49 protein-coding genes (1 of these 49 only partly in view) are annotated in these 56,580 nt (G+C 72.8%); 30 read left to right on the top strand and 19 right to left on the bottom strand.

The annotated features are described in order from the left end of the window. Together yaaA and eda are read left to right on the top strand one after the other, a co-directional pair. Positions 1-550, top strand: the 3' portion of a protein-coding gene (gene yaaA / locus ACFYPN_RS00785; RefSeq protein WP_389296341.1) for a peroxide stress protein YaaA. It extends 251 nt beyond the left edge of the window; 550 of the gene's 801 nt are visible here — the last part of the coding sequence; its start codon lies off the left edge, out of view; the stop codon is at positions 548-550. Between the two features lie 89 nt (positions 551-639). After that, complete coding sequence (gene eda, locus ACFYPN_RS00780; RefSeq protein WP_358758681.1) at positions 640-1,299, top strand: bifunctional 4-hydroxy-2-oxoglutarate aldolase/2-dehydro-3-deoxy-phosphogluconate aldolase; 660 nt, start codon at positions 640-642, stop codon at positions 1,297-1,299. 77 nt (positions 1,300-1,376) lie between these two features. On the opposite strand, the gene ACFYPN_RS00775 is transcribed toward eda, so the two are convergent. The 3 genes from ACFYPN_RS00775 to ACFYPN_RS00765 are packed head-to-tail and all read right to left on the bottom strand — an operon-like array spanning position 1,377 to position 4,299. Continuing rightward, positions 1,377-2,723 carry a bifunctional RNase H/acid phosphatase gene (locus ACFYPN_RS00775; protein WP_389296340.1) on the bottom strand — a complete coding sequence of 449 codons (1,347 nt, stop codon included), beginning with the start codon at positions 2,721-2,723 and terminating at the stop codon, positions 1,377-1,379. Next, entirely contained in the window at positions 2,723-3,466 is a 744-nt protein-coding gene (locus ACFYPN_RS00770; RefSeq protein WP_358758762.1) for a C4-type zinc ribbon domain-containing protein, read from the bottom strand. The genes ACFYPN_RS00775 and ACFYPN_RS00770 overlap by 1 nt, the downstream gene beginning before the upstream one ends. Further along, a complete protein-coding gene (locus ACFYPN_RS00765) occupies positions 3,463-4,299 on the bottom strand; it encodes a Nif3-like dinuclear metal center hexameric protein (RefSeq protein ID WP_389296339.1) in 837 nt (278 codons plus the stop codon). The genes ACFYPN_RS00770 and ACFYPN_RS00765 overlap by 4 nt, the downstream gene beginning before the upstream one ends. A 1,087-nt stretch (positions 4,300-5,386) precedes the next feature. Here ACFYPN_RS00765 and ACFYPN_RS00760 point away from each other — a divergent pair. The 6 genes from ACFYPN_RS00760 (at position 5,387) to ACFYPN_RS00735 (ending at position 11,531) form a co-directional block, all read left to right on the top strand. Next, a complete protein-coding gene (locus tag ACFYPN_RS00760) occupies positions 5,387-6,730 on the top strand; it encodes a hypothetical protein (protein ID WP_389296571.1) in 1,344 nt (447 codons plus the stop codon). Positions 6,731-6,912: 182 nt separating this feature from the next. Beyond that, a complete protein-coding gene (locus tag ACFYPN_RS00755) occupies positions 6,913-7,833 on the top strand; it encodes an ABC transporter ATP-binding protein (RefSeq protein WP_389296570.1) in 921 nt (306 codons plus the stop codon). Further along, positions 7,833-8,567, top strand: coding sequence for an ABC transporter permease (locus tag ACFYPN_RS00750; RefSeq protein ID WP_389296338.1), 735 nt, complete (start codon positions 7,833-7,835; stop codon positions 8,565-8,567). The genes ACFYPN_RS00755 and ACFYPN_RS00750 overlap by 1 nt, the downstream gene beginning before the upstream one ends. Positions 8,568-8,695: 128 nt before the next feature. After that, positions 8,696-9,907 (top strand): sensor histidine kinase, encoded by a 1,212-nt coding sequence (locus ACFYPN_RS00745; protein ID WP_389296337.1) that lies wholly within the window; start codon positions 8,696-8,698, stop codon positions 9,905-9,907. Positions 9,908-10,058: 151 nt separating this feature from the next. Next, entirely contained in the window at positions 10,059-10,826 is a 768-nt protein-coding gene (locus tag ACFYPN_RS00740; RefSeq protein WP_389296336.1) for a YqjF family protein, read from the top strand. A gap of 72 nt (positions 10,827-10,898) precedes the next feature. Then, positions 10,899-11,531, top strand: a complete 633-nt coding sequence (locus ACFYPN_RS00735; protein ID WP_389296569.1) for a response regulator — start codon at positions 10,899-10,901, stop codon at positions 11,529-11,531. A 36-nt stretch (positions 11,532-11,567) separates the two neighbouring features. On the opposite strand, the gene ACFYPN_RS00730 is transcribed toward ACFYPN_RS00735, so the two are convergent. Further along, positions 11,568-13,043 carry a DHA2 family efflux MFS transporter permease subunit gene (locus ACFYPN_RS00730; protein ID WP_389296568.1) on the bottom strand — a complete coding sequence of 492 codons (1,476 nt, stop codon included), beginning with the start codon at positions 13,041-13,043 and terminating at the stop codon, positions 11,568-11,570. 713 nt (positions 13,044-13,756) lie between these two features. Between ACFYPN_RS00730 and ACFYPN_RS00725 the strand changes: the two genes are divergently transcribed. The 4 genes from ACFYPN_RS00725 (at position 13,757) to ACFYPN_RS00710 (ending at position 18,477) form a co-directional block, all read left to right on the top strand. Further along, the gene (locus tag ACFYPN_RS00725) at positions 13,757-15,673 is read left to right on the top strand and encodes an MFS transporter (RefSeq protein ID WP_389296335.1); all 1,917 of its coding nucleotides are present in this window, start codon (positions 13,757-13,759) and stop codon (positions 15,671-15,673) included. A 212-nt stretch (positions 15,674-15,885) separates the two neighbouring features. Beyond that, positions 15,886-16,473 (top strand): class I SAM-dependent methyltransferase, encoded by a 588-nt coding sequence (locus ACFYPN_RS00720; protein ID WP_358758752.1) that lies wholly within the window; start codon positions 15,886-15,888, stop codon positions 16,471-16,473. Positions 16,474-16,496: 23 nt separating this feature from the next. Beyond that, a complete protein-coding gene (locus ACFYPN_RS00715; RefSeq protein WP_358758666.1) occupies positions 16,497-17,444 on the top strand; it encodes an N-acetylmuramoyl-L-alanine amidase in 948 nt (315 codons plus the stop codon). A gap of 181 nt (positions 17,445-17,625) precedes the next feature. Next, the gene (locus tag ACFYPN_RS00710; RefSeq protein ID WP_389296334.1) at positions 17,626-18,477 is read left to right on the top strand and encodes a DUF5336 domain-containing protein; all 852 of its coding nucleotides are present in this window, start codon (positions 17,626-17,628) and stop codon (positions 18,475-18,477) included. Positions 18,478-18,602: 125 nt separating this feature from the next. Here the strand turns inward: ACFYPN_RS00710 and ACFYPN_RS00705 are convergent, their stop codons facing one another. Further along, positions 18,603-19,409, bottom strand: a complete 807-nt coding sequence (locus ACFYPN_RS00705; RefSeq protein WP_389296333.1) for a maleylpyruvate isomerase N-terminal domain-containing protein — start codon at positions 19,407-19,409, stop codon at positions 18,603-18,605. A gap of 132 nt (positions 19,410-19,541) precedes the next feature. Here ACFYPN_RS00705 and ACFYPN_RS00700 point away from each other — a divergent pair, with 132 nt between their 5' ends. Then, a complete protein-coding gene (locus ACFYPN_RS00700; protein ID WP_275494475.1) occupies positions 19,542-19,835 on the top strand; it encodes a hypothetical protein in 294 nt (97 codons plus the stop codon). A gap of 41 nt (positions 19,836-19,876) precedes the next feature. On the opposite strand, the gene ACFYPN_RS00695 is transcribed toward ACFYPN_RS00700, so the two are convergent. The 3 genes from ACFYPN_RS00695 to ACFYPN_RS00685 all read right to left on the bottom strand — a co-directional run bounded on the left by ACFYPN_RS00695 (position 19,877) and on the right by ACFYPN_RS00685 (position 23,080). Beyond that, positions 19,877-20,950, bottom strand: coding sequence for a prenyltransferase (locus ACFYPN_RS00695; protein ID WP_389296332.1), 1,074 nt, complete (start codon positions 20,948-20,950; stop codon positions 19,877-19,879). Beyond that, positions 20,947-21,678 (bottom strand): class I SAM-dependent methyltransferase, encoded by a 732-nt coding sequence (locus tag ACFYPN_RS00690; RefSeq protein WP_358758658.1) that lies wholly within the window; start codon positions 21,676-21,678, stop codon positions 20,947-20,949. Before ACFYPN_RS00690 ends, ACFYPN_RS00695 begins: the two co-directional genes overlap by 4 nt. Positions 21,679-21,766: 88 nt before the next feature. Further along, positions 21,767-23,080 (bottom strand): glycosyltransferase family 4 protein, encoded by a 1,314-nt coding sequence (locus ACFYPN_RS00685; RefSeq protein WP_389296331.1) that lies wholly within the window; start codon positions 23,078-23,080, stop codon positions 21,767-21,769. Positions 23,081-23,248: 168 nt separating this feature from the next. On the opposite strand from ACFYPN_RS00685, the gene ACFYPN_RS00680 reads away from it, so the two are divergent. The 7 genes from ACFYPN_RS00680 (at position 23,249) to ACFYPN_RS00650 (ending at position 30,804) form a co-directional block, all read left to right on the top strand. Further along, the gene (locus ACFYPN_RS00680; protein ID WP_358758654.1) at positions 23,249-23,854 is read left to right on the top strand and encodes a TetR family transcriptional regulator; all 606 of its coding nucleotides are present in this window, start codon (positions 23,249-23,251) and stop codon (positions 23,852-23,854) included. Between the two features lie 397 nt (positions 23,855-24,251). Further along, positions 24,252-25,526, top strand: a complete 1,275-nt coding sequence (locus ACFYPN_RS00675; protein WP_389296330.1) for a prenyltransferase/squalene oxidase repeat-containing protein — start codon at positions 24,252-24,254, stop codon at positions 25,524-25,526. Then, the gene (locus ACFYPN_RS00670) at positions 25,523-26,260 is read left to right on the top strand and encodes an SCO2322 family protein (RefSeq protein WP_389296329.1); all 738 of its coding nucleotides are present in this window, start codon (positions 25,523-25,525) and stop codon (positions 26,258-26,260) included. The genes ACFYPN_RS00675 and ACFYPN_RS00670 overlap by 4 nt, the downstream gene beginning before the upstream one ends. Next, positions 26,257-27,393, top strand: a complete 1,137-nt coding sequence (locus ACFYPN_RS00665; protein ID WP_389296328.1) for an energy-coupling factor transporter transmembrane protein EcfT — start codon at positions 26,257-26,259, stop codon at positions 27,391-27,393. The genes ACFYPN_RS00670 and ACFYPN_RS00665 overlap by 4 nt, the downstream gene beginning before the upstream one ends. Continuing rightward, on the top strand, positions 27,390-29,174 hold the full coding sequence (locus ACFYPN_RS00660) for an ABC transporter ATP-binding protein (protein WP_389296327.1): 1,785 nt from the start codon (positions 27,390-27,392) through the stop codon (positions 29,172-29,174). Before ACFYPN_RS00665 ends, ACFYPN_RS00660 begins: the two co-directional genes overlap by 4 nt. A gap of 11 nt (positions 29,175-29,185) precedes the next feature. Then, the gene (locus ACFYPN_RS00655; protein WP_389296326.1) at positions 29,186-30,100 is read left to right on the top strand and encodes an ECF transporter S component; all 915 of its coding nucleotides are present in this window, start codon (positions 29,186-29,188) and stop codon (positions 30,098-30,100) included. A gap of 266 nt (positions 30,101-30,366) precedes the next feature. Next, positions 30,367-30,804: a transglycosylase SLT domain-containing protein gene (locus ACFYPN_RS00650; RefSeq protein ID WP_358758644.1), complete on the top strand. Its 438-nt coding sequence runs from the start codon at positions 30,367-30,369 to the stop codon at positions 30,802-30,804. A gap of 114 nt (positions 30,805-30,918) precedes the next feature. Here the strand turns inward: ACFYPN_RS00650 and ACFYPN_RS00645 are convergent, their stop codons facing one another. Continuing rightward, a complete protein-coding gene (locus tag ACFYPN_RS00645; protein WP_389296325.1) occupies positions 30,919-33,030 on the bottom strand; it encodes a bifunctional glycosyltransferase 87/phosphatase PAP2 family protein in 2,112 nt (703 codons plus the stop codon). Between the two features lie 213 nt (positions 33,031-33,243). Here ACFYPN_RS00645 and ACFYPN_RS00640 point away from each other — a divergent pair, with 213 nt between their 5' ends. Beyond that, the gene (locus tag ACFYPN_RS00640; RefSeq protein ID WP_358758641.1) at positions 33,244-33,723 is read left to right on the top strand and encodes a GNAT family N-acetyltransferase; all 480 of its coding nucleotides are present in this window, start codon (positions 33,244-33,246) and stop codon (positions 33,721-33,723) included. Between the two features lie 234 nt (positions 33,724-33,957). Here the strand turns inward: ACFYPN_RS00640 and ACFYPN_RS00635 are convergent, their stop codons facing one another. From ACFYPN_RS00635 to ACFYPN_RS00620, 4 genes are all read right to left on the bottom strand, one after another. Continuing rightward, positions 33,958-34,443 (bottom strand): hypothetical protein, encoded by a 486-nt coding sequence (locus ACFYPN_RS00635; RefSeq protein ID WP_358758639.1) that lies wholly within the window; start codon positions 34,441-34,443, stop codon positions 33,958-33,960. Next, positions 34,440-35,693 carry a hypothetical protein gene (locus ACFYPN_RS00630; RefSeq protein WP_358758637.1) on the bottom strand — a complete coding sequence of 418 codons (1,254 nt, stop codon included), beginning with the start codon at positions 35,691-35,693 and terminating at the stop codon, positions 34,440-34,442. The genes ACFYPN_RS00635 and ACFYPN_RS00630 overlap by 4 nt, the downstream gene beginning before the upstream one ends. A gap of 376 nt (positions 35,694-36,069) precedes the next feature. Continuing rightward, the gene (locus ACFYPN_RS00625) at positions 36,070-36,489 is read right to left on the bottom strand and encodes a hypothetical protein (RefSeq protein ID WP_389296324.1); all 420 of its coding nucleotides are present in this window, start codon (positions 36,487-36,489) and stop codon (positions 36,070-36,072) included. A 224-nt stretch (positions 36,490-36,713) separates the two neighbouring features. Beyond that, positions 36,714-38,831: a tetratricopeptide repeat protein gene (locus tag ACFYPN_RS00620; RefSeq protein WP_389296323.1), complete on the bottom strand. Its 2,118-nt coding sequence runs from the start codon at positions 38,829-38,831 to the stop codon at positions 36,714-36,716. Between the two features lie 179 nt (positions 38,832-39,010). On the opposite strand from ACFYPN_RS00620, the gene ACFYPN_RS00615 reads away from it, so the two are divergent. Continuing rightward, positions 39,011-42,283 carry a tetratricopeptide repeat protein gene (locus ACFYPN_RS00615; RefSeq protein WP_389296322.1) on the top strand — a complete coding sequence of 1,091 codons (3,273 nt, stop codon included), beginning with the start codon at positions 39,011-39,013 and terminating at the stop codon, positions 42,281-42,283. 460 nt (positions 42,284-42,743) lie between these two features. On the opposite strand, the gene ACFYPN_RS00610 is transcribed toward ACFYPN_RS00615, so the two are convergent. Then, positions 42,744-44,822, bottom strand: coding sequence for an MDR family MFS transporter (locus ACFYPN_RS00610; protein ID WP_358758629.1), 2,079 nt, complete (start codon positions 44,820-44,822; stop codon positions 42,744-42,746). A 139-nt stretch (positions 44,823-44,961) separates the two neighbouring features. On the opposite strand from ACFYPN_RS00610, the gene ACFYPN_RS00605 reads away from it, so the two are divergent. The 5 genes from ACFYPN_RS00605 (at position 44,962) to ACFYPN_RS00585 (ending at position 50,995) form a co-directional block, all read left to right on the top strand. Next, positions 44,962-46,239, top strand: coding sequence for a peptidoglycan-binding protein (locus tag ACFYPN_RS00605; protein WP_389296321.1), 1,278 nt, complete (start codon positions 44,962-44,964; stop codon positions 46,237-46,239). Positions 46,240-46,462: 223 nt separating this feature from the next. Continuing rightward, positions 46,463-47,128, top strand: a complete 666-nt coding sequence (locus ACFYPN_RS00600; protein ID WP_389296320.1) for an HAD-IA family hydrolase — start codon at positions 46,463-46,465, stop codon at positions 47,126-47,128. Positions 47,129-47,443: 315 nt separating this feature from the next. Next, positions 47,444-48,088: an HNH endonuclease family protein gene (locus ACFYPN_RS00595; protein WP_358758626.1), complete on the top strand. Its 645-nt coding sequence runs from the start codon at positions 47,444-47,446 to the stop codon at positions 48,086-48,088. 257 nt (positions 48,089-48,345) lie between these two features. Further along, complete coding sequence (locus ACFYPN_RS00590; RefSeq protein ID WP_389296319.1) at positions 48,346-50,130, top strand: alkaline phosphatase D family protein; 1,785 nt, start codon at positions 48,346-48,348, stop codon at positions 50,128-50,130. A gap of 172 nt (positions 50,131-50,302) precedes the next feature. Further along, positions 50,303-50,995 carry a VTT domain-containing protein gene (locus ACFYPN_RS00585; RefSeq protein WP_358758622.1) on the top strand — a complete coding sequence of 231 codons (693 nt, stop codon included), beginning with the start codon at positions 50,303-50,305 and terminating at the stop codon, positions 50,993-50,995. 159 nt (positions 50,996-51,154) lie between these two features. Here ACFYPN_RS00585 and ACFYPN_RS00580 read toward each other — a convergent pair whose 3' ends face one another. The 5 genes from ACFYPN_RS00580 to ACFYPN_RS00560 form a co-directional block, all read right to left on the bottom strand. Beyond that, entirely contained in the window at positions 51,155-51,391 is a 237-nt protein-coding gene (locus ACFYPN_RS00580) for a DUF2277 domain-containing protein (RefSeq protein WP_358758620.1), read from the bottom strand. 78 nt (positions 51,392-51,469) lie between these two features. Further along, a complete protein-coding gene (locus tag ACFYPN_RS00575) occupies positions 51,470-51,823 on the bottom strand; it encodes a hypothetical protein (protein ID WP_358758748.1) in 354 nt (117 codons plus the stop codon). Positions 51,824-52,067: 244 nt separating this feature from the next. Next, a complete protein-coding gene (locus ACFYPN_RS00570) occupies positions 52,068-52,415 on the bottom strand; it encodes a hypothetical protein (RefSeq protein ID WP_358758619.1) in 348 nt (115 codons plus the stop codon). 4 nt (positions 52,416-52,419) lie between these two features. Then, positions 52,420-52,635 (bottom strand): hypothetical protein, encoded by a 216-nt coding sequence (locus ACFYPN_RS00565; RefSeq protein ID WP_266703803.1) that lies wholly within the window; start codon positions 52,633-52,635, stop codon positions 52,420-52,422. Positions 52,636-53,218: 583 nt separating this feature from the next. Then, a complete protein-coding gene (locus ACFYPN_RS00560) occupies positions 53,219-53,761 on the bottom strand; it encodes a flavoprotein (RefSeq protein ID WP_389296318.1) in 543 nt (180 codons plus the stop codon). Between the two features lie 131 nt (positions 53,762-53,892). Here ACFYPN_RS00560 and ACFYPN_RS00555 point away from each other — a divergent pair, with 131 nt between their 5' ends. The 3 genes from ACFYPN_RS00555 to ACFYPN_RS00545 all read left to right on the top strand — a co-directional run bounded on the left by ACFYPN_RS00555 (position 53,893) and on the right by ACFYPN_RS00545 (position 56,418). Then, positions 53,893-55,077, top strand: a complete 1,185-nt coding sequence (locus tag ACFYPN_RS00555; protein ID WP_358758613.1) for a helix-turn-helix transcriptional regulator — start codon at positions 53,893-53,895, stop codon at positions 55,075-55,077. 138 nt (positions 55,078-55,215) lie between these two features. After that, complete coding sequence (locus ACFYPN_RS00550; protein ID WP_358758611.1) at positions 55,216-55,437, top strand: hypothetical protein; 222 nt, start codon at positions 55,216-55,218, stop codon at positions 55,435-55,437. A gap of 813 nt (positions 55,438-56,250) precedes the next feature. Further along, entirely contained in the window at positions 56,251-56,418 is a 168-nt protein-coding gene (locus ACFYPN_RS00545) for a transposase (protein ID WP_389296317.1), read from the top strand. Positions 56,419-56,580 lie beyond the last annotated feature (162 nt).

Here is a 56,580-nt window from a genome sequence, read left to right as displayed (position 1 = left end):
CACGGGCGTGCTCTACGACGCACTGGATCTGGCCACCCTGGACGCTGCCGCCAGGCGGCGGGCCTCCACATCGCTGCTGATCTTCTCCGGCCTGTGGGGCGCGCTGCGGGTGAACGACCGGATTCCGTCGTACCGCTGCTCGATGGGCGTCAAGCTACCGGGCCTGGGCTCGCTCGCCGCGCACTGGCGCGTGGCGATGGAGCCGGTACTGCCGGACGCCGCCGGCGACGGGCTCGTCCTGGACCTGCGGTCCTCCGCGTACGCGTCGGCGTGGAAGCCCAAGGGGGAGCTCGCGGGACGTACGGCGAGCGTGCGGGTGCTCCACTCGCAGCTGGTCGACGGGGTCGAGAAGCGCTCCGTGGTCAGCCACTTCAACAAGGCGACGAAGGGCCGCCTGGTCCGCGACCTGTTGGAGGCGGGCACCGCCCCGGAGAACCCCGAACAGCTCGTGCGGGTTCTGGGCGACCTCGGTCACGTGGTGGAGGCGCACGCACCGGCCCGCGCCGGACGGCCGTGGTCGCTCGACGTGGTGGTGACGGACGTCCACTGACCGAGAGGTCCGCGGCCTTTGGTCCGGGTGCCGTTGCAGCATGCGCAACGGTCGTTGCAGGGGGTGTGGGACGGCGGCAGGATGTCGCCATGACCTCCCCCGCACCCGCTGCTCCCCCTGCCGCCACCCCCGCCCGGTCCGTGCTCGACCTCGCCCCCGTCGTCCCCGTCGTCGTGCTGGAGGACGCGGCGGACGCCGTACCGCTCGCCCGGGCGCTCGTCGCGGGCGGTCTTCCGGCGATCGAGGTGACCCTCCGCACCGCGGCGGCGCTGGACGCCATCGCGGCCATCGCCGCCGAGGTGCCGGAGGCCGTGGTGGGCGCGGGCACGGTGATATCCGTGGCGAACGTGGCGGAGACGGTGGCTGCCGGGGCGGGGTTCCTGGTCAGTCCGGGGTGGACGGACACCCTGCTGGCGGCGATGCTGGCGTCCGGGGTGCCGTTCCTGCCGGGCGTCTCGTCCGCCTCCGAGGTGGTCGGCCTGCTGGAACGCGGGGTCACCGACATGAAGTTCTTCCCGGCGGAGGCGGCCGGGGGTACCGCCTACCTCAAGGCGCTCGCTTCACCGCTGCCGCAGGCACGGTTCTGCCCCACCGGGGGCATCTCGGCAGCGTCCGCGCCGCATTACCTCGCCCTGCCCAACGTCGGTTGCGTGGGCGGCAGTTGGATGCTGCCCGGTGAGGCGATCGCCAGGAAGGACTGGGCGCGGGTGGAACGGCTGGCAGCCGCGGCGGCGGCCCTGCGCGGCTGAGGCGCGGCCCGATCAGCCCAGCCCCGATCAGCCCCGGCCCGGACCGGTCGTCCCGACGGCTCCCCCGACCCGCGCGACTACCGCAGGTACGAGGTGTCGTTGAAGAGGCGTACGGACGCGTTGCCGTCGCCGTAGTACGCGACCTCGGAGAGCGACGCGGCGGCGAGCTCCATCCGGAACATGGACTCCGCGGGGGCGCCCAGGGCCAGCCTGATCAGGGTCTTGACGGGCGTCACATGGCTGACCAGCAGGACGGTACGGCCGGCGTACGCGGCGGCGAGCCGGTCGCGCGCGACCGCCACCCGTTCGGCGACCTCCACGAAGCTCTCGCCGCCGCCCGTGGGCGCGGCCTGCGGGTCGGTGAGCCAGGTCGTCAGGTCGGAGCCGTACCGTTCACGCACCTCCGCGAAGGAGAGCCCCTCCCAGGCGCCGAAGTCCGTCTCCCTCAGCCCCTCGTCGACCGTCACGTCGAGGCCGAGGCGGGCCGCCACCGCACCCGCCGTCTCGCGGCACCGGCGCAGCGGTGAGCTGACGATCGCCTCGACCGTGCCGAGGGCCTCGAAGTGCGCGGCGGCGCGTCGGGCCTGCTCGCGGCCGGTCACGGAGAGTTCGGGGTCGGTGCCACCGCTGCCGGAGAATCGCTTCTCCGGGGTCAGGACGGTCTCTCCGTGCCGGAGCAGCAAGAAGGTGGCCGGGGCGCCCATGTCCGGCGCGACGGCCCAGCCCACCCGGGGCGTGGCGGCCGGAGCGGCGGTCACGTCGGAGGTACGGGGGGCCGCGGAACCTCCGGAGGAGCCGGAGCCCGCACTGGAGCCCGTGCCCGTACCGGAGCCGGTACGGGCGGCCGCGAGGGCGGCACGTACCTTGGCCGCTCCTGCGGACGCGTCGCCCACCTCGCGCGCCCCGGCCTCGGCCTCGGCGGGACGGCCCTCGGCACGGCGGGCCGGGGTGTCCAGGCCGGCGGTGGAGGCGGAGGGCTCCCACTGCTCGCCCCGGCGCCCCGCGTCCATCGCCTCGTTGGCGAGCCGGTCCGCGTGCTTGTTCCGCTCGCGCGGCATCCACTCGTACGTGACGGCGGAGGGCGGGAAGACGGTGGCCGCCTCCGCCGCGAGGGGCTTCATGTCGGGGTGCTTGATCTTCCAGCGGCCCGACATCTGCTCGACCACCAGCTTCGAGTCCATCCGGACGTGGACCCGTACGGCTCCGTCCGCCGCCTCCGGGAACAGCGCCTTCGCGGCCCGGAGGCCGGCGATCAGGCCCCGGTACTCGGCGACGTTGTTCGTCGCGACGCCGATGTACGCGGCGGCCTCGGCGAGGGTCTCGCCGGTCGCCGGGTCCACGACGACCGCGCCGTAACCGGCGGGCCCCGGGTTGCCCCGGGAGCCCCCGTCGGCTTCGACGACGAGCTGGTGGGACGAGGTCATTACAGGCCCGAGTCCGAGGTGCGCACCAGGATGCGGTGGCAGTTCTCGCAGCGCAGCACGGTGTCCGGGGACGCCGCCTTCACGTCGTTGACCTCGGTGATGTTCAGCTCCAAGCGGCAGCCCTCGCAGCGGCGCTGGTAGAGCCGGGCGGCGCCGACCCCGCCCTGCTGGGAGCGGAGCTTGTCGTACAGCTTCAGCAGGTCCGCCGGGATGACCTCGGCGACGACCGCGCGGTCCTTGCTGATCGTCTCGGCCTGGGCGTCGAACTCCTTGAGCGCGGCGTCGCGGCGCGCGGTGGCGTCGTCCACCTTGGCCTGGACGGCGGCGACCCGGTCGGTCAGCTCGGCGACGCGCTCCTGGGCCGCCTCGCGGCGCTCCATGATTTCGAGGACGACGTCCTCCAGGTCACCCTGGCGCTTGGCGAGCGAGACGATCTCGCGCTGGAGGTTCTCCAGGTCCTTCGGCGAGGAGACCGCGCCGGAGTCGAGGCGCTGCTGGTCGCGGGTGGCACGCTGGCGCACCTGGTCGACGTCCTGCTCCGCCTTGGTCTGCTCGCGGCTGGTGTCGCCCTCCTCGGTCTGCGAGGCGACCAGCAGGTCGCGGAGCTGAGCGAGGTCGTGGTTGAGGGACTCGATCTCCGCGTGCTCCGGCAGCGAGGCCCGCTTGTGCGCGGTCTGCGCGAGGCGAACGTCGAGGGCCTGGACGTCGAGAAGTCGGATCTGGTCGGCGGGCGCGGCGTTCAGTTGGGGGCTCCAGAAGAGTGGTGGGTGGTCCAGGGGTCGGTGACCTGCTTCGAGACGTGGACCCGCAGGCCCCATCCGTGGCGGTCGGAAATCGCGTCGAGCTGTGCCGCGGCCTGCTCGCACCAGGGCCACTCGGTGGCCCAGTGCGCGGCGTCGACGAGGCCGAGCGGGGAGTGCTGCACGGCCTCGGAGGCCGGGTGGTGGCGCAGGTCGGCGGTGAGGAAGGCGTCGACGCCCGCCGCACGCACCGCGTCGAAGAGGCTGTCGCCGGAGCCGCCGCTGACGGCGACCGTACGTACGGTCGCGCCGGGGTCGCCGGCCGTCCTGATGCCCTGCGCGGTGGCGGGCAGCCGGGCCGCGGCGCGGGCGGCGAAGTCACTCAGCGTCTCGGGACGGTCGAGCTCGCAGATCCGGCCGAGGCCGCGACGGCCGTGCGGGTCGGCGGGATCGGGTACGAGGGGGCCGGTGACGCGCAGGCCGAGCGCACCGGCCAGGGCGTCGGAGACCCCGGGGTCGGCGGTGTCGGCGTTGGTGTGCGCGACGTGCAGCGCGATGCCGTGCGTGATGAGCCGGTGCACGACCCGGCCCTTGAAGGTGTCGGCCGCCACGGTCGTCGTCCCCCGCAGGTAGAGCGGGTGGTGGGTGACGATGAGCTGGGCACCGAGCCGTACCGCCTCGTCGACGACGCTTCCCACCGGGTCGACGGCGAAGAGCACCCGGTCGGCCTGCGCGTCGGGATCGCCGCAGACCGTACCCACCGCGTCCCATCCCTCGGCCCGCTCGGGGGGCCAGAGGGCGTCGAGCTCGGCGATGACTTCAGACAGACGGGGCACGGGGAAAGGCTACCTGCCCTGCGCACCCCACCGGTCATGGCTGCGCGCACCCACCCGCAGCGCCCCACTCCGGTCACACATCGTCACCTCGCACGGACTCCGGGGCCGTCCCGGGACCGTCTCCAGGACCGCCTCCGGGCGACCGGTTGTGACCGAGGGCGGGCAGCGGGGCGCGGTGTCCGGCGCCCGGGTCGGCCTCGGTCCCCGCAGAAGCACAGCCCCCTCGTCACTCACCCTCGAATTCGGTTTACACCATCCTTATGTGTGATCCGTTGGGTGTGGCGTTGGTCGGCGCACGGGCCGAAAACTAGCTTCGGTCGCCGGAGGTGACACACCCATGACTGCCTGTGTCGCAGAAGGTCTGACCCTCGGGGGCGTCGGAGCGGCCAGGGAGCCGGAACCCGCGCCCGAGGAACCCGAAGATCCCGGAACACCCGGGAAGCCACAGAGACGTGAGGGGCTGGAGACGCGAGGACCGGAGTCGCACGGGTTGGAGTCGCACGGGCTGGAGTCGCACGGGCTGGAGTCGCACGGGTTGGGGATGCAGGGGCGGGACGAGCGGGAGCCGGTGGGATCCGGTCGAAGGGCCACGCCGTACGTCGCGCCGAGCGGCGGCGCCCTGCCCGTACCCGGCCCCCGGGCCGCAGCGCCCCGCCTCCAGGAGTCCGGCACCTCCCCCGACGACGCCCCTTCCGTGGATGCCGGGGTGGCCGGGATGGCGATCCGGGTCGTCGTGACCGGACGGACGGTCGTACCCACGGGCGCCCCGGCCGGCCGGGCCGTCGACGCGACCACGCTCGTCCCGCTCGTGGGGCCGGTCGTCGGCTTCCCGGCAGCGGCGTTCCACACGTCCACCGGGGCGTCGGCGCCCACCGGGAAGGCGGCGTCCACCGAACGAGCCGTGCCCGGCGGACGAACCGTGCCCGCCGAACGAGCCGTGTCCGCCGCACCGGCGTCGCTCTCCGGAGCGCCCGTGCCCACCCGGCCGGCAGCGGGCTCGTCCGCTCCGGTGGCGGCCCCCCGGGGAGCCCGATCCGCCTCACCCGCACCTTCCATCGGGGGCACCGTCCACGCGAACGCCGCCGGGATGTCGGCCACCCGGCGGCCCGCGCCCCCGGGTGCGGCCGTGCCCCCCGGGGCCGTATATCCCGGGGCACGGCCTCCTGGGGCCGTGTCCCCCGGTGCGCCCGCACCCCTCCCCCGCCGCATTCCGCCCCCGCCCGCCCATCCCCCGGTGGGGACGGGCCTCCGCACCCCTCATGCGGCGGGCGCGCTGACGCTCTCGGCGGACGGCGCGTACGCGGCGCGGCTCACGGTGGGCGGCAGCGAGGCGCACGGCCGGGGCTGGTACCCGGAGCGGTGGACGCTCGACGGCCCGGAGCCGTACACCGTGCCGCTCCCGCTCGACCAGCCTGAGGAGCCCGACTCGCAGGTGGTGCCGCTCGCGGACGGGCGGGTGCTGATCCGGCGCCGGGTGGCGGACCGTCACGCGTTCTCGCTGCTCTATCCGACCGGCCCCGGGACCGGCGAGCTGTCGCTCGGGACCGTGGAGTGCGAGCGGATGACGCTGCTCGCACCGGCCCCGGACGGGACGAGCGTCTACGCCCTGGGGCCCGGTATCTTCACCACCTCCGTCTGGCGGGTGGCGGGCGGCACCTCGGGGCCCGAACACGTGGCCGACGTTCCGGGGCTCTGCTCCGGCGGCGTCTGGCTGGACCGTACGGGCAGGGTGCTGGCCCTCGATCGCCGGCCACCCGGCGGCGGACCGGTGAAGACGGTCGCCGTGGACCTCGAACGCGGCGGTGAGGTGACTCCGCTCCTCCAGATCGCGCCGGAGAGCAATGACCGGCTGCTGATCGCCGAACCGGACAGCGGGCTCTTCCTCCTCCGCTCCGACGCCCCCGGACAGGACCGGCTCGGCTGGGGCGTACTGGGCAGCGCGCTGCCCGTACGTTTCCCCCAGTGCCTGCGCCCCGCGGACGTGACCGTCCAGCCGTTCGCGGTGCAGCCGGGGCAGATGCTGATGCCGGAGAGCTGCGCGGTTGCCCTGCGGATCGACGGCGCGGCGGGCAGCTGGCTCGGCGTCTGGCGCCCGACGGGCCGTCGACTCCATCAGTACGCCGCACCTGCGGGCTGGTCGGCCGGGTCGGGCTTCTGGAGTCGCGACGGCGTACTGAGCCTGCCGTACGCGCGCCCCGACGCGCCCTGTGGGCTGGCACGGCTGGAGGCCCCCCAGGACGCCCCGTCGGAGGCGTACGGCGGTGCGCGGTATGCCTCCGGACCGGCGGGCGACTCGCCGGGCGCCTCCGGAACGCGACCGTCCGCCGCCGGATCGCCTCCGGAGGGGCGCAGGCCGGTTCCGTTGGGCCGGGCTCCCCTGCGCGACGGATCGGCGTCCGGTGAGCGTCCGGATCGGGCCGGGTCGCTCTGACCCGGGACATTTGTCCTGCCGGAAGCCGTACGCACGGCTCTGCCGTCCGGTCCGGCGCCGCCCGTACCGTCACCACCATGACAACAACGGGAAGTGCGGGCGGGGGACCGGTCGCGGCATGGCCGGCCGCCGGGGGCCCGGCGGGGGCCCGGGAGAGCGGGGGCGGTACCGACGCCCCGGCGGTGAGGTTCACCGGCGTGTCGAAGTCCTTCCGCACGGACGGGCGTTCGGGCCGGTCCGTGCGCGCGGTGGACGGCGTCGACCTGACGATCGGGGCCGGCGAGACGGTCGCGCTGCTGGGCCGCAACGGCGCCGGGAAGTCGACCGCCATCGGGCTGCTGCTGGGGCTCGACGAACCCGACGAGGGGACGGTGGAGTTGTTCGGCCGTCCCCCGGAGCAGTCGGTGCGGGCGGGCCTGGTCGGTGCGATGCTCCAGGAGGGCCGGCCGATTCCGCGGGTGACCGTGAGAGAGCTGGTCGCCTTCGTGGCGTCCACCTACCCCGCGCCGATGGAGCTCGGCGAGGTCCTCGGACTCGCGGGCGCCTCGGCCTTCGCGGACCGCCGGGTCGACAAGCTCTCCGGCGGCCAGACGCAGCGGGTCCGCTTCGCGGTCGCCCTGGCGGGCAATCCCCGGCTCGTCGTGCTGGACGAGCCGACCGCCGCGCTGGACGTGGAGGCCCGGCGGGCGTTCTGGGACTCGATGCGCGCCTTCTCGGAGCGCGGCAACACCGTGCTCTTCTCCACGCACCACCTGGAGGAGGCGGACGAGAACGCCGCCCGGATCGTCGTCCTCGACCGGGGGCGGATCGTCGCGGACGACAGCGGGGACGGCATCCGGCGCACGGTGGAGGGTGGTCTCGTCGGGATCGACCTGGCGGGCGGCACCGCCGACGGGCTGGACCGCCTGCCGGGCGTGGTCGGTCTCGAAGTCCGTGGCGGACGGGCCGTGTTGCGGTCGGTGGATCCGGATGCCACCGTCGTCGCGCTGGCCGGGATGGGTGCGGTGCGCGGACTGCTCGTGTCGCGGGCCACGCTGGAGGACGCGTTCCTCGCCCTGACCGCCACCGCGAGTCCCGCCCGGACGCCCGAGGAGACACGGTGATGTACGCGTACGTGGTGCTGGAGGTCCGCCGGACCCTGCGGGACGGGGCGTTCCTGATCTTCGGAACCGGGATGCCGGTGCTGATGTACCTGCTCTTCACCAACGTCGGCGACACCTCGGCCGGAGGTGCGGGAGCGGACGACTGGCGGGCGTACTCGATGACCGGCATGGCCGCGTACGGGGCTCTCGGCTCCGCGATGTCGGTCGGTACGGGGATCGCGTCCGACAAGTCGCTCGGCTGGTTGCGGCAGTTGCGGATCACTCCGCTCGCGCCGTCGCGGATCGTGGTGGGCCGGGCCGTCAGCGGTTCGGTGACCGTGCTCCCGGCGGTGGTCGGCGTGTTGCTGGCCGGAGCACTGGTGAACCGAATCCAACTAGCCTGGTGGCAATGGGTGTTGCTCGTTGCACTGCTGTGGGTGGGTACGCTGCCGTTCACCTTGCTCGGCATCGGGAACGGCTACCGCCTCACCCCGCAGGGCACCGGAGTGGTCAACATCGCCTGCATGACGGGGTTCGCGGTGATCGGCGGGCTCTGGTTCCCCCTGGACTCCCTGCCCGGCCCCCTGCGGGCCGTCGGCGCCCACACACCCGCGCACGGACTCGCCGATCTCGGCTGGACGACGACGGCCGGACAGCCGCCGCACCTCTCCTCGATCGCCGAACTCGCTTTGTGGACCGCACTGTTCGGCAGTTACGCCGTCGTCTCGTACCGGCGTGCGGCGAGGACCCTGTGACGGCGGCCGGCGACCGGGCCCAGGAGCCCGGCGGTCCCGCGAAGTCGCACCGGAATCTCCGCCGCTCGACGCGCCGGAGACGGTGGAGGCGGTGGCCCGGCTCCGGGGCCCCGGGGCCGTACGCCCTGATGCCGTGGCTGCTGTTGGGGCTCGGGTCCTTCTCCAACCTGTGGAAGGGCGAGACGCCGAACCCGTGGGTGGGGGCGCTGGCCGTCCTGCTCTTCAACTCCTTCTACGTCCAGCTGGTGTTCAGGAGGTTCGCCGCACCGGGAATGCGGGACCGCGTGTCGATGGTGCTGCTCGGCGCGATGGCGGTCATCACCTTCGGGCTGGCGATCGGTTACGGCGGTTCCTGGCTGCTCTTCTTCCCGCTGCTCTCGCTGGCGTGCGGGACGATCCTGCGCGCCCGTTCACTCGCCCTCGGACTGGTGGTTCTGGCGGCCTGCGCGGTGGGCGTCGCACTGTGGCGCGGGAACCATGCGGCCGATCCCTGGACGATCGGCTACGGGACGTTCCTCTCCGGAGCGGTGACGGCGGCGATCCTCGCCCTCTCGGCGACCGTGCGGGAACTCCGCGCGACACAGGCGGAGTTGGCGCGCGGTGCGGTGGAGCGGGAGCGGCTGCGGTTCTCCCGCGACCTGCACGATCTGCTGGGCCACACCCTGTCGGTGATCGTGGTGAAGTCGGAGGCGGCCCGCAGGCTGGCCCCCAGGGACCTGGACGCGGCGTTGGGCCAGATCGCGGACATCGAATCGGTCGGGCGGCAGGCCCTCACCGAAGTCCGGGAGGCGGTGACGGGTTACCGCGCGGGCAGCCTCTCCGGCGAACTGGACCGGGCCCTCTCGGCGTTGGCCGCCGCCGGGATCGAGGGGACGGTCCACCGCACGGGGCCACCGCTGACCCCGCGCGCCGAGGCGCTGCTGGGCTGGGTGGTACGTGAGGCCGTGACCAATGTCGTACGGCACAGCGGAGCGACCCACTGTGTGCTCGCCGTCACGTCCGGGAGCGCACGGGTGCTGCTGACGGTCACCGACGACGGACCCGGCAGCGGACGCAGCGGCGCACCCCCCGAGAGCGCGGGGGCCGGGCACGAGCCTGGGCAGGGAGACGACGGGGGTACCGGACCGGACGACGCGGAGCCCCCGTACGCGTACGGGGGTACGGGCCTGGCAGGGCTCTCCGAACGGCTCGCCCTCGTGGGCGGTTCGCTGCGGGCCGCTCCCGGCCCCGACCGCGGTTTCGTCGTGCGCGCGGAGCTGCCCGGGGAGGCGCGGAACGAAGACGGGTACGCCGGGCGACCGGGCGACAGCGAGGAGGAACCGGGCAGCACCGGTCACTGAGCGGAGGGGCGTCGGCGCCTCGACGGGGCAAGGGGCAAGGGGCAGGGAGCGAGGGGGCGGGGGAAAGGGTAGGGGGACCGGGGACACGGGCGAGGGACCAGGGCGCCCGAAGGCACCTCGCTCACCCGCGCGCCAGTGGCACACTGGAGCGATGGTGACGCTGCCTGGGATCCCCGAACCGATAACGGCCGATCCGCCGCACGCCGCGGCCCCTCCGGTTCTCACCCAGTCCTGGCTCGATCTGGCCTTTCTCCACTGGGCCGTGGACCCGGCCCTCGTCGCCCCGCTGCTTCCCGCCGGGACCCGGCCGGACACGCTGAACGGCGTCACCTACGTGGGGCTCGTCGCCTTCCGGATGCATCGCGTGGGGTGGTTCGGTCTCCCCGGCATCCCGTATCTCGGTTCCTTCCCCGAGACCAATGTGCGCCTGTACTCGGTGGACGCCCACGGCCGGCGGGGCGTGGTCTTCCGCTCGCTCGACGCCTCCCGTCTGCTTCCCGTCGCCGTCGGACGGAGCGCGTTCGGCCTGCCCTACATCTGGTCGAAGATGGACATCCGACGGGAGCACGACACGGTGACCTACACCAGCCGGCGGCGGTGGGGCGGCCCCGCGGACGCGTACAGCCGGATCACCGTGCGCATCGGCGAACAGGTCGACGAGCCGTCGGAGCTCGAACACTTCCTGACCGCTCGCTGGGGCATGCACAGCACCTTCTTCGGCCGCTCCCGCTACCTCCCGAACGCCCACCCCCGCTGGCCCCTGCACCGCGCCGAACTCCTCGACTGCGGCGAGAACCTCATTGCCGCGGCGGGACTGCCCGCTCCGGCGGACGCGCCCGTCAGCGTGCTGTACTCGCCGGGAGTCCCCGTGCGGTTCGGGCTCCCGCCCCGCACTCCGGGCGGCGTCCCCACACCCTGACGGCCCGGCGCCCCCGGCCGTACCGACGGCGTGGCGGCACCTCGCGGCCCTACCCTCTTCTCCGTGACCGAGATGCCGCAGGACCACCGGCCCACCCCGTCCGTCCGCGTCCTGCTCGCCGAGGACCAGGGGATGATGCGGGGCGCACTCGCGCTGCTGCTGGGGATGGAGCCGGACTTCGACGTGGTGGCCCAGGTGGGTTCCGGGGACGAGATCGTGCCGGCGGCCCTCGCCTCCCGGCCCGATGTGGCGCTGCTCGACATCGAACTCCCGGTGCGCAGCGGCCTGGACGCCGCCGCCGACCTGCGTGAGCAGGTGCCGGAGTGCCGGGTGCTGATCCTGACGACGTTCGGCCGTCCCGGGTATCTGCGGCGGGCGATGGAGGCGGGTGCAGCCGGTTTCCTGGTCAAGGACGGCCCGGTGGAGGAATTGGCCGGGGCGATCCGCAAGGTGCTGGCCGGGGAGACGGTGGTCGATCCGGCCCTCGCGGCGGCGGCTCTCGGGGCGGGGCCGAGCCCGCTGACCGGCCGCGAGCGGGACGTCCTGAACGCCGCCTCCGGCGGTGCGACCGTCGCGGACATCGCGCGGCGGCTCCACCTGTCGGAGTCGACCGTGCGGAACTACCTCTCCTCCGCGATCGGCAAGACCGGCACCCGTAACCGCACGGAGGCGGCCCGGGCGGCCCGGCAGCAGGGCTGGCTCTGACCGGGCTCCCCCGCCCTCCGGCCTCCCCCGTGGCGTTCAGCGCCGCTGAGCGGCCCGTCCCGCCTTCGCGCCCGGCAGCCAGAGGAGCACCAGGAGGGCCGCCGCCAGGAGGACCCCGGACGCCGTGCGGAAGGCGAGGGCGTACCCGGCGGTGAGGTCGGCCGGGGTGGTCGAGTCGCCGGTCCGGGCGGCGGCGACCGTGGTGAGCACCGCGAGCCCGAGTGCCCCGCCCATCGTGCGGGAGGTGTTGACCAGGCCGGAGACCAGGCCGGCGTCCCCGGGTGCGGCACCGGAGGTGGCGAGGGAGGCGAGGGGGGTGGAGACGAAGCCCATGCCGAAGGCCATCAGGACGCCCGGCAGCAGGATTCCGGCCGCGTAGCGGCTGTCGGCGCTCATGGTGGACTGCCATCCGAAGCCCGCGACCGTGAGCAGGATGCCGGTGAGGGCCATCGGTTTCGCACCGGTACGCGCCATGAAGCGCGGGGCGAGTTTCGAGCCGAAGACGATCGCGGCGGAGGTGGGCAGCAGGGCGAGTCCGGCTTGCAGTGGGGTGTAGCCGAGCACGTTCTGCGCGTACACGGTCATGAAGTACCACATCGAGAAGGTGGCCGAGCCGAGCAGCAGCATCGACGCGTTGGCCGAGGCCACGGCCCGTACGCCCAGCACCCGCAGGGGCATCAGGGGAGCGGCCGTGTGCCGTTCAACCAGCACGAACGTGCCGAGGAGGGCCACCCCGCCGAGCAGCGGCACGAGCGTCGCGGGGGCCGTCCAGCCGGCCGCCTCGGTCTGCACGATGCCGTACGCGAGGGCGGCGAGGCCCGCGGTGACGAGGACGGCGCCCGGCAGGTCGATCCGGCGGCGCTCGCCGGCCCGGCCCTCGGCGAGCAGGAACAGTGCACCGGCCAGGACCAGGGCGCCCACGGGGACGTTGACCAGCAGGACCCAACGCCAGGAGAGCAGGTCCGTGAGGACACCGCCGATCAGCCCGCCCGCCGCTCCGCCGCCGGCGCCGACCGCCATCCAGGTGCCTATCGCGCGGACCCGTGCCGGGCCTTCGGGGAGCGCGGCGGTGAGGAGTGTGAGGGTCGCCGGTGAGAGGACGGCGGCGCCGAGCCCCTGTACGGCGCGGGCGGCCAGCAGCTGCCAGCCCTCCTGCGCGAGGCCGCCCGCGAGGGAGGCGGCGGTGAAGAGCCCGAGGCCGACGAGGAACATCCGCTTGCGGCCGAAGAGGTCGGCGGCCCGTCCGCCGAGCAGCATGAAGCCGGCGAAGGCGATCGAGTAGGCGTTGAGGACCCAGCTCAGTCCGGAGGCGCTCAGCCCCAGGTCGGTCCGCATCGACGGCAGCGCCACATTGACGACCGACACGTCGAGCACGACCAGGAACTGACCGGTGCAGGCGGCGACGACCGCCGCCCAGGTGCGGGGCCGCAGCCGGCGGGGAGCCGTACGGGTGTCCGGGGAGGCGTCGTCCAGCGAAGCGTCGTCCAGGGAAACGTCTGTCATGCCCGCCATCGTCTCCGGGACCGCGCCGCGCGTACACGGCGCAGGGGCGGGAGCGGGGACGGCCCTTGGGCCTACGCCCCCCGGGCCGGCATCGGCGGCGGACGGTTCGGGGTCGGTGAACGGTATCTCCCGGAGCAGCCCGCCGTCGTAGTCGTACAACTCCAGGGCGAAGGCGCCGCCGAAGCGCGTACGCAGCAGGGCGGCGAGGTCGTCGAGCCGGTCGGCCTCGACCTCACCGCTGATCAGGGTCTTGTGCTTGCCCGGCGGTTCCAGCTCGATCTGGCACCAGTCGGTGGTGACCTCGAACCCGTACCAACTGGAGCTGTGTGATTCCCAGCCCGCCCGCTCGAAGACCTCGACCACGGTGTCGGGACCGAAGCCGGTCACCGAGCCGCACACGGAGGGTCTCTCGCCGCCGGGCACGGCCTCTGGAGTCTGCGCGGGAGCCGCCGCATCGGTGGAATCGCTGGTCATGGGCGTCAACGTAGCAATCGCGTACCCCGCACCCCCGGCCGGACGGCCTCTCCCGCGTCCGCGGCCGAAGCCGGGTGGTTCCGCCGGGGCGCGCGGCGCCCGGTCTCCCGCGCCGGCGCAACACCATTGCGTCACATGCGAGTTGGTTCCGCCCCCGCCCCGGGAATACCCCCGCCCCAAGAAGCGTTCGGTATGCATGCACTTGGGGGGGTCCCTCCGGTGATCCATGCTGCCCGGAAGGCGAACGTATGCGACGGACGACGAACGAACAGACCACCGGGGGAAGTCCCGGTCCGCTTCGGGCGACCAAGGAACCAAGGGGAGCGCTCGTCCCCGTACTGGCCTTCGCGGGCATCACCGTCGCGGTGATGCAGACTCTGCTCGTACCCGTCATCAAGGACCTGCCCACCCTTCTCCACACCGCCCAGTCGAACGCGACCTGGGTGATGACGGCGACGCTGCTCGCCGGCGCCGTGTCCACCCCGATCATGGGGCGGCTCGGCGATCTCTACGGCAAGCGGCGGATGCTGATCGCCAGCCTCGCCGTGATGGTGCTCGGCTCGCTCGTCTGCGCCTTCACCGACGATCTCGTCATCATGATCGTCGGACGGGCGCTCCAGGGATTCGCCATGGGCGCGATCCCGCTCGGCATCGGCATCATGCGCGACGAACTGCCGCCGGAGAAGCTCGGCTCGTCGATGGCGCTGATGAGTTCCTCGGTCGGGGTGGGCGGCGGGCTCGGTATGCCCGGCGCGGCGCTGGTCGCCCAACACGCCGACTGGCACGCGCTCTTCCTCGGTTCGGCGGGGGTCGGCGCGGTGGCCCTGGTGCTGACGTTCTTCCTCGTGCCCGAGCCGCCGTTGCGCGCCCCCGGCACCTTCGACTACGCGGGTGCCTTCGGTCTCTCGCTGGGCCTGGTCTCCCTGCTGCTGCCCATCACCAAGGGCAGCGAGTGGGGCTGGACCGCGCCGCTCACCCTCGGCCTGATAGCCGGCGGGTTGCTGGTCCTCGTGGTGTGGGGTCTGTACGAACTCCGGGTCGCCGCGCCCCTGGTGGACCTGCGGACGACCGCCCGCCGCGAGGTGCTGCTGACCAATCTCGTCTCGATCATGGTCGGCATCTCCTTCTACGCCGTGTCGCTGGTCGTCCCGCAACTGCTCCAGCTGCCGAAGTCCACCGGCTACGGCCTGGGACAGTCCATGGTGGTCGCCGGTCTGTGCATGGCGCCGCTGGGTCTGACCATGATGTTCACCGCTCCGGTGTACGCGCGGATCGCCGCCCGGCGCGGCCCGAAGGTCTCGCTGATGATCGGGCTGCTGGTCATCGCGGTCGGTTACGGCGCCGGGACGCTCCTGATGGACGCGGCGTGGCAGACCCTGGTGATCTCCACCGTGCTGGGCGCCGGCATCGGACTCGCGTACTCTTCGCTGCCCGCGCTGATCATCGGGGCGGTGGACGCCTCCGAGACCGGTGCCGCCAACGGCCTCAACACACTGATGCGGTCGATCGGCACCTCGGCGTCGAGCGCCGTGATCGGCATGGTGCTGGCGAACACCTCCGTCATCAGGGGCGGGGTGGCGGTTCCCTCGATGGACGGGTTCCGGACGTCCTTCATGATCGCGACCGGGGCGGTGCTGGTCGGTCTGGTGCTCGCCGCGTTCCTGCCTTCTCAGCGCCCCGCCTCGCGTCGGGTGCTGGTCGCCGACAGCGAGAGCGACGCGCTGCTCGCGGAGGCCGAGGCGCTGGTGGCGATCGAGGCCGTCCTGCACGGCGAGGCGTCCGCGCCGTCCGCCGGCGGTTCACGGATCGTCGCGGGCTCCGGCGGTTTCCAGGGCCGGGTGCTGGACAAGGCCGGCGCACCGGTGGCCCGGGCGACCGTGACGCTGGTCGACCGGCAGGGCCGGCAGGCCGGTCTGGCCGTCGCCGACGACGAGGGGCGGTACGCGCTGGCGGCCGCCCCCGAGCCGGGCCAGGTGCTGGTCGTGACCGCCGCCGGGTACGCGCCGCGCGCCCGGGGCACCGTCTGCGCGGCGAACGGGCGGCAGGCGGTGGCCGATCTGGTGCTGACCGCCGCTGTCCCCGAGCAGCGCGGTGCCGGGGTGTCGCCCGGGGCCGGGACGGTCCGGACGGCGCCGGAGGCACTCGTGGAGGAGCGCCGCGTCTGACCGGCCGGTCCCGGCCGGACCCGGCCGGAAGCCTTCCCCGCACGCCCCCGCCGGTCCGTCCGGCGGGGGCGTGCGGCACGATGGGGCCGCCGTCGACACACCCGTACCGCCTGGAGGAACCCGTGGCCGCCGAGCCCGCCGCCCCCGTCGCCGATCCCGACGCCCGCCCCGCCGACGCGGTGCTGGCCTCCTTCGAGAAGGCCAAGGGGTTCATGCCGGTACGGGAGGGTCTGGCGCTGTACGCGGCCGCCGTCGACGCCGCGCGGCTCGGGCTGCCGCTGCTGGAGGTCGGCACCTACTGCGGACGCTCCACCCTCCTCCTCGCCGACGCGGCCCGTGCCGCGGGGCTGACCGCCCTGACCGTGGACCACCACCGGGGCAGCGAGGAGCAGCAGCCGGGGTGGGAGTACCACGACACGTCCCTGGTGGACCCCGAGGTGGGCCGGATGGACACGCTGCCGACGTTCCGGCGGACCCTGCACGCGGCGGGTCTGGAGGACCACGTGGTCGCGCTGGTGGGGCGTTCCCCGCAGGTCGCGGCGGTCTGGGGCGGGGCGCTCGGCCTCGTCTTCATCGACGGCGGTCACACCGACGAGCACGCGAACGGCGACTACGAGGGCTGGGCGCCCCACCTCGCCGAGGGTGGCCTGCTGGTGATCCACGACGTGTTCCCCGACCCGGCGGACGGCGGCCGGGCCCCGTACCGGGTGTACCGGAGGGCGCTCGCCTCCGGTGCCTTCGCCGAGATCTCCGTGACCGACTCGCTGCGCGTGCTGCGGCGCACGGGGCAGGGGATCTGAGGGCCGTCGGTACCATCGCCCGCGTGCCGTACACCAGCATTCCCCCCACCCCGCCCGCCTCCCCCGTCCCGCGCCCCTCGCCCGCGCGCTCCGCAGCCCGCCGGCCGGTCCGCCGGCCGGTCCGCGCCGCCGGGCTCACCGCGCTCGCCGTCCTCTGCCTGCCGGCCCTCGCGGGGTGCGGTGGCACGGAAGGGCCGGCGCGGCCAGGCGCGGGGACCACCGCGGCCACCTCACCGGCCGCGTCACCGGCCACGTCCGCGCCGGCGGCCGGTGGGAGCGGGAGGACCTCGCCGGAGCGTCCGCTCGCGGGCCGCACCGTGGTGATCGACCCCGGTCACAATCCGCGCAACCACGAGCACACCCGTGAGATCGGGCGGCAGGTGGACATCGGTACGGGGCACAAGGAGTGCGACACGACCGGCACGTCCACGGACGCCGGTTATGCGGAAGCGCGGTTCACGCTGGACGTGGCCCACCGGATGCGTGACCTGCTGGAGGCACAGGGCGCGAAGGTGGTCCTCACCTACGACGACGACCGCCCGTACGGCCCGTGCGTGGACGAGCGGGCCCGGATCGGCAACGCGGCGAAGGCCGATGCCGTGGTCTCCGTCCACGCGGACGGTTCGGCCGTGGGCAACCGGGGGTTCCACGTGATCCTGCCCGCGCTGGTACGGGACGGGGCGGCTGACACCTCGCGGATCGTGAGTCCCTCGCGCGATCTGGGGACACGTATCGCGGGCAGGTTCGTGGCTGCCACCGGCAGTGCGCCGTCCAACTACATCGGTGGCGGAACGGGGTTGGACGTCCGCGACGATCTCGGCGGGCTCAACATGTCCACCGTTGCGAAGGTGTTCGTCGAGTGCGGCAACATGCGCGATCCGAAGGACGCCGCCCTGCTGACGAGTGCCCGCTGGCGTCAGCGGGCCGCCGAAGGGATCAGTGACGGCATCGCCGTCTACCTGAGGGGGTAGTTCTGCGGGTATATCGGAGGGATGACGGCCCCGTCCTGCAAGCCGGGGGCCAACCCGCCCGGGCAGACGATAGATTCATCCGTACGATGGGGAGCCGCCCCGGGCTTCTCGGCGCGTCCGCGGGAGAGCCCCGGGCGCAGCGACGACCGTCCCGACGAGACGACCGACTAAGGACCTTCACGTGAATATCCGCTCCCTCACTAGAGGCGACGGCGTGGTGATCGGAGCAGCGGTCGTGCTGTTCATCGCCTCCTTCCTCGACCTCTCTGGTTATGACTGCCCCCGTGGCGTCGACTGCTCGGGCTTCGACAGCGCGAGTGCCTGGGATTCGCTCTCGCTCCTCATGAGCATCTTCCTGGCCGGTGTCATCGGAGCGGCGCTGCTGATCGTGAGCCGCTCGACGCCGGGCCGCAAGATCGTCGGTCTGGACCTCGGGCAGTTCGGCGTGGCCCTGACCGTCTTCGCGCTGTGGACCGCGTTCTGGACGACCATCGACGCCGGTGACGCGGGTGCCGGGCTGATCCTCGGCCTGCTGGCGACGCTGGTGCTCGCCGGTGCGGCGGTCGCCGGACCGCTGGTTCCCGCGCTCAGGGCTCCGCTCGCGTCCGGCCCCCGGCCGGCCGCCGCCACCCCGTCGCCGTACGGCGCGCCGTCGCAGGGCCAGGGGTACGGCTACCCGGGCGGTGGGCAGCCCTTCGGTTCGCAGGCCGGGGCGCCGCAGCCCGGACAGCCCCAGCCGTTCGGCGCGCAGTCGGCCCCGCAGGCCGCCCAGGCCCCGCAGGCCCCGCAGGCCGCCCAGGCACCGCAGCCGCAGTCCGGCGGTGCGCCGGCCGGTGACTTCACGCCGTTCTGGTTCGCGGTGCCGGTGCCCCGTCCGCTGTACGGCGAGGACGGCTCGTCCGGTCAGATCGCTGAACTGGCCCCCGGTACCTGGTACCTCGCGGTCGAGCAGCGCGGTCAGAACCTGATCGCGCAGACGCAGGACGGCCGCCGCGGCGTGCTCCAGGACACCTCGGGCATCCAGCGCGGCTGATCCGCCCGTCCGTTCACCACGAAGGCCCCCGACCGCCGGGTTCAAGCGGTCGGGGGCCTTCGCGTCCTGTCAGCGCTCCGTCAGGTTCCGTCAGCGTCGTCAACCGGTACGCCCTGCGGCTCCGTTCACCCGAAGGACGAGCGTGCGAGCCAGAAGTCCAGGAACGCCGCGTCGCCGCGCACCTCCAGGCCGTCGGCGCCGGGTGCGATCCGCCGGTTCATCAGCAGCATGAGGTCGGTGAGGGTGCCGCGCACGGCGACGGTGGCCTTGGCGTGGGCGTGCCGCCAGGTGAAGCCGTCCTCACCGAGTTCGACGAGCCATTCGGCGCCGGGCACGTCGGTGGCGTGCAGGTGCAGGGAGCGTCCGCCGCCCCGCAGTTCGGCGGCCTCCGGGTCGCCCTCCACTTGCGCGTGGGAGACGATCCTGAGCCATTCGTCGATCGTGTCGGCGGCGACGTCGGGGGCCGGTGCGTAGGCGGCCCCCGCGGTGAGGGCGGCGTCCGCGAGGTGGACGACCGTCTCGTGCGTCATGCGGCGGGCCCAGAACGCGGCGCTGCCGTCCCACCCCCAGGTCCAGACGGTCGCGTCCGGTCCGGCCTCCCGCAGGGCGAGCGCGGTCGCCGCCGCGCCTTCGGCCAGCCAGGCGTCGAGGGCGGCGCGGCCGTCGTCGCCCGTGGCGCTGCCGGGACCCGCACCCTCCGGCCCCGCGAAGCCCGGGACGAGCGCGTCGGGGAGGTCGTCCCGGGCGCGGGTCCGCACGAGTTCACCGGCCCACCGGTGGGCCCCACCGACGTGCACGGCGAGGTCGCGCAGGGTCCACGCGGGGCAGGTGGGGACCTTCGCCGTGAGGTCGGCGCCGACGAGCACGGACCTCAACCGGTCCGCCTGGAGCAGGAGTTCGGAGCAGTAGCGGTCGTGGGGGAGCGTAGTCATCCGGACATCGTAGGGAGTGACCGGCTCGTCCCGTCCACTGGCGCCCCCGTCCGGTCGTACCGGCGCGCGGAAGAACGCCACCAGGTTCGGCCGTACGGGTTTCAGGCCGGAGGCAGCGGCAATCCGGTGTGCATGTCCTACAGACGAGGCTCAGGAAGCAGCACCGCGGGGCGCGCGATAGCCGTCATCGCGGACATCATGGCCTTCATCATCATTCTGTGGATCCTGATGTACCTGCTCGACGCCAACAGGGGCAACGAGCTGGTGCAGTTCGTGCAGGATTCCGCCCGATGGCTGGCCGGTTGGTCGTACGACCTGTTCACCTTCGACGAGGCGTGGGCGCGGGTGGTCGCCGGATACGGGCTGGCCGCCGCCGTCTACCTCTTCGTCGGTCACGCGGTGGCGGGCCGTCTCCGTCGTACCTGAATCACCCGCACTCCCCGGCAGGAAATTCTCGTGTCCGGAGGTCAGGAGCAGCAGTCGGGTTCCAGGCCCCTCGGCAGCCGTTCTCCCCCGAAGACAGCGGTGGTCGCCTCGTCCCCCCCGAGTGCGGCCACCGCGAGCAGCAGTGAGCCGGCGGTCCAGGTGGTGAGTTCCTCGGGCCAGACGGCACGTTCGCCCTCGAAGACGTATCCGGTCCAGTAGAGGCCACCGGGCTCGCGCAGGTGCTGGATGGACTGGAGGATCTCCAGGGCACGGTCGGACTCGCCCATCGCCCAGAGCGTCAGGGCGAGTTCGCAGCTCTCGCCGCCGGTGACCCAGGGGTTGGGCAGTACGCAGCGCACGCCGAGGCCGGGTACGACGAACTCGTCCCAGCGCTCGTCGATCCGCCGCTGGGCCTGCGCACCGGTGACCGCGCCACCGAGTACCGGGTAGTACCAGTCCATCGAGTAGTGGCTCTTGTCCAGAAAGCGCTCCGGGTGCGCGACGATGGCGTGGGCCAGCGCTCCGGTCGCCAACTCCCAGTCGGGTTGCGGCTCTTCGCGTCGTTCCGCGAGGGCGAGGGCGCACCGCAGGGCGTGGTGGACCGAGGATGAGCCGGTCAGCAGCGCGTCGGTGACGGGGGTGCCGTCCTCTTCGCGCTTCCAGCCGATCTGGCCGCCGGGCTGCTGGAGCCCGAGGACGAACTCGACCGCCGCGAAGACCATCGGCCACATCCGGTCGACGAACGCGTCGTCCCCGGTGGCGAGGTAGTGGTGCCAGACGCCGACGGCCACGTACGCGCAGAAGTTGGATTCCCGGCCGCGGTCGGTGGGTCGCTCCGGATCACCGTCGTGGTAGGCGGCGTACCAGGAACCGTCCTGGTTCTGGCTGCGGACCAGCCACTCGTAGGCCCGCTCGGCGGCTTCGTGTTCGCCGGCGGCGTCGAGGGCCATGGCGGCCTCGGTGTGGTCCCAGGGGTCCAGATGGTGGTCGCGGAACCAGGGCAGCGCACCGTCCTCGCGCTGCACGCCGAGTAGGGCGGAAACGGTCTCGGATGCCTGATCAGGCGTCAGGACGCCTGGCAGGACCAGGTGTTCGGTCCGTTCGGGGAGGGTCACGCCTCTGCCTTCGGGAGGTGCGGCTTCGTCGCGTACGCCACGAAGCTCTTTCCGACGACCGGGTTGAGCAGCTGCTCGGCGACCCGGGTCACCGCGGGCTTCTTCATGATGTCCCACACGAGCAGCTTGTGGTAGGCGCGGACGGGAAGCGCCTTGTCGTTGTCCACGCCGAAGGCGCACTTGAGCCACCAGTACGGCGCGTGCAGGGCGTGGGCGTGGTGGGTGCCGTACGGCTTCAGGCCGGCTTCGCGGATCTTGCGGAGCAGTTCGTCGGCCTTGTAGATACGGATGTGGCCGCCCTCGACCTCGTGGTACGCGTCGGAGAGGGACCAGCAGACCTTCTCGGGGCCGTAGCGGGGCACGGTGATCGCGATGCGGCCGCCCGGCTTGAGGACGCGGACCATCTCGGCGAGGACGCCCTTGTCGTCGGGGATGTGCTCCATCACCTCGGAGATGATCACGACGTCGAACGAGGCGTCGGGGAAGGGCAGGTTGAGGGCGTCGCCCTCCATGGCGGTGGCGGTCGCGCCGGCCGGGGCCTCGCCCTCGGCCCTCATCGCCGCGAACCACTTGGCGACCTCGCGGATCTCCTCGCCGTTCTGGTCCAGGGCCACGACCTGGGCTCCGCGCCGGTAGCACTCGAAGGCGTGCCGTCCGGCACCGCAGCCGAGATCGAGCACACGGTCGCCTGCGGCGAGCGGGAAGCGGGTGAAGTCGACGGTCAGCACGAGGGCCTGCCTTCGAGGTCGGTGGTACGGGCACGAGTGGGGGAAAGGGCGGAGCCGCAGGAGGCGTCGCGGGAGGGACCGCGGGACGTCATCTGCGGACTCCCCGGGCGGCGATGGCCCGGCGGTAGAGGTCGGCGGTGCCGGCCGCCGCCCTGGCCCAGGTGAAGTTGGCCAGTACCCGGGCGCGGCCCGCTGCGCCGAGCCGGGCCCGCAGCTCCGCATCGTCCAGCATCCGGGTGAGGGCGGTTGCGAGCGCGTCGGGGTCGCCGGGCGCCACGGCGAGGCAGGTCTCCCCGTCGCGGCCGGTGACCTCGGGGATGGCGCCGCCGGTGGTGGCGACGAGCGGGGTACCGGTGGCCATCGCCTCGGCGGCGGGCAGCGAGAACCCTTCGTACAGCGAGGGGACGCAGGCGACCTGCGCGCCGCGCACCAGGTCGACGAGTTCGGCGTCGCTGATGCCCTTGACGAACTCGACGGCGTCCGCCAGGCCGAGGCGTTCGATCGTCCGGGCCACGGGACCGTCCTCGGCGCGCCTGCCGACGACGACGAGGTGGGCGTCGGGGTGGCCGGCCCTGACCTTGCCGAGGGCCTCCACGAGGTGGACGAGTCCCTTGAGGGGGACGTCGGCGCTGGAAGTGGTGACGATCCGGCCGGGTACCTCGCGGACCGACGGGTCGGGCGACCAGAGGTCGGTGTCGGCGCCGATGTGGACGACGTCGACGCGGTCGGGGCGCACCCCGAGGTCGTCGACGATCTCCTGACGGGACGAGCCCGAGACGGTGAGGACGTGGGGCATCCGGCGGGCGACGCGCTTCTGCATGCGGGTGAAGCCGTACCAGCGGCGTACGGAGAGGGCGCGCAGACGGGTCGGGGCAGCCGCCAGGTCGAGCCGTCGGTCCACGGTGATGGGGTGGTGGATGGTGGTGACGAGCGGGGCGCCGAGATCGCCGAGCAGGCCGTAGCCGAGCGTCTGGTTGTCGTGGACCACGTCGAACTCGCCGCGCCGGGACCGCAGATGGCGTCCGGCCCGCAGCGAGAAGGTGAGCGGCTCGGGGAATCCGCCGGTCCACATGGTGGCGACCTCCGCGAGGTCGACCCAGTCGCGGTACTCGCCCCACCCGGGCGTCCGGAACGGGTCGGGCTGCCGGTAGAGGTCGAGGCTGGGCAGTTCGGTGAGCGGGACGCCCTCGTCGAGCACGGGGTAGGGCTGGGCGCCGATCACCTCGACGCTGTGGCCCAGGCGCGCCAGTTCGCGGCCGAGGTGACGCACGTAAACGCCCTGGCCGCCGCAGAACGGGTTGCCCTTGTACGTCAGGAGGGCGATCCGCAGCGGGCGGTCGTCCGATCCGGCGGACGCTCCGGGTCCCGCACCGGGGTCCGTCGCCATGGCCTCAGCGGTCACTCCCGGCCCCCTTCATCACTGCGTCTTCCGGAGCGTAACCGCTGCCGATAATCTGGAACAAGTTTCAGACCGACCCGTCCAATGAGGATCGAATCTACCGGCAGGTAGCGTCGGCGTGACGACTGCATCAGGTGATTCCCGCCACGGCACGGAAGGGGAAGTGGGCCCATGACCGCTGATGCCCGGCCCCCGGCCCTTCCCCTCACCGCGGGCCAGCGGGCCCGTCGTGCCCGCATTCTGGACGCCACCGCGGAGCTGGCCGGGCGGGGCGGCTTCGAGGCCGTGCAGATGCGGGAGGTCGCGGAGGCCGCCGGGGTCGCCCTCGGCACCCTCTACCGCTACTTCCCGTCCAAGATCCATCTGCTGGTCGCCACTCTGCACGACCGGCTGCGGCTGCTCCGCACCACGCTGGCAGACCACCCGCCGGCCGGGCACACGCCCGGTGAGCGGGCCGCCGCCACCCTGCTGCGCGCCTTCGGGGCGCTGCGCCGCGAACCGGAACTGGCGGACGCCATGCTGCGGGCCTGGACGTTCGCCGACCGGAGCGTGCGCGCCGAGGCGGACGCGGTCTCCCGGCTGGTCGCCGAGATCGTGCTGGATGCGTCGGGTCTGGCGGACCCGGACGCCGGGCAGCTGTCGGCGGTGCGGGTGGTCGAGCACACCTGGTACGCCACCCTCACGTCCTGGCTCTCCGGCCGCGCCCCGGCCGGACAGGTGCGGACGGACATCGAGACGGCCTGCCGACTGCTCGACCCCCCGCGCCCCGGCGGCTGAGGGCCGCGCCTGCCGGCCGAAGCGACCGGAGCGGCCGCAAGCGCGGAAGCCGCCCGCCGCCACGCTCCGCCCCATGACCTGCGGCCCCCGGGCGAGCGGCCGGCGACCGGCCTCGGGGCCGGTGCCGGCTCCCCCGGTAGAGTGAACCCGTCGTTCGTCACGCCCGTACGGGGGGAACCCGGTCCCAGCCGGTTCCGCTCCCCGCCCGGTCCCGGTGCTCCCGGGGCCGCTGCCGCCCGCGAACCGCCCGCACACCGGGGCGGAGTCCGGTACGCGGGTGCGAACGGCCGATGCCGCCGGGAGGTCCGGCGGCCCGCATCCGTCGCCACAGACGGAGCCGAGCCCGGCACAGACGCGTGCCCGCGCCCGGCCCCCGCAGGAGAGGCCCTCGCCCGTCATGACCGTACGCCGCAGCGCAGCCGCGCTCGCGTCCACCGCCGTGCTCATGGCGTTCGCCGCCCCGGCGGCGCTGGCGGACTCCTCCAGTCCGTCGCCCTCCGTCTCCCCCACCGTGCCCTCCGACCCGCATGCCGGGCTGTACGGCACCTCGGACCCGACCTACGACGGGGTCTGGCGCCAGTCGCTGGCCTTCCTGGCCCAGAAGATCGAGTACGTCACCCCGTCCGTGGAGGCGGTGAACTGGCTGAAGCTCCAGCAGTGCGACAGCGGTGCCTTCGCCTCCTACCGCGACTTCCGCAAGCCGTGCGACGCGAAGACCATGACGGACACCAACGCCACCGCCGCCGCGGTGCAGGCGCTCGCCGAGCTGACCGGTGAGAAGACGGCCATGGAGAACGGCATCGACTGGCTGGCCTCCGTGCAGAACGACGACGGTGGCTGGGGTTACTCGGCCGGCAGCCCCAGCGACGCGAACTCGACCGCCATAGTCGTCGGTGCCTTCGCCCGCGCGGGCAAGAAGCTGCCCGACGTGACCTCCCCCGCCGGGCACACCCCGTACGACCTGCTGCGCGGGCTCGCACTGCCGTGCGGTGGCAAGGACGGCGGCGCGTTCGCCTACCAGCCGGACAAGAAGGGCGCACTCGCCGCCAACGCGGACGCCACGGCGGCGGCGGTGCTCGGCACCCTGGGCAAGGGGCTTGCGGCGGGCAGTTACAACGCCGGCAAGGCGCCCGCCTGCGCCACAGGCACCGGCCTCACCACCGAGCAGGTCGCCCAGAACGGCGCGTACTGGCTGACCGGGGCGCTCGCCGCCGCGGGCCACCTCGACCAGGCGCCCATGCCCGGCGCCGGGACCACCGACCCGCAGCCCGACTTCGGCAACACCGCCGATGCCGTCGTGGCGCTCGCCGCCTCCGGCCACCGTGACAAGGCCGTGCCGGCTGTCACCTGGCTGGAGAAGAACTCTGGCGCCTGGGCGAAGCAGTCCGGCCCCGCCGCGTACGCGCAACTGATTCTCGCGGCGCACGCGACCGGCACCGACGCCCGCCACTTCGGCGGCACCGACCTCGTCGCCCTGCTCAACGCGACCGGCCCGGCGCCGGCCGCGACCGCGATCCCCTCCCCCACCCCGACCCCCGCCTCCGCCTCTTCCGCGGCCTCCGACGACGACTCCGGTGTCGGCGTGTGGTGGCTGGTGGGCGTCGGTCTCGCCTTCGGCGCGGGCATCGGCTTCCTGCTCAGCAACCGGCGCAAGGACAAGGGCGGCCGGTGACCATCCCCGGATTCCGGAGCCGGCCCGGCGCGGCCGTCCGCCGCGTGGTGGTGCTCGCCCTGTTCACGGCGCTCGCGGCAGCAGTGTCGCTCTGCGTCGCCGGCACCGCGCAGGCCGCCGGTTACCGCTACTGGTCCTTCTGGGAGGGCGACGGGGCGAAGTGGGCGTACGCCACCCAGGGGCCGTCCCTCGTCCGCCCCGACGACGGGGCGGTGCAGGGCTTCCGGTTCGCGGTGAGCGAGGACTCCGGCGACGCGGCACGGCCGCGCCGCGCCCCCGACTTCGCCGCCGTCTGCGGGGACACCCCCGCGAAGGACGGCAGCAAGCGCGTGGCGCTGGTCATCGACCCCGGGACGGCGGCCGACGCCCCCGCCGGGGAGCAGCCCCCCGCGCTGCGCACCGCCTGCGCCCGGGTCGCGCCGGACGCGAGCACCGCGGAGGCGCTGGCCTCGGTCGCGAAGCCGCTGCGGTACGACAGCGCGGCGCTGCTCTGTGCCATCTCGGGCTATCCGGAGACCGGTTGCGGCGAGCAGATCGCGGGCGCCGCCTCGCCCGCGCCCGCGGGGACCTCGTCCTCCGGGACCTCGGCCGGCGCGAGCGCTCCGGCCGCTTCGGCGGACGGCGGCGCGGCGGACGGTGACGGCGGTGGGCCGTCGGTCGGCGTGCTCGCCGGGGTCGGTGCCGTCGTGGTCCTCGGTGGAGCCGCCGTCTTCCAGGCCCGCCGCCGGCGATGAGCCGCCTCCCCGCCAGGACGGGCCGGGTGCGCGCCCTGCGCGCGCCCGGGGCGCACCGGAGCAACGCGCTGCCCGCCGGCGCGTGGTGGCTGTGGGCGCTGGGTCTGGCGACCGCCGCGTCCCGCACCACCAATCCGCTGCTGCTCGGGCTGCTGGTGGGGGTGGCGGGTTACGTGGTGGCCGCGCGCCGCACGGACGCGCCGTGGGCCCGTTCGTACGGGGCGTTCGTCAAGCTGGGTCTCTTCGTCGTCGGGGTACGGCTGTTGTTCTCGGCGTTCCTCGGGTCGTCGATCCCGGGCACGCACACCCTCTTCACGCTCCCCGAGGTCCCGCTCCCGCACTGGGCGCAGGGCGTCCGGATCGGCGGCCGGGTGACCGGGGAGCAGATGCTCTTCGCGCTCTACGACGGGGCGCGGATGGCCGCCCTGCTGATCTGTGTCGGCGCCGCCAACTCCCTTGCGAGTCCTGCCCGGTTGCTGAAGTCGCTGCCGGGCGCGCTCTACGAGGCGGGGGTCGCGGTCGTCGTCGCCATGACGTTCGCGCCGAACATGGTCGCGGACGTGGCGCGGCTGCGCACGGCCCGGCGGTTGCGGGGCCGCCCCACCGGCGGGGTCCGGGCGATCGCCCAGATCGGTCTGCCGGTGCTGGAGGGGGCTCTGGAGCGTTCGGTGGCGGTGGCCGCCTCGATGGACGCGCGCGGTTACGGGCGGACCGCCCAGGTGCCGGCCGGGGTCCGGCGCACCACGAACGTCCTCACCCTCGGCGGTCTGCTGGGGGTGTGCGCCGGTACGTACGGGCTGCTCGCCGCCGAGGGCGCGGTCTACGGGCTGCCGCTGCTGCTGGCGGGTCTCCTCGCGGCGATGGCGGGGCTGCGCCTGGGCGGCCGGCGCTCGGTACGCACCCGCTACCGGCCCGACCGGTGGGGTGTGCGGGCGTGGCTGGTGGCGGGGTCGGGTGTGCTGGTGGCCGCGGCGATGATCCGGGCCGGCTCGGTGGACCCGGCGGCGCTGCGGCCCGGCGTCGTCCCGCCGGTCCCGCCGGTGCTTCCGCTCCTGCCCGCCGCGGGCATCCTGATCGGGCTGCTGCCCGCGTTCGCCGCCCCCGTACCGCCGCATCCGAAGGAGGACCAGTGATCCGGTTCGAGCAGGTCTCCGTACGGTACGAGGGCGCGGCCGAACCCGCCCTGGCGGGCGTCGACCTGACCGTGCCCGAGGGCGAGTTGGTGCTGCTGGTCGGACCGTCCGGGGTCGGCAAGTCGACATTGCTCGGCGCGGTGCCGGGTCTGGTGCCGCACTTCACCGGCGGGACGCTGAGCGGCCGGGTGACCGTCGGCGGGCGGGACACGCGCACCCACAAGCCGCGTGAACTCGCCGATCTGGTGGGCACGGTGGGCCAGGACCCGTCCGCGCACTTCGTCACCGACACCGTGGAGGACGAACTCGCCTACGGCATGGAGTCGTTGGGGCTCGCCCCGGACGTGATGCGCCGCCGGGTGGAGGAGACCCTCGATCTGCTGGGGCTCGCGGAGCTGCGGGAGCGGCCGATCGCCACGCTCTCCGGCGGCCAGCGGCAGCGGGTCGCGATCGGTTCGGTGCTGACCCCGCACCCGAAGGTGCTGGTGCTCGACGAGCCGACCTCCGCGCTGGACCCGGCGGCGGCCGAGGAGGTCCTCGCGGTGCTCCAGCGGCTCGTGCACGACCTGGGCACGACCGTGCTGATGGCCGAGCACCGGCTGGAGCGCGTGGTGCAGTACGCGGACCGGGTCGTGCTGCTGCCCGCGCCCGGTGCGGCGCCGGTCGTCGGGGCGCCGGCGGAGATCATGGCCGTCTCGCCGGTCCGGCCGCCCGTCGCGGAGCTGGGGCTGCTGGCGGGCTGGGACCCGCTGCCCCTCTCGGTGCGGGATGCGAGGCGGCGGGCGGAAGGGCTGCGGGAGCGGCTGGCCGGCCGGTCGCCCGCCGGTCCGGTCCCGCTGGTCGCCGGTCCCGTACACCACGAACCTCCGGCGCGCGGCGTGGACGGCGCGCCCCTCCCTCTTTCCGGGAGCCCCGCGCCGGTGCCCGCGCCGCGCTCCGGGTTCTTCGGGCTCCGGCGCACGCGCCGGGCGCCCACCACTGGTCCCGCGGCCGGTCTCACGGGTGCCCCCGACCCCGCCGAGCCCCTGGCCCGGACCGAGGGGCTCGGGGTGCGGCGCGGCCGGGTGGAGGCGCTGCGCGCGGTGACCCTGGACGTCCGGGCCGGGGAGACCGTGGCCCTGATGGGCCGTAACGGCGCCGGGAAGTCCACGCTGCTCGGGGCGCTCGTCGGCATGGTCCCGCCCACCGCCGGGCGGGTCCGGGTGGGCGGCCTGGAACCGTCCCGTACGGACCCGCGCACCATGGTGCGCCGGGTCGGGCTGGTGCCGCAGGAGCCCCGCGATCTGCTGTACGCGGAGACGGTCGCCGCCGAGTGCGCGGCGGCCGATGCCGACGCGGGCGCCCCGGCGGGCAGCTGCCGGGCTCTCGTCTCCCGTCTGCTGCCCGGGGTGCCGGACGCCACCCACCCCCGTGACCTCTCCGAGGGGCAGCGGCTGACCCTGGCGCTGGCGCTCGTGCTGACCGCCCGGCCGCCGCTGATCCTGCTGGACGAGCCGACCCGGGGCCTCGACTACGCGGCCAAGTCCCGGCTGGTCGGGGCGCTCCGAGGTCTGGCGGCCGAGGGACACGCGATCGTCCTGGCCACCCACGACGTGGAACTGGCGGCGGAACTGGCGGACCGGGTGGTGATCCTGGCCGGCGGGGAGGTCGTCGCGGACGGCCCGACCCGGCAGGTGGTGGTCTCCTCCCCCGCGTACGCCCCGCAGACCGCGAAGATCCTCGCTCCGCAGGAGTGGCTCACGGTGAGCCAGGTCCGCACGGCCCTGGAGGCGGACCGGTGACCGTCGGACGTGTGAGGGACGGACGCGTGGCCGGCGAGCGGCGTCTCCCGGAGGGGCGGCGGGTCCGCCCGGTCCGGCTGGGGCCGCGTTCGGTCGTGACGCTGGTACTGGTGAGCGCGGTGGGGGTGGCGGCCTTCGGCTGGCCGCTGCTGGCCGGGCCCGCGTTCGGCACCGCCCACGCTGCGGACGCGCCCTGGCTGTTCGGCGCGCTGCTGCCGCTGCTGGTGGCGGTCGCCGTGGCGACGATCGCGGACGCCGGGCTGGACGCGAAGGCGGTCGCGATGCTCGGGGTGCTCGCGGCGGTCGGTGCGGCCCTGCGCCCGCTGGGCGCGGGGACGGCGGGGCTGGAACCGATGTTCTTCCTGATGGTGCTCAGCGGGCGGGTGCTCGGGCCGGGCTTCGGCTTCGTGCTGGGCGCCGTGACGATGTTCGCGTCGGCGCTGCTCACCGGCGGGGTGGGGCCCTGGATGCCGTTCCAGATGCTCTCGATGGCCTGGTTCACCATGGGCGCGGGTCTCCTACCGGGGCCGGAGCGGCTGCGCGGCCGGGCGGAGACCGCCCTGCTCGCGGCGTACGGCGCGCTGGCGTCGTTGCTCTACGGCACGGTGATGAACCTCTACGGCTGGACGATCGTGCCCGGTCTCGGCTCGGGCGTCTCCTTCGTGGCGGGCGACCCGGTGCACGAGAACCTGGTCCGCTTCCTGGCGTACTGCCTGACCACCTCGCTCGGCTGGGACCTGGGCCGGGCGGCGCTGACCGTGGTGCTGACGCTCTCCGTGGGGCCGGTGCTCCTGCGGGCGCTCCGACGCGCGACGCGGCGCGCCTCCTTCGAGGCGCAGGTCACATTCGAGGGTCCCGGCGGAGTGAGGACACCCACAGGTACTTGGTCCTCCCCGAAGCCGGATAGTAGCGAAGCCGGGGTCTGAGCCGCCCCCCGCACGACCCCTCCGACCTGGCCGGACTCCCGTATGTCCGGGTTCGGGACCTAGGGCCCGGAGTCCGAGTGCGGGCCGTACGCCGGCCCGACGGCGGTCATTGCCTTCGCCGGACGGCGGGGCTAACCATGGATCTCGTCGCCGAACACCTCGGTGGCCCGGTCGGCCGACATCAGGTCACCAGGGCCCCGGTGGGGAGACCCGGGTCATCACGGAACCGGACGCGACGCCACCTGCCCCCGACGTTAGGTTTCTTCGTGTCGTTCGCCAGTCGTTTCCTCGCCCAGCCCCGCATCGCAGGCCGCAAGACCGTCCTCGCCGGCGCCGCCGTACTCCTCGGCGGCAGTGGCCTGGCCCTCGGCGCCGGTACGGCGTCCGCCGCCACGCCCGCCGCGACGACCGCCGCGTCCTCCGCGCAGGCCACGGCGCAGCAGATGATCGGTGACAGCGCCCAGTTCCAGTGCTTCAGCAACATCGTCTCGCACGAGAGCGGCTGGAACCCGAGCGCCACCAACGCTTCCTCCGGCGCGTACGGCCTGGTCCAGGCCCTGCCCGCCTCCAAGATGGCCTCCGCCGGTTCCGACTGGCAGACCAACCCCGCCACGCAGATCAAGTGGGGCCTCAACTACATGAACGAGCGCTACGGCAGCCCGTGCGGCGCCTGGGACTTCTGGCAGGCCAACAGCTGGTACTGAGCCGGCCTGCCCAGCGGCTCTGGTGCCGCACCCGGCACCAGCGTGACGAAGCCCGGGCCGGGACCTCTTGACCGAGGTCCCGGCCCGGGCTTCGTCGTGTCCCCGTCCGGTCCGTCACTCGCGGGCAGTGCCCGCGCCCGCACTCGCCGCGGTACCTCCCACGCTGCCCGCCAGGGGGCGGGCGTCCGCCGGTGGTGGCTCGGCGCTCCCCGCCACGGGCGTGCCGTCGCCCTCCGGCCTCAGCAGTCTGCGCGGGCCCGCCAGGACGTGGGTCAGCAGGAAGCCGAGTGAGACGACGAACGCGCCGCCGGCCGCGTCGAGGACCCAGTGGTTGCCGGTGCCCACGATGGCGCAGATGGTGAAGAGCGGGTGGAGCAGCCCCAGCGGCTTCATCCATGCCTTCGGGGCGAGCATCAGGATCATCAGCCCGCACCAGAGGGACCAGCCGAAGTGCAGCGACGGCATGGCCGCGTACTGGTTGGTGACCGAGGTCAGCGTCCCGTAGTCGGGCTGGGAGAAGTCCTGGACGCCGTGCACCGTGTCGATGAACCCGAGGCCCGGCATGAGCCGGGGCGGGGCCAGCGGGTAGAGCCAGAAGCCGACCAGGGCGAGGAGGGTCGCGAAGCCGATCGTGGAGCGGGCCCAGCGGTAGTCGGCCGGGCGGCGCACGTAGAGCACGCCGAGGATCGTCAGCGGGATGATGAAGTGGAACGTCGAGTAGTAGTAGTCGAAGAAGTCCCGCATCCAGCCGATCCCGGCGACCTGGTGGTTGAACCAGTGCTCGACGTCGATGTGCAGCCACCGCTCCAGCGAGTGCACCTGCCGGCCGTGCTCCTCGGCGGTGGGGCGGCCCGCCCTGGCGGCCAGGCGCACCTTGGCGTACGCGGAGTAGACGACCCGGATGAGCAGGAGTTCCAGCAGCAGGTTGGGGCGGGTCAGCACCCGGCGCCAGAACGGCAGCAGCGGCACCCGGCTCCAGCGCGCCGGCACCGGCCGCGCGTAGTCGGTGGGGACCGGCTCCAGCCAGTACGGCGAGGTGCGCGGCAGGAACGGTACGGCGCAGGCCGCGCCGAGCGCGGCGAGCAGCACCACGTTGTCGCGCACCGGATGGAGCGCCGCCATGTTCGGCAGCAGCATGGTGCCGGGCAGGGTGAGGACGAGCACGACCACGGCGGGCCAGACCAGCCGGTCCGAGGCCCGCTTCCCGACCCGGCCCACCACCGCGAGGAGCACCCACAGCAGCTGGTGCTGCCAGGTGGTCGGGGAGACGACGACCGCCACGCAGCCGGTCACCGAGACGGCGAGGAGCAGCTGCCCGTCCCGGGCGTACCGGGCGGCGCGGCGCAGTCCGGTCACGGCGACGGCGGCGGCCAGGACCAGCAGGACGGTGATCTCCAGCGGGCCTTCGAGGCCGAGGCGGAGCAGGGCGCCGTGCAGCGACTGGTTGGCGAGGCCGTCCGGACGCTCGCCGAGGCCGGCCCCCGCGACGTGGTGGATCCAGTACGTCCAGGAGTCGTGCGGCATCGCCGCCCAGGCGACCGCGGTGAGCAGGGCGAAAGTGGCGCCACCGGTGAGGGCGGCGCGTCGGCGCCCGGTCAGCCACAGCAGCACCGCGAAGAGCAGGACGGGCGGCTGGAGCGCCGCCGCGATCCCCACCAGGACGCCCTGGGCCCGGTGGTCGCGGACCGCCAGCAGGCCGACGAGGACCAGCAGCACCGGCAGGATGCTGGTCTGTCCGAGGTGCAGGGCGTTGCGCACGGGCAGCGACACCATGAGCAGGGCGATGGCGGCCGGAGCCGCGAAGAGCGCGGTGCGACGCCCGACCGGGGAGGGCAGCGCGCGCGCCACGACGATGCCGAGCGCGACGACGAGCAGCAGGGAGACGGTGGTCCAGGCGATCCCCAGGGCCTCCTCCGCCGCCGCGCCGAGCGGTTTCAGGACCAGCCCCGCGAACGGTGTCCCGGTGAACCGGTCCGTGTCGTAGAGCGAGCCCGTGACCCGCAGGACGCCGTTCTCCCCGGTCCAGGTCTCCAGATCGGTCAGCCGTTCACCCGGCGGCTGTCTGAGCACCACCGCCATCTGCCGCACGGCCAGTGCTGCGACGATCACCCAGAGCACGATCCGGGCCGTCCCGGCCCTCGTCTCCGTGTCCGTCGCCACACTCCCGCGCACGCCGTGTTCCGCATTCGCCACGCTGCGCCGACCCTCCCGCCGTTTCGCGCACATTCCCGTGGATACGGGTCGTGCCCATGAAGCCTCGCATTGCCCCCGGAGGTAGACGCCATCAACCCCCACTTCGCCTGACCGTCATGTCGTTTTGCCCAAAAGATTGCCGTCGCCGTCACCTCCGTCCCGCGGGACAACCGGCCCCCCGCGCGTCCCGGCGCCGTCCGCGAAATCGATTTCCCTCCTCACTCCGCACGATGATCAGATGGGCGGATGACCTGGACTTTGACCCCCGAGCGCTTCGACGCCCCGGACGCGGCGCGGCTGCTGCGGGACTACTACGACGAGGTCGCCAGCCGCTACTGGAAGCGGCCGGCGACCGAGGCGGAGATCGACGAGGGGCTCACCGACGACGGCGCCGACCGCCTCGCCCCGCCCACCGGCGGGCTGGTCGTGGGCCGCTTCGACGGGGAGGCGGCTGCCTGCGTCGGAGTGTTTTTCGACCCGGCGACAGCGACCGCCGATCTGACCCGGGTCTACGTACGCCCCGCCTTCCGGGGCACCGGGGGCGGCGGGCGGCTGGTCGCCGCCGCCGAGGACCTGGCGCGCGGGGCCGGGATGCGAGTGCTCCGGCTCGACACCCGGAGCGATCTCGTGGAGGCGAGGGGCCTGTACGCGAAGCACGGCTTCCGGGAGGTCCCGGCGTTCAACAGCGGACCGTACGCCGAGCACTGGTTCGCCAAGGAGCTGTGAGGTTCCCCTGGGCCGCGTCTTCGCACCGTGGGAGGACCGTCCGCACCTCGTGCCACCCGTCACTCAGCGCCAGGCCGCATCCGGTCACCGGAGGATCCCCACGGGCATCTCCCCCAGGGGGACCGGCCCGGGGTCGGCGGTCCGGTCCCCGTGCGGGGCGGGGGCGTGCGGGGCGGGGGCGTGCGGGGCGGGGGCATGCGGGGCAGGGGCATGCGGGGCGGGGACGTGCGCGGCTCAGCCGGACGGGGCGATCCGGGCGGACGGCCACTCCCGCAGCGAGCGCCCCTCCACCAGCCAGGCGTGCACGCACGACGGCAGCAACGACGGATCTGCGGGGCCCCGATGTGGCGGGTGAAGGCCGTGCGGCACCAGGACCACGGACCGGTCAAAACCGCCGGCCAGGGCCCAGCCGCGTATGCCTCCGGCAGGGGACAGGGGCACCGCGGCGATCCCGCAAGCCGGGTGGGCCGAGGTCATTTCGGCCAATCGGCGCAGTGCTCCGGGGATCGAATACGCCCGGCTGCCCTGGAGTACGTCCGCGCACTCCCACAGGGAGGCGTCCCGGCAGCCGTCCGCGTCCACGACAAGGTGCTCGTCGATGACCGAGGCGCTGCGGACGCGGTGCCCGGGGCTCAGCCGCACGCTGAGTGAGGCGTTCGCGCAACGGGCGTGCAGTACGTCCCGGAGGGCGGGTGCCTCCACCACGACGAAGCGCTTCACGCCGACACCTCCCCGCGACCCGGCGCCGGTGCGGTCAGCGGAAGGGGGTCCGGCAGCGGGACGGTCGCCGGCTCGTGCGCGGGCTGCCCCATCCCGAGGATCTCGTACATCAGCCTGCGCATATTCCGGTTGAACCGGCCGGGCTCCGACGTGATGCGCGCTCTGATCGCGGCATACTCCTCGTGCCGGTGCTCCCGTGCCACGTAGTCGAGTTGGTCCACGAGGGGGTGAGTGGGGGAGAGTGTCGGCGCGTGGGCGGCGAGGGTGGCGGCCGGCGACGAGGGGTTGATCTCCTGGGCCGAGGAACCGGCGAGCAGGATCGGCGCCCCGGTGAGCGTTCCGTAGAGAGTGACCGAGCCGTGATCGCCGATGATCCAGTCGGCAGCGATCAGGACGCTGCGCCAGTCCGCTTCGGGCGGCACGATCCCGATGCCCAGCTGAACGCACCGTGCCAGCCACGACCTGACCTGGAAAGCGCCGTGCCCGGCCCACACATTGGGGTGGACGAGCAGTGCCGTGCGGTAGCGCGCCGCCGGGAGTTCGCCGATCAACCGCGGCAGCAGCGCGTCGAACCGGCCGAAGGAGGAATGCGCTCCCCACGTCGAGACCGCGACCACGAGTTTCTGCCCTTCGGTCAGCCCGAGCGCGCGGCGGTACGCGGCGCGCAGAGGCAGGCTGGCGGTGATCCGGTCGTGCACGGGATCACCGATCACGCGTGCCAGAGGGAGCGCCTCCGGGCAGCTGCGCCCCATCTCGCCCAGATCGGCGTGGTGGGGTACGCCCACGGCGGCAGGCAGCCGCCCACCGGGCAGCAGATCCTGTCTGCGTAGCCCTGCCACCCCCGCGTCCACTCCCCCGGTCACTCTCTTCAGGTAGTTGGCCCCGTGCGGCAACGTGATCAGCGGTGCGTCGATGTGCTGCACACCGCGCGGCCCCGCGGCGAGGGCGAGGTCGAACGTCATGCGGACCACCTGTTCCCACGGCAGCACCACGCTCCCGAGCCCCGCCAGAAAGGCAGCCACGTCGTCGCCGAAGTCGTGGGGCGGCGCCGTGAAGACCACCTGGAGCCGGAAGTCGGCTTCCAGCAGGGAAAGGACATCGAGCAGCCGTTTCCCGTACGTCACTGTGTGAACCACCGCCAGGACCCTCTTGCGGCCGACCAGAGTCAGCCACTGCCGTGAGCCGGTGGCACTTTCCTCGATGGTGCCCGTGTCGAATCTGCTCGCCGCGGTCTTGTCCAACGCCGGCATGGCGTCCCCCTGTTGGCTTCTCCTCGATTGCCACGAACTGCTTCCGCAGACGACATGCCCGGCGGGGGAGACGGAAGACTCGACAGAGCCTTGCGAGAACCTTGCAGGGCTCTGCCGGGTGAGCAGGTTTCGCAGCGGGGTGGAGGGGGCCGGCGTCCAGGCAGGTGGGGCACACGGCGACGGTTCCGCCCTGGGACCTGCGAACCCGACAGCGCCTACGGTGCTCCTCGCCGGCCAGGGTGCCGGGCGTCCCGGGTCACGACGCGCGGACGGTCAGCGGAGCTGCGCCGTGCGCCCCGGTGGTCCCGCCGAAGCCGACCCGGTCGCGGTGGTACCGGTCGTGCCGGTCCGGTGTCCGCGTGATCGTCGACGCTCCCTAACGTTCCCTGCGTTCAGACGTGTTGAAGGTGAGGCTCGAGAAATCCCGGCCCTGCAGCACCGGGCCGTTCTGTGTACCCCCGCTGATGCTGTTGCGGACCTCGCCGCTCGAACCGCTCTGCGCGCTCTGCCACCATTCTTCGAGCAGTGCGCGGAACTCCCCGTCCAGGGCGGCGCGTACGCCGAGTGCTGTCGCCAGCGCCTGGGCGCGCAGCGGGTCCGCCGGGTCATTCTCCAGTTCGGCGACCTCCGGTTCGCCCGAGCTGATGCCCGACGTCACACCGCCCGCGTCATCCGTCGAGCTGCCCCGGAACGGACGTCTCACCAGTGCGGCGAGTCCTTGCCATGCCTGGCGGCCGGCGTCGCCGCCGACACCGCTTGCCAGGGCCGTGAGGGCCGCTACCGTGATCGGGTCCATGCTCACTCCCTGGGTCGGTGTTCCGCAGCCACGGCCTTCGGCGCCGCGTCGGCCGAGGTTCGCCCCGTCGCCACGGGGGAGCTCCCGGCCTACTCGACACTAGGTCGACGGCATGGAACGACGCAGCGAATTCGAAGAGTTCACCGCGAGCCCGTCCCGGACGTGCTATGTCCCGGCGAGGTGCCTCGCCTCCCGGAACCGGATCACTCCTCTCTCCGACCGGATCACCCTCCCCCGCGGAGCCGGCGCGCGTCGGCGGGGCTCGTGGTCTCGAACAGGGCAAGGGCTCGCGCGAGGAAGCCCTCCGCCGCCTTCCCGCAACCGTGCTCCGCCGCGCTCTCGCCCAGCATCTCCAGCGTGCGCGCCTGCCAGAAGGCCGCTCCGGAGCCGGTGAAGACCGCCAGGGCCTCGTTCATCCTCGCCGTGCCCTCCTGATAGTCACCGGCCCGGACGCGGGCGCGCCCCAGGAACACGAGAGCCCGCGCCGCGTCGTGGGGGTCGTCGACCGCCACCAGTGCGGCATGGGCCCGGGCGAAGCAGTCGACCGCCTCTCCCGTGGCTCCGGTCGCGAGTGCGATCTCACCCAGCGTGGTGCGGGCGAGGGCCGCCCCCCTCGGGTACCCGCAGCCCTCCCATACGGAGACAGCGCGGTCGAGGTGGGTCACGGCATCGGCGTACCGCCCCGCCTCGCGGTGGCATGCTCCGAGGCCCAGCAGCGCCTGGCCCTCGTCCCGCAGGTCACCGGCTTCCCGTGCGGCCAGGAGGGAGTCCCCGTACCAGGCGAGGGCCTCCTCGATGCGCCCGGCGGCGCCCAGGCCGATGGCTCCGGAGTTCAGCATCTGGCGTTCGGCCGTCCTGTTCCCGGCCTGCCGGGCTGACCTCAGCCCGATCTCGTGGGCCTCGATCCAGTCTGCGTAGTGGCGCAACCGCAGGAAAAGGGGCCACAGGGCGTCCACCAGCATCCACGCGGTGTCGTACCAGCCGCTGCCCGCCGCAAGCCTCACGGCCTCCAGGAGTTGCGTCCGCCGGGAGTCCAGCCATCCGAGCGCCGCGACCTCGTCGGCGAACGGCAGAGGAAGATGCGGCGGGTGGGCATAGATCCTGGGGAGCGTGAACTGCACCGGTGTCAGCAGCTCCTGAGCCGCCGTTGCCGTGCTGAGGCACCAGTCGCAGAATCGCCGCAGCGCCTCCTCGCGGGCGGCGTCGGCGTCGTCCTCCACGGCTCGGTCGTGCGCGTGGAGCCGCAGAAGGTCATGGAAGCGGAAGGTGTCCGGGCCGACGTCCTCCACGAGATTCGCTTCGACCAGCTCGTCGAGCCGACGCTCCGCCCACTCCGGCGACTCGCCGCAGGCGGCTGCGGCGATCATCGCGTCGAAGGTGCTCACCGGGAGCAGGCCGAGCGTCCGGTAGAGGCGCGCGGTCCCGCTGCTCAGTACCTCGTAGGACGCGTCCAATGCCTTGCTCACCGAAGTCTCCCCTTCCACTTCGAGCGCGGCCAGCCGGCCACCGCCCGCATTCCGCGCCAGGGCGTCCGCAAGCGCCCCGACCGACTGTCTCGGCCGTGTCGCGAGCCGCGCGGACGCCAGGCAGACCGCGAGCGGAAGACCCGCGCAGAGAGCCACCAGGCGGTGCGCCGAGGGAAGTTCCTCCGCGACGCGTTCCGCTCCGATCCCCCGGGTGAGCAGTTCGACACCGGCGGCCGGGCCGAGCGCCTCCAGCTGATGGAAGCCCGCGCCCTGCATGCGCAGGCCGGTCAGTCTGCGGCGACTCGTGACGACCACCAGGCCGCCCGGACCGCCGAGCAGCAACGGCCTTATCTGAGCGGCCGTGAACGAGTTGTCCAACATGATCGCGATGCGCCGGTCGGCCGTGAGGGACCGCCACAGGGAGGCCAGTTCGACCGAGTCCGTGGGAGGTGGCCCGGACCCCAGAGTCCGGAGGAACTGGCCCAGAATCTCCGCAGGCCTCACCGGCTCGTCCGCCGCATGCCCTCGCAGATCCGCGTACAACTGTCCGTCCGGAAATTCACTGCTCAGCGAATGCAGCCATTTGGACACGAGGGTCGTCTTGCCGATTCCGGCCGGACCGCTGACGACGATCATCGACAATCCGGCAGCACGTAGATCGTCCAGCGCTGCGAGGTCACTCTTTCTGTCGGTGAAGTTCGCCGGAACGGGCAGGAGTTGGCGCGGTCGGACGGGCCGGACGGGCGCCGCCGACGCGGGGTGGACATGTATGCCGCCATGCACCTCACGGGCCTGGACAGTGGGACCGTACAGCCTCGCCCCGCCACCGATCTCATTCCCGTGAGGTCCCTGCACAGCCGCAATTCGATCATTCATCCATCCGCCCCCGGAAATCGATGTGCCCATGGTCCGAACTCATTCGCGTTCTACCCAGGCGCGGCCGGGAACGACCATCGGGCAAGAAACAGTTCACGCCAAGACAGCTGCGCCGTATGGCAGTTCTCGCCGCCCGATGCCATGCTCATGAACCATCCGACGGACCAGCGGGGGCGCTGGTGGAAATACAGATTCTCGGACCGGTGGGGCTGAGGCTGAACGGGCACTGGCTGACGCTCGGATCGGACAAGGAACGGCTGTTGCTGGCCGCGCTCGCTCTTGAGGCGGGACGTCCCGTGGCCTTGAGCGAGCTGGTGGAACGCCTCTGGGACGGTGACCCGCCGAAGCGCGCCCGCGAGAACACCCACACCTACATGTCGCGTCTCCGCAAACGGCTGCAGCCCCCCGGAGCGGGACCGGACGCCCCGACCATCACCGGGAAAGCGCACACCTACACCCTGCGCGCCGGGCGCGACTCCGTGGACCGCCGACGCTTCCAGAGGCTCGTCGAGGCCGCGTCCACGAGCGACAGTGACGCGAGGGCGGTCGAGCTGCTGGCTCGGGCGGAGGAGCTGTGGCAGGGCGAGGCACTGGCGGGACTGCCCGGATTCTGGGCGGCAACCGTTCGGCGGGCCCTCGCGGAATCCCGACTGAACGCCACCTCGTCGCGCATCGCGACCGGTCTGAGGCTCGGGCTCTTCGCCGAACAGGTCGCCGAACTCTCCACGTTGGTCGCGCGCCATCCCGGTGATGAGACGCTGATCGGGCAGTTGATGCTCGCCTACTACGGCAGCGGACGGTACGGGGACGCGCTGCGGGTGCACCAGCAGGCCCGGCGGTCATTGATGGCGGAGTACGGAGCCGTCCCCGGCGCCGAGCTGAACCTGATTCACCAGGGAGTACTGGCACGCGTGCCGGCAGCCGAACTGGCCCGCGGGGATGACGGCAGGCGCACGTCCCTTTCCCCCGCCCCGGTGGTCGGCGCTCCACCCGCGCACCCGCCGGAGCCCACCGGGACCGCAGGGCCCCCGGCCGGCACGCCGCCGCCCCGGAACCTGCCCCTGCAGCCGTCGCTCGTCGGGCGCCGCTCGGAGTTACGGGCCCTCACCTCGATGATCGCCGAGAGGGGTGCGCCCGACGGCTCGGTCGTGACCGTCGAAGCCGTCAGTGGCATGGCGGGGGTCGGCAAGACAGCTTTGGCCGTCGCCAGTGCCCACCTGCTCGCCGACATGTACCCGGATGGCCAGCTGTACATAGATCTGCACGGGCACTCCCCCACCCAGGAACCTCTGACCGCGAGGGCGGCACTCGCCACGCTGCTGAGGCTGCTCGGTGCGCCGGCGTTCTCCATCCCGGCGGAGCTGGAGGGGCGCACGGCCCTGTGGCGGACCATGCTGGCCGAGCGCCGGGTGGTCATCGTCCTGGACGACGCCACCGGACCCGAACAGGTCGGTCCGCTGCTGCCGAGCGGATCGCCCTCTCTGACCATCATCGCCAGCCGTCGGCATCTGACCGGCATTCCTCAGGCGCTGTCGGTACCGCTCGACGCCCTGCCGGAGGAGGACGCCGTCTCGCTCTTCTGCCGTTTCGCGGGAGAGGAGCGCACCCGGGATCTCGCCGAGACCGCACGGATCGTGCGTTTGTGCGGGTATCTGCCCCTTGCGATCGAATTGGTGGCCCACAGGTTCCGCGCCCGCACCTCCTGGACGCTGAGCGTCCTCGCCGAGCGTCTGGCGCGGGCTCCCGGGCGGCTGACAGAAATCCACAGCGCGGACCAGGAACAGGAGATGGCACGGGCGTTCGCCCTCTCCTACCGGACCCTCACCGCGCAGCAGCGGACCGCGTTCCGCCGCCTCGGACTGCACCCCGGACCCGAGTTCACCGCCGACGCGGCCTCCGCCCTGCTGGGCCTTCCACGGGATACGATCGAACGATTGCTCGAAGGCTTGCTGGCGTGCCACCTCCTCCGGGAGCCCGTCCCGGACCGCTATCGCTACCACGACCTACTGCGCGAGTACGCCTACGGTCTTTCCCTGGCGGAGGACGGCGAGCCGGAACGCTGCCAGGCACTCGCCCGCCTCACGGACTTCTACACCGCGACTGCCGATCTCGCGGATCGCACGGCATACCCCCGACGCGTCCGGCCTGCCTCGCCGCAGCCACTGGCGCCGGTGTCTCCACCGCCTTGGAGCGACGCCGCCGCTGCACGGTCCTGGCTGGTCGCGGAACGCGCCAACCTCCTCGCCGTCGAAGACCACGCACGGAACAACGGCGCCCCCGAGTCCGCCGCCCGACTCGTCGGCATCCTGGCAGGTTTTCTACAGTCGGAATGCCACTGGCAGGATGCCAAAAAGCTCCTGGGGCACGCGGTCGCCCACTGGGACCGGGCGGACAACGACCCGTCGGCGCTCAGCCGGGCCCTGGTCGACCTCTGCGCGGCGGACGCGAGCGTCGGGGAGTACGCGGAGGCCGCGGCGGCGGGCGAGCGAGCACTGGAGCTCACGCGTGCGCTGGGCGACGAACCCTTCGAGGCGGAGGCCCTACGCGTCCTCGGCACCTTGAACTGGCATCTCGGCGAGAATCGCAAGGCTCTCGGCCTGCTCCAGCAATCGTTCGCCATCACGTCGCTTTCAGGTGATGTGTGGGAAAAAGCGCGCAGTCAGAACAACATTGCAGTCGCCATGCTCTTCCTGGGAGAGCACGGCCAGGCCCTCACCCACTTCCGTGACGCGCTGTCGGGCTTCCGGAACGTGTCCGACAGAATCGCCTCCGGCCAGACCCTCAACAACATGGGCGAATTACAGATGCAGGCCGGCAGGCTGGCATCCGCCCGCAACTCGTTCGAGGAATCATTGTCGTTCCTTGAGGTCGACGGAAGCCGGTACGACCGAGCGACCGTACGCAGAAATCTGGCCGAGGTCCTCACGAGCTCGGGCGAGCCCGACAAGGCACTTGCCATATTCGGGGCGACTCTCTCGGAATTTCGCTCGCTTGGCGACCGGAAGAGTCAGGCAGAAACACTGCTCGGTATCGGAGAGGCGCACTGGCACCTGGGGAGCGTCGAGGAATCCGGTCGGCATCTCCTGGAGGCACTGACGATTGCCCAGGACATAGGAGCAGCCCACCACGAGGCACAGGCCCTGCGTCGCCTCGGCCGCGCGGACTTCGCCGCGGGCCACCTGGCGGCCGCCACGGACCGGCTGCGAGCTGCGGCGGCAGTCGCCGCCCGCACGCACGACGTGGACGAGGAGACCGCCGCGCGGACACTCCTGGCCGAGGTGCGACTCACGGCGGGAGACGTTGACGAAGCGCGCGCGGCACTGCATCAGGCATCCGAATTGGTCCGGACCAGAGACCCGGTCGGCGCGTACAGAATCCGTCGTCGCATGATCGAAATCGAACGCAGATCCAACGGTGGTGCGGGGAACCATTCCGCCCCACGCGACAGGTAGGCCGACCAAGGAATAGGCCCGATTTGGCATATGCCAGATAATTGGCCTCCACCCAAAACCGTCTGCTACCCTCCGGGCTCGAAGATCATCATCCCCCGGAAGGAATGCAACGAGTGCGCAAAACCCTGACGGCCACCACTCTCGTCGTGATGACCGTTTTGACAACAGGAATGACGACCGGTGTCGCCGCCGCTTCATCCCCGAGTGTGAATCCGAAAAACGGCTGCATCATGATATGGAGCGTGCCATCCGTTCCGGCCGCAGCGTAACCGACGGCCACCACCGGGACGCACGGAAGAGTCGACGGTAGACCCACCCCGATTTATCCGGAGCGCCTTTCCATTCCTGTCAGGAGGTGAGCGGCGGTCGGCCGGAGCCCGGTCCGCCGCGATCCGCCCCCGGAGCCCGACGAGCCCGCTCGTGTGCGACCGACGACCCGGCCGCACCCCCCGGGAGCCGGTCAGTGACCGGGGCCCGGCCCGGCTCCCGGGGGGTGCGGCTCGGCCGCGTGGTCCCGGGGGGCCTCGGGCAGGTGGGGCCGCTCCTTCCGGGAACCGCTGACCTCGGCGGTCAGCTCGGACACCAGAGCGACCAGATCGGTCGGACGGTCCGGCCCCCACCAGTCGCCCAGCATCTCGGAGAGCGAGTCCTCCCGGGCCCGGGAGAGCCGTACGACCGCTTCCGCGCCCGGCTCGGTGAGCACCAGCTGCACTCCCTCGCGGCGTGCGAATCCGTGTTCCTCCACCTGCCGGGAGGCGTCGTTGATGACCTTCAGCGGCAGCGGGGTGACGTCCGCGAGCCGGGCGGGTTCGACCGCCCCGTGCCGCTTGATGCGCAGCAGCAGCCAACTGGCGGCGGGCAGAAGGTCGTACCCGGCCCGAGCGGTGATCTTCTCGTAGATCTCGCGGCGCCCCTCGCGGGTGGCGAGCACGGAGAGCGCGCGGGCGCATTCGTCGTAGGAGGAGCGTTCGACCGGGTTCGACGCCAGGGTCTCGGTGGTGTCGGGCGCGGTCACCGAGCCGCGCAGCTTGTCCTCCTTGAGGAACCACGCGACGACGAAGGCGATCAGCACGACCGGGGCCGCGTAGAGGAAGACGTCGGTGATCGAGGACGCGAACGCGTCGAGGACCGAGGGGCGGAGGTCGGCGGGGAGCCGCCCGATGGACCGGGGGTCGGCGGCCAGTTTTCCGGCGTCGACGCCGGGGGGCAGCGCCCGGCCGCTGAGCGCGTCCGCCAGCCGGTCGTTGAGCAGGCTGGTGAAGATGGTGCCGAAGATGGCGACCCCGAAGGACGCGCCGATGGACCGGAAGAACGTGGCTCCGGAGGTGGCGACGCCCAGGTCCTCGTAGGGGACGGCGTTCTGCACGACCAGCACCAGGACCTGCATCACCAGGCCGAGCCCCGCGCCGAAGACGAAGAAGTAGGCGCTCATCTCCCAGGTGGAGCTGTTCACGTCGAGCCGGTGCAGGAGCAGCAGTCCGATCGCGGTGATGGCGGTACCCAGGAGCGGGAAGACCTTCCACCGGCCGGTACGGCTGACGATCTGCCCGGAGCCGGTCGAGGTGAGCAGCAGTCCCAGCACCATGGGCAGCATGTGCACGCCGGACATGGTCGGGGTGATGCCCTGCACGACCTGGAGGAAGGTCGGCAGGTAGGTCATCGCGCCGAACATGGCGAAGCCGATGACGAAGCTGATGAGGGCGACGAGGCTGAAGGTCCTGATCCGGAAGAGTTTCAGCGGCAGTACGGGTTCGGCCGCGCGCCGCTCCACGGCCACGAACGCGACCAGCAGCACCACGGCGAGGACGGCGAGCCCGATGATCTGCGCGGAGCCCCACTCCCACGTCGTACCGCCCAGGGAGGCCACCAGGACCAGGCAGGTCGCGGCGGCAGCGATGAGGAAGGTGCCCAGGTAGTCGATGGTGTGTTTGGTCCGCTTGACCGGGATGTGCAGGACGGCGGCGATGACGATCAGGGCGACGGCGCCGATCGGGAGGTTGATGTAGAACACCCAGCGCCAGGAGAGGTGTTCGGTGAAGAGGCCGCCCAGCAGCGGGCCGAGCACGCTGGTCACGCCGAAGACGGCCCCGAACAGGCCCTGGTACTTGCCGCGTTCCCGGGGCGGCACGATGTCCCCGACGATGGCCATGGAGAGCACCATCAGCCCGCCGCCGCCGAGTCCCTGGAGAGCGCGGAAGCCGATCAGCTGTGGCATGTTCTGCGCGAGGCCGCAGAGGGCGGAGCCGATCAGGAAGATGACGATGGCGGTCTGGAAGAGCCTTTTGCGTCCGTACTGGTCGCCGAGCTTGCCCCAGAGCGGGGTGGCCGCCGTCGCCGCCAGCATGTAGGCGGTGACCACCCAGGAGAGGTGCTCCAGCCCACCGAGGTCACTGACGATCGTGGGGAGTGCCGTGGAGACGATCGTCTGGTCGAGTGCGGCGAGCAGCATGCCGAGCAGCAGCGCGCCGATGGCCACCAGGATCGTCCGGGTGGACCGCCCTTCCCCGGGCGCGAGTGGCGGACTCGACTGCTGGGCCATGGACGTCTCCTCGGATCTCCGGGTACACACCATCCTTACCTCTATGTCCGCTTACGGCCTGCTGAGCGGTGGCACCGCGTCGAACGCGCGCTCGGCGACCTGCATAATCCAAGACAATTCAATGGGGAGGGGACCCACGATGACGGGACAGACGTGCCCGAACTGCGGCGGCCTGCGCGACAGCAGACAGCCGGGACCCGGGCCGGGCGCGATACCCGCGTGCGGATGCGCCACCGCGGGCCCGGGAGCGGCACCGGCCCCGGCGGGGGCGAGCGCCGGGAACACCACGGGATCCGGTGACCGCAAGGCCGCCGGAAAGGCCGCCGAGATCGCCGCGGCCGAGGACTTCGACCCGCTGCGGATCAGGCCGTACGTGACGCTGCCGAACGCCGAGGGGTCAGCGCGGGGCGCCGGAGCGGAGGCCGGTGGGGCGACCGGCCCGGCGGCCCCACCCGTCGCCACGGCGGCCGTCGAGGGCGCGGGTCCGGCCGCGGCCGGCGCACCCACAGCGGCCGCCGGGACCCCCGGGGAGCCCCTCGCAGAAAGTACGGGCGCGGGAGGTACGGGGCCCGTCGGAGGTGCGGGGGGCCCTGGGGCCGCCGACTCGACGATGCGACTGCCTGCGGTACCCCCGGTGGCACGGGGGCCGGTCCAGCCGGCCGGACCGATGCCCCCGGCCGCGTCCGCGTCCGGGTACGGCTCCGGGTCCGGGTACGGCTCCGGGTCCGGGTCCGGGCCTGCGGGTGGGGGCCGGGCGGACAGGGCCGACCCCGTCCAGCCCCGCCGCAAGCGTCCGTTCGTCGCGCTGGGGGTGGCGGCGGCCGTCGTCGCGATGCTCGGGACCGCCTCGGTCCTCGGCGGTGTCTTCGACGGGGACGATGCCGCCCGGCAGGAGAGCCTGCCGGACGCCCCGGCGAGCGTTCCCGACGTGACCGCCGACGCGACGGACGCCCCGGCCACTCCGTCCTCCTCCGCGTCCGCGTCCGCGTCCGCCTCCGCCACTGCCTCGCCCTCCGCCACGGCCACGTCGGCCTCCCCGTCCGACTCGGCCTCGGCCTCCCCCTCGGCCGGCGTGAGCGCGTCGCCGACCGCTTCCGCCGGGATGCCCTCGCCCACGCCGAGCAATCCGACCTCCGCCCCGCCCGTCGCGGCGGCACCACCGGCGACGACCGCGCCGCCGGCCGGGACCACCCTGCAGCGCGGCGACTACGGACCGGAGGTCGCCGAACTGCAGACCCGGCTGCGGGAGGCACGGCTCTTCTACGGCCCGATCGACTCCGACTACACGGACCGGGTCCAGATGGCCGTCTCCACGTACCAGGCGATCCATGGCATCCAGGGCGACCCTTCGGGCGTGTACGGACCCCACACCCGCAGCGTGCTGGAGGCGGCCACGACCGGGAAGAGCAGGCACTGAACAACCGCACGGGGCGGGCGAGCGGCTGCCCGCCGGGTGGACGGTGGGGCCGATCCGGAATTGGCATTCCGCGGCACGTTTTTGTATCGTGAAGAAACAAAGTGGCTTCGCCCGCATTCCCTGACCGGCGGGCGGGGCTGCTCTTGTTCTTCGTGCGCCGCACGTCCTCGCGCCCGTGGCGCACGCGTCCCCTATGCACGGTCCCGTGCTCTGGAGTTCGCTCATGCAGGCCACCGTTCTCGCCGCCAAGGCCCTCCTCCTCGACATGGACGGGACCCTGGTCAACTCCGACGCCGTCGTGGAGCGCTGCTGGCGCCGATGGGCCGTACAGCACGGGCTCGACCCGGAGGCCGCGCTCAAGGTGGTCCACGGCCGGCAGGGCTACGCCACGATGGCGATCCTCCTCCCGGACCGCCCCATGGAGGAGAACCACGCGGACAACCGCGTGATGCTGGCCGAGGAGACCGCCGACACCGACGGAGTCGTACCGGTCGGTGGCGCTCCGGCGTTCATGGCCGCGATCGCCGGACTCCCGCACGCACTGGTGACCTCGGCCGACGCGACTCTCGCCGCCACCCGGATGGCGGCGGCCTCACTGCCGCTACCGGTGGTGCGCATCACCGCCGAGAGCGTCGGCGCCAGCAAGCCTGACCCGGAGGGCTTCCTCAAGGGCGCGGCCGATCTCGGCTTCGCCCCGGCCGACTGCGTCGTCTTCGAGGACTCCGAGGCGGGGATCGCCGCCGGCCGGGCGGCAGGCATGCGCGTCGTGGGCGTGGGCCCGCGAGCGGCGGCCCTCTCCCCGGACGCCCACGTCGACGACCTGACCCAGGTCCGCGTGGAGTCGCTGCCCGACGGATCGCTGAAGCTGCACATCCGCGAAGACCACTGACCCACCGGGCGTACGCCCCACCCACCCGAACCACCAAAAGCCCGCCGGCGCGCCCATGGCCCCGGCGGGCTTTTCGGCGCGCCCGGACCTCGGCCTCCAGCCCTCTCCACGCCGCTCCGCATCCTCCACCGGACCACCCGGCCACTCCCACGAGCCCCTGATGGCACGCCAGTTCCCCTGTCCGGGCTCTTGATGTGACGTGCTCATGTCGTCACGCTGTTACCTGGTGCCCACCCCGCAGCAACCTGGCGCCGCGACGATGACTGGGCTCACCCCCGACCCCTGGTCAATGCCCCCTGCATCAGAGGAGTTCGCATGTCCAAGTTCTACGCGCGTCGCATAGCCGTGGTGGCCGCCTCCGCCGCACTCGCCGCCACCACCGCACTGCTCACCGCGCCGTCCGCCCAGGCCGCCATGCCCACCCCGGTCAGCGCCGCCACCGCCCGTACGTACCTGGGCCAGTTGACGGTCGCGGCGGCGGGCTCGACCAGCGGTTACAGCCGCGACCTGTTCCCGCACTGGATCACCCAGTCCGGCGCCTGCGACACCCGCGAGACCGTGCTGAAGCGCGACGGCAGTTCGGTCGTCACAAACACCAGCTGTTCGGCCACGAGCGGCAGTTGGTACTCGCAGTACGACGGCGCGACCTGGACCGCCGCCTCCGATCTCGACATCGACCACATGGTTCCGCTGGCCGAGGCCTGGCGTTCGGGCGCCAGCGGCTGGACGACCGCCCAGCGCCAGGCGTTCGCCAACGACCTGACGCGCCCCCAGCTGATCGCCGTGACGGACAACGTCAACCAGTCCAAGGGCGACAAGGACCCCGCCAACTGGCTCCCGTCCCGGGCCGCTTACGTCTGCACCTACGTGCGGGCCTGGGTGCAGGTGAAGTACTACTACAAGCTCACCGTCGACTCCGCGGAGAAGACCGCGCTGACGACGACCCTGAACGGCTGCTGACCCGCCGGGCGCGGGCCGGGCACCCCGACCGGACCGACCGGACCGCGCCCCCCGCCGACCGTTCCGCCGGCCCGCACCGCACGGCCGTCCGCACCGCCCCGCACCGCCCGCTCCGGAGCCCGCTCCTCGAGCCCACCGCCGCCCCCCTTCGGAGCGCCCCGCCGACCCCTTCCGTACGGGGCCACCGTTCCGTACGGCCGCGTCGTTCCGTACGGTACGGAGAAAGATCCGTGTGCGACGGCGCGAGGAGGGCACAGATGGCCGGGCTCCGGCTGGGACCGCTGCTTCGGTACGTGGACCACGCGTCCGGGACCACCGCGACCGTCTGGGTCGAGGCGGACCGGCCGTGCACCGTCACGGTGCGCTGCGAGGACGGGGCGTCCGGAAGCTCGGCGACGTTCGCCGTGTGCGGACACCACTACGCCCTGGTGGTGGTGGACGGGCTGACACCGGGCACGACCACGCCGTACGAGGTGCTGATCGACGACCGGTGCGTGTGGCCCCCGGCCGACTCCCCGTTCCCGCCCAGCACGATCACCACTCCCGTACCCGGCGAGGAGGCGTCGCGGGTACCGCTGCGCATCGCCTTCGGCTCGTGCCGCTGGGCCGCTCCGCCCGGTGGTGGCAGCCCCTTCTCGCCGGGCTCCCCGCTGCGCCCGCCGGGCGACGACCCCATCGGTCCGGACGCGCTCGACGCCCTCGCCTCACGGCTGGCGTCCGACCCCACCGCCGTACGCCCGGACGTCCTGCTGCTCCTCGGCGACCAGATCTACGCGGACGAGACCTCCGAGGCCACCCGGCGGCTGATCGCCGAGCGGCGCGATCTGAAGGAACCGCCGGGGGCGGAAGTCGCGGACTACGCGGAGTACACCCACCTCTACGACGAGTCCTGGCGCGACCCCGAGGTGCGCTGGCTGCTCTCCACCGTTCCCAGCTGCATGATCTTCGACGATCACGACGTCGTGGACGACTGGAACACCAGCGAGTCCTGGCAGACGGACATGCGGGCCACCTCCTGGTGGCACGAGCGGATCGTCAGCGGCCTGATGTCGTACTGGGTCTACCAGCACCTCGGCAACCTCTCCCCCGCCGAACTGCAAGCCGACCCCCTGTACGCGCAGATACGGTCCGTCCCGGACGGCACCGAGGCGCTTCGCCGATTCGCGGCCACCGCCGACGCGGAACCGTCCGGGGTGCGCTGGAGTTACCGCCGCGATTTCGGGCGGGTCCGGGTCCTCGTGGTGGACAGCCGCGCCGCCCGGGTCCTGGGCGAGCAGGACCGGGCGATGCTCGACCCCGAGGAGGCGCAGTGGTTCCGCGAGGCGGCGCTGGACGCGCCCGGCTCCTACGACCACCTCCTGATCGGGACCTCGCTGCCGTGGCTGCTCCCGCCGCTGATACACGACGCCGAGGCGTGGGACGCGGCGCTCTGCCGGGGCGTGCGGGGCGGGCCGGACGGCCGGTGGGCCCGGTTCGGTGAGAAGCTGCGCCGCGGGGCGGACCTGGAGCACTGGGCCGCCTTCCCCCAGTCGTTCCGGGAGCTGACGGAACTGGTGCGGGAGGCCGGCAGCGGTCCGCACGCGCCGGCGACCGTGTGCGTGCTCTCCGGCGACGTCCACCACGCCTACGTCGCCGAGCCCCGGTGGGCCGATGAGGGGCCGGAGGCCCGGGTGTTCCAGCTGACCTGCTCGCCGGTCCACAACTCGATTCCCGCCCTGATGAGGGTGGGCTTCCGGTTCGGCTGGAGCGGCGCCGGGAAGTGGCTGGGCTCCCTGCTGGCCCGCCACGGACGCTGCCCGGAACCCCCGGTGCGGTGGCGGCGGGCGGGTGGTCCCTGGTTCGGGAACCAGCTGATGACGCTCACCCTGAGCGGTCGGAGCGCGCGGCTGGAACTGGTGAGGGCGAGGAAGACGGGTGACTCCACCGGGTCGGCGGGTTCGGGAGCGGGGAGCAGCACGGAGAGGTCCGGGAAGCCTGCGGCCTCGCCGGAGAGCGTCTCGCTGGAAACGACCATGGAACGCTCGCTGACCGAGGGGTCGTGACCCGGGGCGTCACCCCAGGTCGCGGCCCCCTGCGGTGTACGTGAGCTGCACTACACCGTCCTCCCCCCGGCGACGCGCGGGTGAGCCGCAGGCGTACGCTGTACAGCTGGCCCTGCCGCTCCTGCCGCTCCCCTGCGACGTCGCGGCGTTGACACGAACCGGGGAGTAGGAAGTGTTGGAGAGTGTGGGTGCGCTGACCAGCAGCCCATGGGTCTACCTCGTGGTGGGCCTCTCGGTGCTCCTGGACGTGTTCCTCCCCGTCCTTCCCAGCGGTGTCCTGGTGATCACCGCGGCCACCGCCGCCGCAGCGGGTTCGACCACGGTCGCGGGCGCGCACGGCGCGGTCACCCACGCGGTGCCGTCCCTGTTCTTCCTCGTGCTGAGCGCGGCCGCCGCCTCGGTCCTCGGCGACCTCGTCGCGTACCGCCTCGCCTGGCGGGGCGGCGAACGACTGGACCGGGCCATCGCCCGCTCCCGGCGCCTCACCTCGGCGCAGGAACGCCTCGGCGCGGCGCTCAACCGCGGCGGCGGGGCGCTCGTCGTGATCGCCCGGTTCGCCCCGGCGGGCCGGTCGGTGGTCTCCCTGGGCGCGGGCGCGGCGCACCGGAAGGTGAAGGAGTTCCTGCCCTGGTCTGCCGTGGCGGGTGTCGCCTGGGCCGGATACAGCGTCGGACTGGGCTACTTCGGCGGCCAGTGGCTGGGCGCGACCTGGTTCGGCACCGCCCTCTCCGTGCTCGCACTCTTCGTCGCGGGCGGCCTCGCCGCGTTCGTGATGCGCCGCCCGGCCGCCGCTGCCCAGCAGGCACTGACCGGGGCCGCCGCCTCGGCGTCCTCGTCTCCGGCCGGCCTCACCCCTGCTCCCTGAGCGAACCGTCGGCCCCGGACTGCTGAGCCCCGGACTGCTGAGCCCCGGACTGCTGAGCCCCGGACTGCTGAGCCCTTGAGTGCTGAGCCCTTGACTGCTGAGTCCCGGACGACCCGCGCACCGTCGGGACACCGAGGCATGGAAACGTCGGGGCGTCCGTCATGCCTGCGCGGCGGTGTGGGCGTGGGCGCCCCGCACCTCCAAGCCTTCGAGAAGCCGGTGCGTGGCGGCTGTGATCTCTTCCACGGCCCGGTCGAACACCTCCTGGTTGTGAGCGGCAGGGGCACGGAAGCCGGACACCTTGCGTACGAACTGCAGGGCGGCGGCTCTCATGTCCTCTTCGGTGGCCTCCTCGGGGAGGGCCGGCGGGCGGAGCGTCTTGATGGAGCGGCACATGCCTCCAGTGTGACCCCCACCACTGACAGGAGCTCCGGTTCCGGGCGCCGCCCGCCCGGCGGGGGCCGGAAGACGCCCTCAGATCACCGCCCCGCGGCGGTCCGTGCAGAGGGCCCAGATGACCACCGCATCGATGCCGATGGAGATGAGTGCGGTGATGGGCGCGTAGGGCAGCCAGAGGAAGTTCGCGATCAAATTGATGGCGGCCAGCACCACACCCGTTCCGCGTGCCCACCCCGCACCCTTGAGGATGCCGAAACCGACGATGACGAGGATCACCCCGAGAATCAGGTGGATCCACCCCCACGCGGTCAGGTCGAACTTGAAGACGTAGTGGTTGATGCGCGCGAAGACGTCGTCGGTGGCGATGCCCGAGATCCCCTTGACGATGCCGAGGACACCGTCCACGAGCAGCAGCACACCCGCGAACATCGTTCCGGCAGCGGCCCAGTGGCCACCCGGGTCCCGGCCCTTCCCGGACCCGCCCGGCCGGCCTGCGGGCCGACCGGCGTGCCCCGCTCCCCCCACTCCGTCCGTCGTTTCCCGCGATCCTCCGGGGGTGGATGCCGACTGCGTCATGGACAACTCCTTCGTGTGGCGGAACGCATGCGGTGACCGTTCCGTTGGGGAGTACGGGAGTAAGGGAGTGGCGTGATCCGAATCGGGAAACCAGTGGTCAGGTCGGGGCGACCACGGTGACGATGTGCCCCTGTGCGTCCACGGTCAGAACTGCTCGCTCGACCTTGTTGACCAGGGTCAGCACCAGCCAGACCGGAGCCCAGAGGAAGCAGGTGAACACCGTCAGGAAGGCGTGCAGCACGTGGTTGACGGGCTGTCCCCTGACGAGGACGGCCTGCGCCCAGGAACGCGACTCCACCCGCCAGCCGTCGGCGATCCGCTGGGTCACGGCCCAGTCGAGAACGAGGCCGCGCTGGGCGTCGTCGGGCGGAGTGGCCTGCGGGGTGTAGTAGCCGGGAGGCGGTTCGATCGACGTCCGCGCCCGCGCCGTACGGTGGAGCTTCACGGGCTCACCTCCAGGTGTCGAGGTCGCCGCCTCGCCACTCGATCAGATCGGGCTGATCGAGGTCGGCTCCCTCCCCGTCCGGTACGAGTCCGGCCGTGCGGAGAAGTGCGGCCACCTCTCCCCGCCCGTGGGCCAGCCCCACGATCCGCCCGTGCACCGTCACTCTCCGCGCGCCGTTCGACGACGGCGGAAAGACGATCACGGGCGGGTGTACAGCCATGCGTCTACGGTGCCCCGCACTCGCCGGGCGCGCATCCCGACGGCGGCCACCCGCCCCGATCGCCGCGCACCGCCCCCGCGCCGGAGCGCCCTACGCCCCGGCTGCGTTCGAGCTCCCTGGATCGCCCGGGACACGTGCAGCAGCCGGGACGCATGCAGCCGCCGGGGCGCACCCGTCCACAGGGGCGACCCGGCTTCGGCGCACCACCGGGCCGTGACGGCGCGACGCCTGCGCACAGCGAGGCCGAGGAGACGGCGGGCGGGCGGGTGGGGGCGGCAGGACGGGCACGGGCACAGGGGCGGCGACAGGCACAGGGGTGGGGACGGGCACAGGCACAGGGGTGGGGACGGGCACAGGCACAGGGGTGGGGACGGGGACGGCGGGGCGCCGCCGGTCAGGCCGCCTTGGCCATGTCGGCGTGCATCGCGGAAGCCCACTCGACCAACAGACGTTGATACGTCGCTTCGCCCTCCGGCGACAGCCGTCCGCCCGAACACTGCCACAGAGCGCGGATGTCCGCGTTCACCGCGTCAGGTGAGCGCACGGGAGCAGGCGCTGGAGGAAAAGTGGACATGCGTACAGATTACGGCGCCGAACTGACAACCGAGTCCACGGCATCGAGCGCCAGGGTCCACGGAAACGCCTCGGGCCTCCCTTCGCCAGGCCGGTTGGGCTCGAATCCGCCGGGTCCGAAGAGCACGTTCACGCCCGCCTCGCGGAGGGTCTCCAGGGACCTCTCGAACTGCGGATGCCGCACGTAGGCGGCGTTCGCGCAGGGCATGGCCACGATCGGTATGTCCTTGCCGGCACCTTCGGCCACCACTCCGACGACGAAGGTCGAAGTGATACCGAGGGCCCACTGGTTGAGCGTGTTGAAGGTGACGGGCGCGACGAGAATCACATCCGGCGGGGGCCAGACGTCCGGATCTCCGGGCATCTTGTACTCGGATCGCACCGGACGTCCGGTGGCCTCTTCCAGCGCGGGCAGTTGGGGCGCCAGCCACCGCGCGGCCGTCGGGGTGAGGCCCAGACAGACGTCCCACCTACGCGCTTGCGCATCTCGCACGACACGTAATACGTCGAAAACCGGAGGGGCGGCAGAACAGAACAGGTGCAGAGTCGTCATGCCACCCATACCACCCCGCACTCGCGCCCAGATGCAACCACCCCCGGAACGAGTGGTGTCGAGGCCGATGACACCCGCGCCCGGAGTGGGCACGAGTACCTTCCGGTGACTCGTGTAGAAACGGAGAACGCATGCCCAGCCAGGTCGGCGAGCACACCGGCACCCGCATCAAGGAGCAGCGCAGGCTGGCGCGGTTGACACAACGTCAACTGGCCGCACGGCTGCCCTACTCGTACAGCCTGTTGAACCAGGTCGAGTGCGGTGCCAAACCGGCGAACCTCGACTTCGTGGCCGCGGTGGCCCAGGTGCTGCGGATCGACGTGTCGGTGCTGACGGGCCAGCCGTACGTCACCGAGCTCCAGCAGGACCGGCTGACCGAGTTGATAAGGCCCATCCGTGAGGCGCTGGACCTGTACGACCTGGGCGCCGACGAAGCGATTCCGGAGCGCTCCCCCGAGCAGTTGATCGAGGCCGCGCAGCACCTCTGCGTACTGGTCCGGGCCACGCATCTGCGTAACGCGGCCCGGAAACTGCCGTCGACGATCACCGAACTGACCACTGCCGCCTGGCGATCGGGGTCCTCGGAGCTGTGGCAGGCGCTGGCCTCGACGTACCGTACGGCGCACGACGTGAGCGTGAAGCTCGGCTACTACGACCTGTCCGCCGTGGCGCTGGACCGGATGGACTGGGCCGCCCGGCGCGCCTCCGACCCGTGCCTGTCGGCGATCCGCCAGTACATGCGCGCGCTGGTGTACTTCCGGGAGGGCGAGTACCGGATCGGGCAGCGGCTGATCACCTCGGGGCACGCGATCGTGTCCTCCGCCGGCAAGGACCGGGAGTCGCTCGCCGTACGGGGTCAACTCCACCTCGGCGCCTCGGTGATCGCGGCCCGCGCGGAGCAGCAGAACCTGGTGGACGAACACATCGCGGAGGCCACCCGCTGCGCGGAGCGCACCGGCGAGGCGACCAGGATCCACTGGCTCTCCTTCGGCCCGACCAACGTGGCGATGCACCGCATGTCGGCGGCGATCGAGATGCGGCAGTACGACGACGCCCTGATCCAGGCCCAGGGGATCACGCTGCCGGCCGGGCTCGCCACCTCGCGGCGCGCGCACTTCCTCATCGACCGGGCCCGCTGCGAGATGGAGACCGGCCGCACCGAAGCGGCCCTCGGCTCCCTCGCCGACGCCCGCCACGCCGCCCCGGAGCAGACCCGCTACCACCCGGGCGCCCGGGAGACGATCAAGGGCCTGGTGCACCTCTCGCGCCGCACCCCGGATTCGCTGGGCCACATGGCCACCTGGATCGGCCTCTGACCGCCCGGCACCCCTCGCCCCTCCGTCACTGCGCGTGTGAGCGCGCTCACGGAAGTGTGAGCGTTCCGGCTCCTGCGGCCCGGCATGCTGACGACGCCTGATCCATGACGACGCGACGTATGACGACACGGGGATGCCATGACTGTGAGGAATCTGCCGCCTGTATCTGAGCTGACCGAACAACAACAACGGGGGTGGTCGTGCGTCTGGTGCGCGGCCCACCTGTCGACGGGCACCGCCCTCAACCTGGGCGAACAGCGCCACGAACCCGCCTTCGGCTCACCGTACTGGTGGTTCCCCCGCGCCTGCCCGGACGCCCGCGCCTGCGCGAAGCGCGAGGGCATCAGCGACCACCGCTGAACGGTGTCCCGCACCCCCTGGCGGGACACCCCGCACCCTCGGCGCCCGTTACGCACGAGCCCCTCCGCGGCCGGGACGTTCCCCCACGCCCCGGCCTCCTCCCCCGCACGCCTGCCACTCCCCCTTGAGCGGCCCTACCCCTGCTTCCGCAGCTTCCGCAACGCCGCCCTCGCCTCCGCCTGTTTGCGCCGCGCCACCCCGTACGGCGACCAGGCCCCCTGGTGCAGAGGACACCGCGAGGTCCCCGTCATCGCCTCCTTCGCGCACCGGGTCCTGCGCTGCGTCAAGGCCCCGCATCTGGTCTGCGCCATCCGTACCCACCCCTTCGTCGTCCCACGATCACCGTCACCCCCGTTTGCCGTCGCACCCCTGCCCCCGATCAGGCTTCCCGCGCCTTCAACGGTGCCCGAGGCAACTGCCCCGGCGGCAGGCGCACATGCCCCCGGCAGAGGCGCGCCCGCTCACTGCCGGTGCGCGCGGGGCGCAGTGGGGTGCGCGGGTGGGATGCGGTGCTCGTCGCAGGTGTGCGCCCGTCGTGCGCCGCCGCCTTCTTGGTTCCGCGGAACTGCGCCGCGAGGATCGGTTTCTCATCTGTCACCACCACGAACCCCTGCCAGTGAGCACCGCCTGACCGAGGGCCGGTCGCGGGACCTACGAGCCCCCAACTCAACCGGCATGCGGCTCCGCGCCATGGGCCGCGGCTATCCGGTCGATACGTGCGGCACGGTCGAAGTCTGCCGCAGTTGAGGTTCCCCCGAGGTGCGGAAGGTTGCCGGAGATGGCTTGATGGGCCATGAGAAACGAGCCTCTGTCATGGCTGCTCGGATGAAGTACCCGCCCGAGTTGCGGCAGCGAGCCGTTGCCGCGTACCGCGCCGCCGACTCGAAGCCGGTGATCCGTCAGATGGCCCGCGACCTCGGTGTTCACCACGAGACCCTGCGCAACTGGATTCGCCAGGACGCAGCTGACCACGGTGAGTGAGCTTCCCCCGGTAATGCGTCGACTGTGACCGCATGATCACCGGTGTCGCGGTCGTCGTCTCCGCGGGGCACTCGGCATCGGGTGGCCGGCCGGATGCGTACGCCCGCCCGACGGGCGACCCGGCGTGCGTCACGCGGCGAGCGTCGCCGAGCATGCTGCATA

Origin of the sequence: Streptomyces sp. NPDC005576 (genome assembly GCF_042871745.1) — a bacterium.
Lineage (GTDB): Bacteria > Actinomycetota > Actinomycetes > Streptomycetales > Streptomycetaceae > Streptomyces.
The sequence above is the reverse complement of the archived record's forward strand: the minus strand, read 5'-3'. Positions and strand labels throughout refer to the sequence as shown.

Excerpts from the sequence above, each read along its gene's own strand:
- eda (WP_358758681.1), top strand. The coding sequence starts at position 640 with ATGACCTCCCCCGCACCCGCTGCTCCCCCTGCCGCCACCCCCGCCCGG.
- ACFYPN_RS00775 (WP_389296340.1), bottom strand. The coding sequence starts at position 2,723 with ATGACCTCGTCCCACCAGCTCGTCGTCGAAGCCGACGGGGGCTCCCGG.
- ACFYPN_RS00760 (WP_389296571.1), top strand. The coding sequence starts at position 5,387 with ATGTCGGCCACCCGGCGGCCCGCGCCCCCGGGTGCGGCCGTGCCCCCC.
- ACFYPN_RS00750 (WP_389296338.1), top strand. The coding sequence starts at position 7,833 with ATGTACGCGTACGTGGTGCTGGAGGTCCGCCGGACCCTGCGGGACGGG.
- ACFYPN_RS00745 (WP_389296337.1), top strand. The coding sequence starts at position 8,696 with ATGCCGTGGCTGCTGTTGGGGCTCGGGTCCTTCTCCAACCTGTGGAAG.
- ACFYPN_RS00740 (WP_389296336.1), top strand. The coding sequence starts at position 10,059 with ATGGTGACGCTGCCTGGGATCCCCGAACCGATAACGGCCGATCCGCCG.
- ACFYPN_RS00735 (WP_389296569.1), top strand. The coding sequence starts at position 10,899 with ATGCCGCAGGACCACCGGCCCACCCCGTCCGTCCGCGTCCTGCTCGCC.
- ACFYPN_RS00730 (WP_389296568.1), bottom strand. The coding sequence starts at position 13,043 with ATGGCGGGCATGACAGACGTTTCCCTGGACGACGCTTCGCTGGACGAC.
- ACFYPN_RS00725 (WP_389296335.1), top strand. The coding sequence starts at position 13,757 with ATGCGACGGACGACGAACGAACAGACCACCGGGGGAAGTCCCGGTCCG.
- ACFYPN_RS00720 (WP_358758752.1), top strand. The coding sequence starts at position 15,886 with ATGCCGGTACGGGAGGGTCTGGCGCTGTACGCGGCCGCCGTCGACGCC.
- ACFYPN_RS00705 (WP_389296333.1), bottom strand. The coding sequence starts at position 19,409 with ATGACTACGCTCCCCCACGACCGCTACTGCTCCGAACTCCTGCTCCAG.
- ACFYPN_RS00700 (WP_275494475.1), top strand. The coding sequence starts at position 19,542 with ATGTCCTACAGACGAGGCTCAGGAAGCAGCACCGCGGGGCGCGCGATA.
- ACFYPN_RS00680 (WP_358758654.1), top strand. The coding sequence starts at position 23,249 with ATGACCGCTGATGCCCGGCCCCCGGCCCTTCCCCTCACCGCGGGCCAG.
- ACFYPN_RS00675 (WP_389296330.1), top strand. The coding sequence starts at position 24,252 with ATGACCGTACGCCGCAGCGCAGCCGCGCTCGCGTCCACCGCCGTGCTC.
- ACFYPN_RS00665 (WP_389296328.1), top strand. The coding sequence starts at position 26,257 with ATGAGCCGCCTCCCCGCCAGGACGGGCCGGGTGCGCGCCCTGCGCGCG.
- ACFYPN_RS00645 (WP_389296325.1), bottom strand. The coding sequence starts at position 33,030 with ATGTGCGCGAAACGGCGGGAGGGTCGGCGCAGCGTGGCGAATGCGGAA.
- ACFYPN_RS00640 (WP_358758641.1), top strand. The coding sequence starts at position 33,244 with ATGACCTGGACTTTGACCCCCGAGCGCTTCGACGCCCCGGACGCGGCG.
- ACFYPN_RS00630 (WP_358758637.1), bottom strand. The coding sequence starts at position 35,693 with ATGCCGGCGTTGGACAAGACCGCGGCGAGCAGATTCGACACGGGCACC.
- ACFYPN_RS00625 (WP_389296324.1), bottom strand. The coding sequence starts at position 36,489 with ATGGACCCGATCACGGTAGCGGCCCTCACGGCCCTGGCAAGCGGTGTC.
- ACFYPN_RS00620 (WP_389296323.1), bottom strand. The coding sequence starts at position 38,831 with ATGAATGATCGAATTGCGGCTGTGCAGGGACCTCACGGGAATGAGATC.
- ACFYPN_RS00610 (WP_358758629.1), bottom strand. The coding sequence starts at position 44,822 with ATGGCCCAGCAGTCGAGTCCGCCACTCGCGCCCGGGGAAGGGCGGTCC.
- ACFYPN_RS00605 (WP_389296321.1), top strand. The coding sequence starts at position 44,962 with ATGACGGGACAGACGTGCCCGAACTGCGGCGGCCTGCGCGACAGCAGA.
- ACFYPN_RS00600 (WP_389296320.1), top strand. The coding sequence starts at position 46,463 with ATGCAGGCCACCGTTCTCGCCGCCAAGGCCCTCCTCCTCGACATGGAC.
- ACFYPN_RS00595 (WP_358758626.1), top strand. The coding sequence starts at position 47,444 with ATGTCCAAGTTCTACGCGCGTCGCATAGCCGTGGTGGCCGCCTCCGCC.
- ACFYPN_RS00590 (WP_389296319.1), top strand. The coding sequence starts at position 48,346 with ATGGCCGGGCTCCGGCTGGGACCGCTGCTTCGGTACGTGGACCACGCG.
- ACFYPN_RS00580 (WP_358758620.1), bottom strand. The coding sequence starts at position 51,391 with ATGTGCCGCTCCATCAAGACGCTCCGCCCGCCGGCCCTCCCCGAGGAG.
- ACFYPN_RS00575 (WP_358758748.1), bottom strand. The coding sequence starts at position 51,823 with ATGTTCGCGGGTGTGCTGCTGCTCGTGGACGGTGTCCTCGGCATCGTC.
- ACFYPN_RS00565 (WP_266703803.1), bottom strand. The coding sequence starts at position 52,635 with ATGGCTGTACACCCGCCCGTGATCGTCTTTCCGCCGTCGTCGAACGGC.
- ACFYPN_RS00560 (WP_389296318.1), bottom strand. The coding sequence starts at position 53,761 with ATGACGACTCTGCACCTGTTCTGTTCTGCCGCCCCTCCGGTTTTCGAC.
- ACFYPN_RS00555 (WP_358758613.1), top strand. The coding sequence starts at position 53,893 with ATGCCCAGCCAGGTCGGCGAGCACACCGGCACCCGCATCAAGGAGCAG.
- ACFYPN_RS00550 (WP_358758611.1), top strand. The coding sequence starts at position 55,216 with ATGACTGTGAGGAATCTGCCGCCTGTATCTGAGCTGACCGAACAACAA.
- ACFYPN_RS00545 (WP_389296317.1), top strand. The coding sequence starts at position 56,251 with ATGGCTGCTCGGATGAAGTACCCGCCCGAGTTGCGGCAGCGAGCCGTT.